Below are 55,945 nucleotides of genomic sequence, written 5' to 3' on the forward strand. Positions count from 1 at the left end.
GGGCGCCCTGGGTGCAAAGAGGCGGCTGGGAGCGGCGCGTCCTCGCACGCGTTGGACGCCGACCTTCGCCCTCTCGCTCCTTCGGTCTTGGCCTCATGATCGAAGGCCGGTTCTGGTCACCCGCGCGGCCAGGGCGCTCCTTCGATATCGGGAAGATCAACTTCGGCAGCGGGAGAGCCGCAGGCGCTGGCAATCATGAACTACCTGGTGGATTGATGGTCGCCGGCGGCCAGTGATCGACCAGGTAGTGCGGGCGTACTGGGCCAGCCTGAACCCGTTCTGCGGTTGACCCGCTTCCGGCATTGCGTGCAACGGGCTGAGGGCTGCGGACCGGCTCGGCCGGTGATCGAAGGACGACTGTGGTCGGCCGGGTGGCCGGATCGCTCGTTCGATCAAGGTCCCTGGGTGCAAGGGGAGGGGCTCGCGCTTCGCGCGACTCGGGCTGAGGGCGGCGAGTCCTCGCGCTCAGAGAGCGATCACCCGTGTCACCTCATGATCGACGGAGCGCCGCGGCCATGTGGACAGTCGTGTGGGGCAGCTACGACCTGTCGATCCGGAAGCACGGGCGCACGGAGGCGCAGGCGCACGGAAGCACGGAGGCGCAGGCGCACGGAAGCACGGAGGCGCAGGCGCATAGGCGCACGGAGGCACGGAGGCACGGAGGCACGGAGGCACGGGCGCACGGAGGCGCGACCGCACGACGAAGCGCCGAGCCGCGCACGGTGCAGCGTCGCGCCACGCACGACGAGACGCCGAGCGACGCACGATGCAATGTCGCGCCGCGCACGACGGAGCGCCCGGCCGGGCACGACGCACGCGACTCGAACTGTTCGACGTTTTCCGGGACGAAGCGCCAGCGGAGCATCCCGCACCGTCGTCTCGGCGAGCCCTGATGTGAGCTGAGCCGAAACCCGGGAACGGGCAGGACTCAGCGGGGGTCGACTTCGCTGGAGGCCTTGACCGCATAGTGCAGAGCCGTCCGCACGTCCCCGACCTCCAGGACCCGCATCCCCGGCGGTGTGACGCCCGTGGCCGCCGGCCCGCAGCCCGGTGGGACGAGGGCGAACCGGAACCCGAGCCGCGCCGCCTCCGCGAGCCGTCGCGGCACCGCCCCCACCCGGCGCACCTCGCCGGTCAGCCCGACCTCCCCGACGACCACCAGGTCGGGTGGCATCGGCAGGTCGTGGGCGGCCGAGGCGGCGGCGAGGGCCAAGGCCAGGTCGACGGCCGGCTCGGTGACGCGTAAACCGCCGACCGTCGCCGCATACACCTCGCGGTCGTGGAGCTGGATCTGGGCGCGTTGCTGGAGCACGGCGATGATCATGGCGAGGCGGGCGGAGTCGAGGCCGCTGACCGTGCGGCGGGGGGAGCCGGGGGTCTGGGCGCCGATCAGGGTCTGGACCTCGGCGACGAGGGCGCGGCGGCCCTCCATGGCGACGGAGACGCAGGTGCCGGAGACGGCGTCGGCGTAGCGGGTGAGGAACAGGCCGCTGGGGTCAGGGAGGCTGGTGATGCCGCCCTCGTGCATCTCGAAGCAGCCCACCTCGTCGGCGGCGCCGAAGCGGTTCTTCAGGCCGCGGACCATGCGCAGCGAGGAGTGCTTGTCGCCCTCGAAGTTGAGCACGACGTCGACCAGGTGCTCCAGGACGCGGGGGCCGGCGACGTTGCCGTCCTTGGTGACGTGGCCGACGAGGACGGTGGCGAGGCCGCGCTCCTTGGCGATGGCGACGAGGGCGGCGGTGACGGCGCGGACCTGGGTGACGCCGCCGGCCACGCCGTCGGTGCCGGGGGCGGAGATGGTCTGCACCGAGTCGAGGATGAGCAGGCCGGGCTTGACGGCGTCGAGGTGGCCCAGGACGGCGCCCAGGTCGCTCTCGGCGGCCAGGTAGAGCCGCTCGTGCAGGGCGCCGATGCGCTCGGCGCGGAGCCGGACCTGGCTGACGGACTCCTCGCCGCTGATCATGAGGGACGGGGTGTCACCGTGCTTGGCCCACTGCTGGGCGACGTCGAGCAGGAGAGTGGACTTGCCGACGCCGGGCTCGCCGGCGAGCAGGACGACGGCGCCGGGGACGATGCCGCCGCCGAGGACGCGGTCGAACTCGGCCACACCGGTCGGGCGGGCCTGGGCCGGCGCGGCGCTGATCTCGGCGATCGGGCGGGCCGGCTCCAGCGGGGCGCGGCTCGGCACGGCGCGCAGGGCGGAGGGGCCGAGGGCGGCCAACGGAGAGGACTCGATGATCGAGCCCCACTCACCGCACTCGGGGCACCGCCCGATCCACTTGGCCGGCCGGTGCCCACACACGTCGCACTGATAGGCGGCGCCCTTGGTCTTCGTCACCCCCGAAAACTAGCCCAGGGGTACGACAAAATTACTCTTCCTCGTGCCCCACGACCGAGCTCGGCTTCGGCAGCGGGCTCGCCGGCACCGTCATCGGCAGCTCGGGCAGGTTGATGGTGGTGGTGGTGCCGTCCGCATACGTGAAGGTGAACGTCACGTCCGCCAGCGCGGCGCCGGCGGGCAGCGTCTCGCCGGTGAGCTTCTCGACCGCGAGGTAGGTCTTGGTGCCCTGGCTCAGCGCCACGAACCCGTTGACCGGGATCTCCACGCTGATCTTCGACGAGCCCACCGCGGCGGGGGTGGGTGACGGCGTCGGCGACTTCGTCGCGGACGGCGAGGAAGAGGCGGACTTGGAACCGGACGGGGAGCCGGCAGGCGACGGAGGCGCGGAAGAAACGACCGGGGCGGCAGCCGCGGACTGCCCACCCACCAGCACGACAGTGCCGGCAGACCCGGCCGTCACGCTGGTCAGCTTCACCGACTGGCGGGCGTTGTTGAACAGCCGCACCTCGATCGGCACGACGCTGCCGGCCTTGTATCCGTCGGAATACGCCACGACGGCCTCGCGCAGCGCGATCAGGCCGTCCTTGCTCTGAGCGCTGATGCCCGGCACCGCGGCGACCTGAGTGTCGGTCTGCGTGATCTGACCGGCGCTGCACGCGGAGAGCAGGCCGACGCCGAGCACTGCGGAAGCCGCCAGCGCGGCGCCCAGCCCCAAGCGGCGGGAAGCCGGAATCGTACGCGTCACCTTGGGTCCTCCATCTGGATCGGGCGGCCGACTACAGCCTAGATGCCGTTGATCGGCCGACTACGCGCACCCTGACTCTGCCCCGGTCATTCCAGGTTCAGGCCGCTGACCAGCAGAAACACCACATCGATGAGCGCCACGGCGATGACCGACAGGAAAGGGACGCGGGACCTGGGGTTGCGGCGCATGGCGAAGACACCTGCGGAAAGCACGATCAGGGCCACCGCGAGGGTGGGCCAGAACAGCAGCGGCGGCGGCCCGGGCGGCCCGAAGGCCAGGAACACGGTGGCGAGCAGGAGCAGGACGGCCGCGGCGCCGAGCGACCCGCGCCGGCCGATGAGGTGTGGCAGGCCGCGGACGCCGGTGCGCACGTCGTCGTCCAGGTCGGGCAGCGTGTTGACGAAGTGCGCGCCGGCGCCGAGCAGGCCGCCCGCGAACAGCAGCCACACTGGTGGGTCGAGGCCCGCGCCGAGCACGACGAAGGCGGGCAGGCAGGCGAACGACACCGCGTACGGCAGCACCGACACCGGCGTGGACTTCAGCGGCCAGTCGTAGAGCAGCGCCGAGACCAGGGCCACCAGGGCGACAAATCCGGCAGTCATGCCGGACAAAAATCCTAGAACCGCACAAAGCAGCGCCGCGCAGGTGCCGAGGACGACAACCAGCCGCCGCGATAATGCACCGGAAGCAACCGGTTTGTCCGACCGCCCGACCAGGGCATCCCGCGGAGCGTCGAGCGCGTCGTTGATCCAGCCGATCGAGAGCTGGCTGGCCAGCACCGTCGCGGCCGCCGCAACCACGCCCGGCCAGGGTCTTCCGAGTCCGAACGACAGCAGCGCCGCGACCGCCGTGACCGCGGCGGCCGGCTCCGGGTGGCTGGCGCGGACGATTGAGCGAGCTACGGACATCCGGCAAGTGTGGCTGTCGGAGGGGTTCCGTGTCAGTCTCGATCCATGCGATCGACGCGCCGGGCGCGTAACGACCCGGGTCAGTATGACGACCTGGCCGGGGAGTGGTGGCGTCCCGGTTCGCCGCTGTCGATGCTGTACTGGCTGGCCCGTGCCCGCGCCCGGCTCATCCCGCCCGCGGAGCGCGACGGCGCCGTGCTGGTCGATCTCGGCTGCGGCGGCGGGCTGCTCGCCCCGCACATCGCCGACAAGGGCTACCGGCACGTCGGCGTCGACCTGATCGTGTCGGGCCTGGAGCAGGCCGCGGCACACGGTGTGGCGCCCGTGCTGGCGGATGTGCGGCGGCTGCCGTTCGCCGACGGCACCGCCGACGTCGTCAGCGCGGGCGAGCTGCTGGAGCACGTGCCCGACTGGCCGGCGGTGGTCGCCGAGGCGTGCCGCATCCTCAGACCCGGGGGCTGGCTGGTCCTTGACACCCTGGCCGACACCGCCGCGGCGCGGCTGATCGCGGTCCGGCTCGCCGAGGCGATCATTCCCGCCGTCCGTGGCATTCACGACCCAGCCATGCTCGTCGACCCGCGCGCGCTGCAGAAGGTGTGCGCGGGCAACGGCGTGCCGATCGAGGTGCGGGGCGTCCGACCGACGCTGCCCGCGCTCGCCCGATGGCTGGTGACCCGCCGTAACGCTGTGCCGATCGTGCCGACGTTCACCACCGCGATCCTCTACCAGGGGCGCGGCAGAAAGGGGACCCAGTGACAGGTGCCGCGATCGCAGGCATGGGTGTGACATTCCCGGGCCCGATGCGCCAGGACGAGGTGTGGTCGGGCTTCTTCGAGCGGCACTACAACGGCTCCCGCAAGGGACTGGCCAAGCGGATCTTCGAGAACTCCGGCGTGGTCAGCCGGCACGGGGCGGTGAACCCGCTCCTGGAGGACGCGTCGAGCTGGTCGACCGCGAAACGCATGGGCCGCTACCTGACCGAGGCGCTCCCGTTGGGCAAGGACGCGGTCAGTAGCGCACTGGACGCGGCCGGCCTGCGACCGGATGAGATCGGGTTGTTCGTGGTGTGCTCGTGTACTGGGTACGCCACGCCCGGCCTCGACATCCTCCTGGCCCGCGACCTGGGCATGGCCCCGACCACGCAGCGGCTCTTCATCGGCCACATGGGCTGCTACGCCGCGCTGCCCGGCCTCGGCGCCGCGACGGATTTCGTGTCGGCCCGCGGGCGCCCGGCGGTGCTGCTCTGCCTCGAGCTGACCAGCCTGCACGTGCAGCCTCCCAGCGAGGATCCGCAGCAGATCGTGGCGCACGCCCTTTTTTCCGACGCGGCTGCGGCGGTGGTGCTGGTGCCGACCGCCTCCGGCCAGACGGTCGCCGAGATCGCGGCCGTGACGGACACCGCGACGGCGGACCACATGACCTGGGACGTGACGGACCTCGGCTTCCGGATGGGGCTGTCGCCGAAGGTGCCCGACGTCCTGTCGATCTACGTCGCCGATCTGGTCGGTGACCTGCTCTCCCGGCACGGCCTGACCCTCGCCGACGTGGACGGCTGGGCGGTGCACCCGGGCGGCCCGCGGATCCTCGACGTGGTCCGGGACCGGCTGTCGCTGCCGGAGTCGGCCCTGGCGGAGTCGCGGGGGACGCTCGCCGAGCACGGCAACTGCTCGTCCCCGACGGTGCTGCTGATCATCGACGCGCTGCGCCGCCGGGCTGCCGGCCCTCCGAGGAACACGGTCGCGCTGGCCTTCGGGCCCGGGCTCACGCTCTACGGAACGCTCCTACGCGGTTGACGACGGGGTCGCGGCGAGGTTGGCCAGCTCGGTGTCGAAGGAGCTCGCGCTCGTCACCGAGCTGACCGCCCGGATCATCGTGCCGTCGGCGGCGACCAGGATGGCGGCCGTGGTGCGGCTGGTGGCCAGGAACGGCACGGCCGCGCGGACCGAGCTGTTGGGGTCGGCGAGCCGGCGCACCTTTACCTTGTCGTTGAGCCCCGAGGGCAGCGGCGGGATCCGGGCGGCGACCACCAGGACCGTCGTGGACGGGGCCCTGCTGGCGGCGACGGCCTCGACGGTGCCGGTGATGAGCTCCTCGCAGGTGCACCCGTCGACGAGCAGGATCACGCCCGGGGTGAGCTCGCGCAGCGGCACCGACTCGCCCTCCGGGTCGAACAGGCTGAGCCCCGCCAGATATACCACCGCGGCCGGGGACGACGGGGCGAGCTGCGGCGTGCCGTTGGGATTGCGCCGGGGCCACGCGACGGCGAACAGACTGACCAGCGTCGCGATGACGGCGATCGACATGATCAGCAACGGCACCGCGAGCCCGGGAGAATCGTCGTCGGTCCGGCCGATCGGCTCCGGCCTCAGGTGCAGCCGGCGGCGCCAGCGACGGCGGATTGTGGCGCGGCGGAATTGTCGACGGATCGATGTGCCCTCGTCGTCGAGTGCGCCCGCATCGTCGGGAATGATGATCGTGCCCCACTCAGGGGGCAGGTCGGGCAGGCCACCACCGTCTTGTGGTCGCTCACCACCGCCGTTGTCGCCGCGCAGCGTGCCCATCGCTGTTCTCCTCGCACCTGCCTTAACTTTCCCTCAACTGATGGCTACGCGCCAGAGGCGCCACCCATCGAGATGTATGAAGAGTTTCCCACGCTCCGCCGCTGGTGGCATCACGGAGAGTGCTGTTCGGAGCGGTCGCTGAGTGATCTGTACGCACTCGCGACAATCAATCAGATATGTCCTACTGCCTGCGCATTTGCGCGTGCCCTGGGTTGTTGATCCGTTACGCAGCAGGTTCCACGATTCATGTCAAGCGGGAGAAAGGGGACTCACATGTGTTCTGACCTGCGCGAATGCTGCTCTCTGGGGTGGGACGACAGCGCGTGACCGTGTTACCCTAGACACAGCGAAAGGGGTTTCGAACCTATGGTTTTCAGTGTCGGCGAGACCGTTGTCTACCCCCACCACGGGGCCGCACTCATCGAGGCAATCGAGACTCGGGTCGTCAGGGGCGAGGAGAAGCAGTATCTCGTCCTCAGGGTCGCTCAGGGTGACCTGACGGTGCGGGTGCCCGCCGAAAACGCCGAGATCGTCGGCGTGCGCGAGGTGGTTGGCGAGGAAGGCCTGACCAAGGTCTTCGACGTCCTCCGTGCTCCGCACACCGAGGAGCCGACCAACTGGTCGCGGCGGTACAAGGCGAATCTGGAGAAGTTGGCCTCCGGCAATCCGCTCAAGGTCGCAGAGGTCGTGCGTGACCTGTGGCGCCGTGACCGGGAGCGTGGTTTGTCGGCCGGCGAGAAGCGCATGCTGGCCAAGGCTCGGGACATCCTGGTCGGCGAGGTGGCGCTTGCTGAGAAGAGCACCAAGGATGAGGCCGAGACGCTGCTGGACAAGGTGCTGACCGAGGCCTGACATTTCAGCCCGGCTATCACTGAAGACGAGGACCGCGACGTGACGGCGCACCCAAGTGTGCGTGGTGACGTCGCGGTCCTCGTGCCTGCTGCGGGCATGGGGGTCCGACTCGGCCCCGGCGCGCCGAAGGCACTGCGGCTCCTGCGAGGGGAGCCGCTGCTCGTGCACGCCGTTCGCCGGGTGGCTCTGGCCCCCAGCGTCGGCTGCATCGTCGTCGCCGCACCAGCGGATGCCGTGGACGACGTCACCGTGCTGCTGAGCTCCATTGTTGCCGGTGAGACCTGTGTGGCGGCTGAGCCCACCCTGGCAGCTTCCGGTGAGTCCGGTGCTGCGGCTGCCGAGTCCGCTGCTGTCGCTGAGTCTGGTGCTGTCGCTGGGCCGGCTGCTGTCGCTGGGCCGGCTGCTGTCGTGGGGCCGGCCGCTGCGGCGGGGGTTCGGCTGATCGTGGTCGCCGGCGGGGCGAGCCGGCAGGCTTCCGTGGCGGCCGCGCTGGCCGCGGTCCCCGCCGAGTTCGGCATCGTGCTGGTCCATGACGCGGCTCGAGCGCTGACCCCACCGGAGCTGGTGGAGGCAGTCGCGGACGCGGTGCGAGGGGGGCACGGCGCGGTCATACCCGTTCTCGCGGTGGTCGACACCATCAAGCAGGTGGACAATTCCGGCGTCGTCGTCGGCACCGTGGACCGCTCCGTCCTGCGTGCCGTCCAGACCCCCCAGGGCTTCCGCCGCGACGTCCTGACCAGCGCACACGCCGCCGCCGTCGATGATCACACCGACGACGCCGGCATGGCCGAGAAGATCGGCGTCCCCGTGCACACCGTGCCGGGTTCCGAGGCGGCCATGAAGATCACCCGCCCGTTCGACCTGGCCGTCGCCGAGCTGCTGTTCTGACCGTGCGACACCCGCCGGTCTGGCTGCTCGACGTCGACGGCGTGATCAACACCCGCCGCCCCCTGTGGGGTCCCGAGCTGCGGCGCGGCATCGCGCGGTCCGGGGGCGTGGATTGGCCGATCCGATGGGCGCCGGCGCTGATCGCCCGCATCCGCCGCCTTGCCGCCGCCGGTGCTGTCGAGGTGCGCTGGTGCACGACCTGGTGCCCGGACGCCGACGTGCTGGAGCGGCTGTTCGACCTGCCCACTTTCGGCCGGGCGCTGACCGCCGCCGAGCTGGCCGGCGCGGACGACACCGATCCCGTGAAGCTGGCCGCGGCCCGGCGGGTCCTGGCCGAGCGCCGCCGCCTGGTGTGGACCGACGACACCGCCGTGCCCGTCTCGGGTCCTGTGGTCTCCGAGCTGACCGCCGGCGGCCGTGGGCTGCTCATCCGCCCACACCCCCGCCGCGGCCTCCGCCCGAGCGACCTCACCCGGATCGAGTCCTTCGCCCGGAGGGTCCGACGGCCCGGAGGGTCCGAAGCTGACCTTGGCGACTTTGGCACGTCATAGCGTGTCAAAAACGACGGCGGCCCCGGGCGCATGGGCGCCGCGGGGCCGGGTCGGGAAGCGTGAGGGTCAGGCCGGAGCGGCCGACACCGGTGCGATGGCCGGCTGCTTGCGGGGGCGGCGGCGCCACACGAGGTAGGTGCCGACCGAGCCGCCGATGCCCAGGGTGGCGATCATCGCGCCCGCCACGGACATGCCGACCGTGTCGCCGCGGGCGGTGGCGGAGCCGAGGGCCGCGTAGGCGATCGTGGCCGGCAGGGCGCCGAGCAGGGTGCCACCGATGAAGGTGGTGCGGCGGACGCGGGTCGTGCCGAAGACGTAGTTGGCGATGCAGAACGGCACGAACGGGATCATCCGCGAGATGACGACGGCGATGATGCCGCGGTTGGCGACGGCCTGCTCGACGGCGAGGAAGCGGCCGCTGAGGTGGCGGGCCATGAACTCGCGGCCCAGGAAGTGACCGATCGTGTAGGCGATCAGGGCGCCGAGGGTCACGCCGGCCAGGATGTACAGGACGCCGCCGGCGAAGCCGAACAGCACCCCGCCGACGCCGGCGAGGAGGGTCCGGGGGACCAGGGCGGTGGTCAACAGGGCGGTGCCGAAAACGGCGATCGCCGGGGCGAACGGATGGTCTGGGCCCACGGCATGGGTGAGCGACGATTTATCCGGATGAACGATCAGCATCACCACGGACAACGTCGCGACCAGCAGGGCAAGCAGCCCGAAGCGCAAGGCGGCTCCGGAGCGCCACCACTGCCGTGGGGCTTTCGGGGTCGTCTGGTCGCTGCGCACCCGACCTAGCCTAGGCCCGGAACGCCAGGATGCCGAGCCCGATGACGGCTCAGCAACCAGAAGTTCACGATTGTGCACCGATCGTCGTACCCTCCCAAAGTGATCCGGAAATGATGCTGATCGGCAACGGGACCGATGTACACGCGTTCGAAAAGGGCCGTGAATGCTGGGTCGCGGGGCTCAAGTGGGACGGGGTCGACGGGCTCGCCGGGCACTCGGACGGGGACGTCGCGGCCCATGCGATCTGCGACGCGTTGCTGTCCGCGGCCGGCCTGGGTGACCTCGGGGCGAATTTCGGCACGGGCCGCCCCGAGTGGGCCGGCGCATCCGGTGTGACGCTGCTGCGCGAGGCCGCCAGGCTGGTCCGCGCGGCCGGATACGAGATCGGCAACGTGTCCGTGCAGGTCATCGGGGTGGCTCCGAAGGTCGGCCGGCGCCGGGCCGAGGCGGAGGACACGTTGAAGCAGGCGATCGGGGCGATCGTCCGGCTGTCGGGCACCACGACCGACGGGCTCGGGTTCACGGGCCGGGGCGAGGGTCTGGCCGCTACCGCCGTAGCGTTGATCTATCCGGTACCGAAGGGATGAGCCTTGAACGAGACGTTGCGTGAACTGCTGGACCGCCGGGCCTTTCTGGTGCTCAGCACGATCAACCCAGACGGCGCGCCGCAGTCCAGCGTGATCTGGGCCAAGCACGACGGTGACGATGTCGTGTTCTCGACGATCCGGGGGCGCCGCAAGACCCGCAACATGGAGCGCGACCCACGGGTGTCGATCTGCGTGTATGACCCGGCCAACCCGTATCACTACGTCGAGGTCCGCGGCACGGTCGGCCTGGTGGAGGAGGGCGGCCCGGAGCTGATCGACGAGCTCAGCCGCCTCTACGACGGCAAACCGTTCGTCGAGAAGGTCCCCGGCGTCACGCGCGTGGTCTGCCGGGTGACCGCCACCAAGATCATCGATCACTAAGAAAAAAGGCACCCAACCGCCGAACCTCCCGCCGGCGTCATTGCGGTGGGAGGCGATGTGCGCGAGAACTTGGAACGGGAGTACGTGGAGTACTTCCAGCCGCGGCTGCCACAGCTGCACCGGCTGGCGGTGATGCTCTGCGGCGACGCCGACCGTGCCGACGACATCGTGCAGGCGGCGGTGACCATGCTGTACACGCGCTGGCGGCGGGTTCGCGAAGCGGACAACCTCGACGCCTACGTGCGCCGCAGCGTGGTCAACGCGTTCCTGAGCGAGCGCCGGCGCTCCTGGTCCCGGGTCGTGCTGACCGAGACGCTTCCCGATCGTCCGGCTGTCACGGGGCAGCCGGTCGATGAGCGGCTGGAGATCCGCGCCGCGCTCAAGAAGCTGCCGCCGAAGCAGCAGGCGGTCCTGGCGCTGCGGTTCCTGTGCGATCTCCCGGTCGACGAGGTCGCGGAGATCGTCGGCTGCTCGCCGGGGACGGTGAAGAGCCAGACCTCGGACGGGCTGGCGAAGCTGCGCAAACAACTGGGCGCGCTCGCGCCGGCCGGGGGTGCGACGTCATGACCGAGAACCTGCTTTCCCCGCTGCGCGACGTCGACATCCGCCCGACGAGGGTCGACCTGGGCAAGGCCGTGCGGGTCGGGCGGCGCCGGCGCAGGGTCCGGCAGGTCGCGATCGCCGGGCTGGCTGCGGCGGTGGTGCTCGCCACGGCGGTCGCGGTCAACGCCGTGACCGGGCAGCCGCGGTCGATGCCGGCGGACCGGACGCCGGTGCCGCTGCCGACCTCGACGATCGCGCCGCCGCTCGGGGACTGCACGTCTGCCCCGGCCGACGCGCCGTACCTGAGCCGGGACCCGTGGGTGGTGCTCGACGACACCTGGCGGGTCGCCGTGCACCTCGACGCGCCGGGCACAGCACCGGTCGAGGCGGTCCGCTACGTGGACGGCCGGGTGGAGCGCATCCCGGGCGTGCCGAGTCGGCTCCAGGTGGCACTGGTGAACCGGGCCGGTGACTTCGCCGGGATCCACTCGAAGGTCGAGCGCGGCTGGGTGTATCGCGACGGCCGGTTCACCGAGCTCAAGCTGCCCGGCGGCGCGACCCACCTCTCGCTGACCGACATCAACGAGGCCGGCGACATCCTCGGCTCGGTGGACACAGGAAATGCCGGAGGCTACGAGGGGGTCGTCTGGCCGGGCGGCCACCCGGACCGGCCGCGGCTGATCAAGGCTCCGGACGGCAAGCTCGCGCGGGGAGCCGGGATCGCGTGGGACGGCTCGGTCGTCGGCATGGTGATCGGACAGGGGACGTCGACGCCGTATCTGTGGCACCCCGACGGCACCGGCGAGCCGCTGCCGGTGCCGGCGGAGCTGGGACAGAACCTCGAGGTCTCCAACCTGACGGGAGACTGGGCGGTCGGTCCCCACGTTCGATGGAACATCCGTACGCGCCACGCGGACGTGATCAACGACATCGACACGTGGAGCGTGGTCGACATGTACGGGCGGGTGTTCGGGACCGCCGGAAAGGACGCGGTGGTCTGGATCAACGGCACCATCGAGCCTTTGCCGGCAGGAGACGTCAAGTTCGTGCGTAACGACGGCCGGCAGCTGCTGGGCCAGAACTCGAGCGGCACATGGATCCGCTGGAGCTGTGGTTAGACGGTGCGGGCCCAGGTCCACGCGTAGCCGGTGTCCTCGACCGACAGTGCGGGCTCGCACAGGTCGAGGGGCCGGAACGTGTCCAGCATGACCGCCAGCTCGTCGAACGCCTCGGCGCCGATCGCCCGCTCGACCGCGCCCGGCTGCGGGCCGTGGGTGAAGCCGCTCGGGTGCAGCGAGATCGAGCCCTGGACGATGCCGGAGCCGCGCCGGGCCTCGTAGTTGCCGCCGGTGTAGAACAGCACCTCGTCGGAGTCGACGTTGTGGTGGTTGTACGGCACCGGGATGGCGAGCGGGTGGTAGTCGACCTTGCGCGGCACGAACGAGCAGATGACGAAGTTCGGGCCTTCGAAGGTCTGGTGCACGGGCGGCGGCTGGTGCAGCCGTCCGGTGATCGGCTCGAAGTCGTGGATCGAGAACGCCCACGGGTAGAGGCAGCCGTCCCAGCCGACCACGTCGAACGGATGCGTGGCGTAGACGTGCTCGGTCCAGCCACGCCGGTGCTGGACCAGCACGGGGACCTCGGTGGCGTCCTCCAGCAGCGGGGCGGACGGGCCGCGCAGGTCGCGCTCGCAGTACGGCGAGTGCTCCAGGAACTGCCCGCGCTGGGACAGGTACCGCTTCGGCGGGCCGATGTGTCCGGACGCCTCGATCGCCAGCAGCCGCACCTCCTCGGAGGTGGGCACGAGCCGGTGGATGACCGACGTGGGGATGATCGCGTAGTCGCCGGCGGAGAGCTCCAGCAGGCCGAACGTCGACTCCACCCGCAGTGAGCCGGACTCGACGTAGAGGCACTCGTCGCCGATCGCGTTGCGGTACAGCGGGGACGGCATCGTGGCGATCGCATAGGACATGCGCACGTCGTCGTTGGCGAGCAGGTGCTGCCGGCCGCGGATCGCGTCCGCGGGGCCGCCGTCCAGCTTGTGGGTCTGGAAGTGCCGCGGCTTGAGCGGCAGGTTGGGCGCCCGGGTCGTCGTGAACGGCGTGATCGTGGTGGCGGACAGGATCGCCGTCGGTCGATGCTTGTGGTACAGGAGGGACGAGTCGCTCGAAAAACCCTCCTGCCCCATCAGCTCTTCCGCGAACAGCGAGCCGTCCGGCTGGCGAAACTGGGTGTGTCGCTTCGGTGGAACGTCGCCCACGCGACGGTAGTACGGCATCCGCTGCCTCCCGGAAGAAAGTCCGTCCGGATAACGGACAGAGTTGTCCGCCCTGTATAGCGTCCATTAGATTCGGAAGCCGTGTCAAACGCCGTTCCACCTCTGCTGGCCGCCCTGGTCGACGACGCCGCCGTCTTCCCGCCGGGGAACATGCCGCTGCCCGACGCCGTCCCGGCCCACCTCGGCCACCGGGACGGCCCCTGGGCAGCGATGATCGGCCCACTGCTGGTCCCCGCCGACGACCTGCCCGAGATCGCCACCGCGGTCGACGTCGGCATCGTCGGCCCGCCCGGCGCGGTCGAACACGCCCTCGAAACCATCCCCGGTCACCTCACCGTCCGCCAGATCGAGTCACCCGTCGCCAAGCGGGGCGAAGACCCGGCGCCCGGCATCGACCAGCTCGCCGGCCTGCTCCGCAAGAAGGGCGACGAGCCATGGAGTTGGTACTTCGAAGTCCCGCTCGCCTGGGGACTCATGCGGGCCCTCGACCAGTTGGCCCAGCTGCGCGCCGAAGGGCTGCCGGCCGCGGCGAAGTTCCGCACCGGCGGCCTGGCCGCCGAGCTGTTCCCGACCCCGGTCGAGCTGGCCGCCGTGATCTGCGCCTGCCGGGACCGGGAGCTGCCGTTCAAGCTCACCGCCGGCCTGCACCACGCGGTGCGGCACACCGATCCCGACACGGGCCTGGTCCACCACGGCTTCCTCAACGTGCTCGCGGCGACCCTCGCCGCCGCCGGGGGCGCCGAACCCGCCGACCTCGCCGGCATCCTCGCCGGCACCGACGCCCACCCCCTGACGACCACGATCCGCGCCGCGCTGGACGAGCCCCGGCCGCTGTGGGTCGGCTTCGGCAGCTGCAGCGTCGACGAACCGGTCACCGACCTCACCAACCTCGGCCTGCTGCCACGGGAGGTGCGGGCATGACCGCGTGGACCGAGCCTTCTGTGGATGACCCGTTCGGGGTGCACAACCTGCCGCTGTGCGCGACCCGCGACGGCTGGGTCGGCGTGCGGATCGGCGACCTGATCCTCAATCTCGGCGCGGCCGAGGAGGGTGGCCTGGTCGACGCCGGCGGCGCGTTCACCCGCGCGAGCACCCTCAACCGGTTCCTCGCCGCGGGCCGCCCCACCTGGACCCGGGTCCGCGCGCAGCTCACCGACCTGTTCACCGGCCCGCGCCTGGCCGGCAAGGCGGAGCTGCTGCACCCGGTCGACGGGACCGCGCTCGCGCTGCCGTTCGAGGTCGCCGACTACGTCGACTTCTACTCATCCGAGCATCACGCGAACAACCTCAGCCGGCTGTTCCGCCCCGACTCGCCGTCGCTGCTGCCGAACTGGAAGGAGCTGCCGGTCGGCTACCACGGCCGGGCCGGCACCGTCGTGGTCTCCGGCACCGACATCCCGCGCCCGCACGGGCAGCGCAAGGCGCCCGACGAGGAGCGTCCCGGCTACGGGCCGTCCCGGCGGCTGGACATCGAGGCCGAGCTGGGGTTCGTGGTCGGCACGCCGTCCAGCGGCCCGATCGACGTCGACGACTTCCGCGAGCACGTGTTCGGCGCGGTCCTGGTCAACGACTGGTCCGCCCGCGACATCCAGGCCTGGGAGTATCAGCCGCTCGGCCCGTTCCTCGGCAAGTCGTTCGCGACGTCGATCTCGCCGTGGGTGGTGCCCCTGGACGCCCTGGAACCGGCCCGCACCGAGGCGCCCGTCCAGCACCCACCGGTCCTGGACTACCTGCGGGAGGCGGAGCGGTACACGTACATCATCCGCTTTGAGGTCTTCTGGAACGGCACACTCGTCGCGCAGCCGCCATACGAGGGTGTGTACTGGACTCCGGCGCAGCAGCTCGCCCATCTCACCGCGAACGGTGCGTGGGCCCGAACGGGTGACCTCTACGCCTCCGGCACCATTTCCGGCCCCACGCCGGAGCAGACCGGGTCATTCATCGAGCGGACGTGGAACGGCGCACAGCCGGTCCGACTTGACGACGGCACGACCCGTAGCTTTCTGCTCGATGGCGACACGGTCACGATTTCGGCTACCGCGCGGGGTCCGGGTGGCCCGGCCGATGCCGCCATGATTGGCTTCGGTGAGGTGAGGGGCACAGTGGTGACACGGGTGTGAGAAGCCCGGCGATCGACGGTCACCGTGAGCAGAATGCGACTTAAGCCGGGTATGGTGCCCGGCGGAGGTGGTTATGGGGACGGGTCGTGCGGGGCGGCGATTCAGCGTGCGTCCACGAAACTGGCCCCGGTCCTTGCGCCGGGTCCTCACTGCGATCCTCGCGATCCTGGTGCTCGCGGCGATGGGCGTCACGGCGTACCGGACCCTGAAGCCGGCGGAGACCGTCAGCCGGGCCAACAAGCCGGTGCCGTCGCCCGAGCCCATCCAGTCGATCCAGTACGCGGAGCTGCCCTCCGCGCCGCTGATCGTCGAGGGCCGGCTGCGCGTCTACACCGAGCAGCGGCGCGTCTTCGCCGACACGCCCGTGACCGCGCAGCGCGAGATGACGCCGCACTGGGCGTATCGGCGCTGGCCCGCCGAGGTCGTCTCGATCGTCGCGGTCGAGAAGCCCGCCAGCGGCGTCGGCCTCTCCGTCGTGGTGACCAAGTGGTCCGACGGTGAGATCGTCGCCCTCGACGCGGAGAAGGGCGACATCGTCTGGCAGGTCCGCATCGACCCCGCCGACGGCGAGACGTTCAAGGGCCGCCGCACCGGCGCGAAGACCATGTACTCCCCGGAGGACCTGTTCGTCACCACCTCCTCCGTGGACCACCAGCCGATCGTCATCGCCACCGGCAAGGACGTCGCGCAGGCCATCGACCCGGCCGACGGCAAGGTCCGCTGGACCCACTCCTTCGCCGCCACCCCCGGCTGCCACGCCGTCGACTGGACCGGCCTCGACGCGTATTTCGTGAAGGACACCTGCGCGAAGCCCGCGACGCTGGAGGTCTACGACGCCGGCACCGGCACCCTGCTCACCACCTGGCGCCCGCCGGGCGCGTCGATCGGCCCCGACAACGTCACCAACTGGTTCCTCGAGCCGACGTCCTGCCAGCTCGGCCGCTCCGGCTGCGTCCTGTTCAAGGCCGCCCCGACCGGCGACGTGGTCAGCTACGCCGACGCGGCGTCCGGCGTCGGCAGCGTCACCCCGACGTACTGGGCCCTCGGCGCCGACCACATCGTCAAGTCGGAGCTCATCCCCGACAAGGACAAGGTCGTGGTCGTCGGCGACGTCCTCGCCGAGCAGGTCGTCGGCGGCTACATCTGGGCGTTCTCCCGCACCACCGGCCAGCGCCAGTGGATGTCCGAGGTCGCCGGCACCCTGATCGGCGCCGACCAGCGCAACGTCTACCTGATCAACAAGGACTACCAGCTCCTGGTCCTGAACCTGATCACCGGCGCGGTCACCTCCAGCACCGAACTGCGCATCCGCCCGGAGGACCGGTTCGTGTTCAGCGAGCTGTACCTGCACGGCGGCTACCTCGTGATCGAGCGCCTGCACACCACCAACGCGTCGGAGATCGACGACAAGTACTACTTCAGCATGAACACCGTCGTGCTCGTGGGTATCGGCTGATGCGCTCTTCGGCGGTCGCGCTGGTGCTGGTCGCTCTCGTCGCGGGCTGTAGCGGGGAGAGTGACCACGGTCATGCCCCGCCGGTCGGCTCCGCTTCCGTCGTGGCCACCGCTTCCGGGCCGATCTCCACCGGGCCGTTCAACGCGACGGACGTGCAGTTCGCCACCGACATGATCCCGCACCACCAGCAGGCGGTCGACATGACCACGCTCGCCGCCACCCATGCGTCGAGCGCCGAGGTCAAGGCCCTGGCGGCGAAGATCCGCAAGGAGCAGGAGCCGGAGATCGCGACGATGTCGGGCTGGCTCATGGCCTGGGGCGAGCCGGTCCCGAGCCCGGGCGCGATGCACCACGACTCGGGCGACATGGGCGGGATGCCCGGCATGCTGACCGACACCGAGTTGCACCAGCTGGGCGCGGCGACCGGTCCCGCGTTCGACAAGCTGTTCCTGACCCTGATGATCAAGCACCACGAGGGCGCGGTCGAGACCGCCACGACGGCGCAGTCCCAGGGCTCGGCGGTGAAGCAGCTCGCCGGCGCGATCGTGACCAGCCAGACCGCCGAGATCGCCGAGATGAAGGCCCTGCTCGACAAGCTCCCGTAGGCCGCCGCTCATGGTCCGGAAGGCCTGGGGTGCCCCAGAGCCTCCCGGATCGCGATGGATCCCTAAACGCAGTCGAGGAAGGCGTCGTTCTCGCCCGGGGAGCTGATCGTGACGCGGACGCCGTCGCCGGCGAAGGCGCGGACGATGACGCCGGACTCCTCGCACTTCGCGGCGAAGTCGGTGGCGGCGTCGCCGAGGGGGAGCCAGAAGAAGTTGGACTGCGTGTCGGGGACGTCGGGGTACACCTTGCGAACGGCGGAAACGACCCGCTCCCGCTCGGCGGTGATGAGGTCGACCCGGCGCTGCATCTCGTCGGACGCCTGCAGGGCGGCGAGGGCCGCGGCCTGCGCCGTCGCGGAGGTGGAGAACGGGGTGACGACCTTGCGCACGGCGGCCGCGACCTCGGGTGAGCCGACGAGGTAGCCGACCCGCAGGCCGGCCAGGCCCCACGCCTTGGACAGGGTGCGCAGGACGACGACGTTCGGGCGGTCGCCGTACGTGGCGATGCCGTCCGGCACGTCGGGGTCGGTGACGAACTCGCGGTACGCCTCGTCGAGGGCGACCAGGACCGTCGGCGGCACGGCGTCCAGGAACGCGTCGAGCTCGGCTTTCCCCACCGCGGTGCCGGTCGGGTTGTTGGGGTTGCAGACGATGACCAGGCGGGTCTTGTCCGTGATCGCGGCGGCCATGGCCGGAAGGTCGTGGCCGTGCGTGCCGGTGTTCGGCACGCGGACGCTGGTCGCGCCGCTGGTCGCGGCGATGATCGGGTACGCCTCGAACGAGCGCCACGCGTAGATGGCCTCGTCGCCGGGGAGGCAGGTGGTGCGGAACAGGTGCTCGGTGAGCGCGACGGAGCCGCAGCCGGTGGCGATGCGGTCCGGGTCGACGCCGAGGCGGTCGCTCAGGGCGGCGCGCAGCGCGGTGGCGCCCGGGTCCGGGTACCGGTGGGCGCCGGTGATCGAGGCGGCGACCGCGTCGACGACGCCGGGCAGCGGGCCGTAGGGGACCTCGTTGCTGGCCAGCTTGATCGCGCCGGGCACGGTGCGGCCGGCGACGTAGGCGGGCAGGGCGTCGAGGTCTGCGCGGGTGAGGCGGGTCATGACTGGTCTCCGGAGGAATCTGAAATCGGCTGTGACGGCGACGGGACGTCCTGCACCACGACGGTGCCGGCCGAACGGTCGTGGAAGGCGCGGTGCAGCGGCCAGTCGATCACCGGCGAGAGGCTGTCGAGGAACTGCAGCAGGAAGCCGACGCCGCAGGTCCACAGCAGCACCGACAGGCCGAGCGGGTTCCACCGGCGGATGGCGCGGCCGAAGCCGATCGGCTCCTCGCTCTCCAGCCGCATGACCTTGATCTTCAGCAGGCGCTTGCCGAGCGTCTGGCCGCTGCTGGCGATGGAGGGCACCTCATATGCGAACCAGAGCGCGGCGATCAGCAGCAGGATCACGATCTGCAGCGGCCCGGCCCGGTCCGGCTGCACGATGTCACTGGTCGACTCGTTGGCCCGGATGCGGTCCCAGGTCTCCTGGAAGACCGGGGACATCTCGCGCAGGTACTGGTAGATGAAGTAGCCGGTGACCAGCGTGTTGAGCAGCAGCAGCGCGGCGATGTCGACCAGCCGGGCGAGCAGCCGGGCGCCGAGGCCGGCGACCCGCCGGCCGTGCGGCATGGCCGTGGCGAGGGCCTGCCCGGCGGCGATGGCCTGCGGCGGTAGCAGCACCTGGACCGCGCCGGACGGGTACCCGCCGGGCGGCAGCGTGCCCTGCGGGTGCACCCCTGGCGGCAGCGGCGCGCCGGGCGGCAGCACGATCGCGCCGGGTGGCAGCTGGCCGGGCGGGAAGCCGCCGGGCGGCACGGGCGTGCCGGGCGGGAGGATGACCGCGCCCAGGTGCGGGGCCGTCGGAGCCTCGACGGGTGCTGGCGGCGCGACGGCTGGGGGGCCTTCCGGCGGGACCTCGTCGGCTGGGATGGGCTCGCCGAGCCAGCCTTCACCGTCCCAGTACCGCTGGACGGCCTGATCGACGGGATCCTTGTACCAACCTGGAGCTGTCACCTGTTGACCTTTACCACAACCGTCTGGGCGAACTTGTCGTGCAGGCACTGCTGGAACGGTTTGTCCCACAGCTGCCACAGCCCGTCGATCCAGTTGAAGAACGGAATGATGATCCCGCCGACGTACTGTGCCAGCCAGCGCTTTCCTGCCACGCCGCGGGTGATCGGCGCACCCGGGTCGTCGAGCCGGAGCAGGTCCAGGCCGAGTGCCCGCTTGCCCAGTGTGACACCGCGGCGGCTCGGGTACAGCTCGACGTGGTACAGGTAGTTCAGCCCGACCATGATCACGATGATCGCGAAATATCCGATGATCAGCGGGAGGACGAACAGCGACGTGTCGGGTGAGCTGATGATCTGCCCGGTCTCGGGGTCGGTCTCCACATCGGCGGCCAGCGCCGTGACCCAGGCGACCATGCCGAGCACCGCCGGGATCATGACCGCCATCGACACCACGATGAAGACGGCGCCGTCGATGAGGTACGCACCGAGCCGCAGGCCGAACCCGGCGAGCGGCTGACCGTTGGGCGCCAGCGGCACCGGCGGAGGCCCGTAGTAGGCCTGCGCCGGCACGCCGTACGCGTTCTGCGGGTAACTGGGCTGCGCATATGGGTTGTGCTGCGGCTGTTGTTGGGGGTACGTCACCCCGACAGTGTTACAGGTTCCCGCGACGTTCCTGTTCCCGCTCGATTGCCTCGAAGAGGGCCTTGAAGTTGCCCTTGCCGAAGCCGAGGGAACCGTGCCGCTCGATCAGCTCGAAGAAGACGGTCGGGCGGTCCTGGACGGGCTTGGTGAAGATCTGCAACAGGTACCCGTCCTCGTCGCGGTCCACCAGGATGCCGCGCGCCTTCAGGTCCTCGATCGGCACCCGGACCCGGCCGATGCGGGCCCGCAGCTCCGGGTCGTCGTAGTACGAGTCGGGCGTGATCAGGAACTCCACCCCGGCGGCCCGCATCAGGTCGACGGTCCGCAGGATGTCACCGGTGGCCAGCGCGATGTGCTGCGCGCCCGGCCCGCCGTAGAACTCCAGATACTCGTCGATCTGCGACTTCTTGCGCGACACGGCCGGCTCGTTGAGCGGGAACTTCACCTTGCGGGTGCCGCTGGCGACGACCTTGCTCATCAGCGCCGAGTATTCGGTGGCGATGTCGTCCCCGACGAACTCGGCCATGTTCGTGAACCCCATGACCCGGCGGTAGAACTCGACCCACTCGTCCATGCGGCCCAGCTCCACGTTGCCCACCACGTGGTCGACGGCCTGGAAGAACCGCTTCGTCGGCGGGGTCACGATCGGCTGCCTCGGCACGAACCCGGGCCGGAACGGGCCGCTGTACCGGGAGCGGTCGATCAGCGTGTGGCGGGTCTCGCCGTACGTCGCGATCGCCGCGATCCTGATGACGCCGTGCTCGTCCTCTTCGTCGTGCGGGGCCTCGACGCTCGTCGCGCCCTGCCGCAGCGCGTGCGCGTAGGCGGTGTCGACGTCCGGCACCTCGAGCGCGATGTCGGCGATACCGTCGCCGTGCCGCTCGTAGTGCTGCGTCGCCGCCGCCTGCCGGTGCACCCCACCGGCGAGGACGAACGTCGCCGAGCCGGACCTCAGCACGTACTCCGCGTGGTCGCGATACCCCTGCTCGGGCCCGCGGTACGCGACGAGCGTCATCCCGAACGCCGTCGAGTAGTAGTGCGCGGCCTGCTTGGCGTTCCCGACGTAGAACCGGACGTGATCGAGCCCCGTCAGCGGGAACGGGTCATGCGACACGTCGTGCTCGACAGCACCGATGAGCTCGTTGACGTCTTCGATAGCGCGGGTCATACGCTCAGCCTCGCCGCTCGCGCCGCAGCTGGGCAAGGAACGCTATTCTGCATGGTCAGGTTGCTCATATTGTCGAGGTTTTCGGGGGTACGGGTGGACAAGTTGCCCAATCCGATCGACGTGTTGGACGCGCGGCTGATCGGCCTGCTGGCGGCGGAACCGCGGATCGGCGTGCTGGAGTGCTCCCGCCGCCTGCACGTCGCCCGCGGCACGGTGCAGGCGCGGCTCGACCGGCTGACGGAGCGCGGGGTGATCAGGGGGTACGGCCCGGAGATCGACCCGGCGGCGCTGGGCTACGGGGTGACGGCGTTCGTGACGCTGGAGATCCGGCAGCGCTTCGGGCACGACCCGGTCGCCGCCCACCTGGCGGAGATCCCGGAGGTCCTGGAGGCGCACACGATCACGGGGTCCGGGGACCTGATGTGCCGGATCGTGGCGCGCTCGAACACCGACCTGCAGCGGGTGATCGACCGGGTGATGGGCTTCGACGGGATCGAGCGCTCCTCGACGATCATCGCCCTCGCCGAGCAGATCCCCCACCGAACCCTGCCCCTGGTCACCGCCGCCGCCCGCTCTTCCCCGTGATCCAGAAGACCTCGTGTACCCAGGGGTGGTCGAGGTCTTCCGGATCATGAGGTGGTGTTAGCGGCGGCCGACGGTGAGGACGGGCTTGGTGACCTCGGCGAAGAAGTCGTTGCCCTTGTCGTCCACGACGATGAAGGCCGGGAAGTCCACCACGTCGATCTTCCAGACGGCTTCCATGCCGAGCTCCGGATACTCGATGACCTCGACGTGCTTGATGCAGTCCTGGGCCAGCCGCGCCGCCGGGCCGCCGATCGAGCCGAGGTAGAACCCGCCGTAGCTGTTGCACGCCTCGGTGACCTGCTTCGACCGGTTCCCCTTCGCCAGCATGACGAGGGAACCGCCCGCGGCCTGGAACTTCGCCACGTACGCGTCCATCCGGCCGGCGGTCGTCGGGCCGAACGAGCCGGACGCGTACCCGGCCGGCGTCTTCGCCGGACCCGCGTAATAGACCGCGTGATCGCGCAGGTACGCCGGCATCGGCTCGCCGGCGTCCAGCCGCTCGGCGATCTTCGCGTGCGCGATGTCGCGGGCGACCACCAACGGTCCCGTCAACGAGAGCCGCGTCTTCACCGGCAGCGCGGACAGCTGCGCCCGGATCTCGGCCATCGGGCGGTTCAGGTCGACGGACACCACGTCGTCGTCGAGGTGCTCGTCCGTCACGTCGGGCAGGAACCGGGCCGGGTCCCGCTCCAGTTGCTCCAGCCAGACCCCTTCAGCGGTGATCTTCCCGACCGCCTGACGGTCCGCGGAGCACGAGACGGCGATCGCCACCGGGCAGGACGCGCCGTGGCGGGGGAGGCGCACGACCCGGACGTCGTGGCAGAAGTACCGGCCGCCGAACTGCGCGCCGATCCCGAACTCGCGGGTCAGCTGCAGCACCTCCGCCTCCAGCTCGACGTCGCGGAAGCCGTGGCCGGTGGGCGAGCCCGACGTCGGCAGGGTGTCGAGGTACTTCGCCGACGCGAGCTTCGCGGTCTTCAGGGCGTGCTCGCCGGACGTGCCGCCGATGACGACCGCCAGGTGGTAGGGCGGGCACGCGGCGGTGCCGATCAGGCGGAGCTTCTCCTCCAGGAACTGCATCATCCGGGTGGGATTGAGCAGGGCCTTCGTCTCCTGGTACAGGTAGCTCTTGTTGGCCGAACCGCCGCCCTTGGCCATGAAGAGGAACTTGTAGGCGTCGTCGCCTTCCGCGTACAGCTCGATCTGCGCGGGCAGGTTGGACCCGGTGTTCTTCTCGTCCCACATGGTCAGCGGGGCCAGCTGGGAGTAACGCAGGTTGAGGCGGGTGTACGCGTCGAACACCCCGCGCGCGATGGCCTGCTCGTCCTGGCCGTCGGTGAGGACGAAGCGGCCGCGCTTGCCCATGACGATCGCGGTGCCAGTGTCCTGGCACATGGGCAGGACGCCGCCGGCGGCGATGTTGGCGTTGCGGAGCAGGTCGAGGGCGACGAACCGGTCGTTCGGCGACGCCAGGGGGTCGTCGATGATGGCGCGGAGCTGGGCGAGGTGCGCGGGGCGCAGGAAGTGCGCGATGTCGTGCATCGCCTCGTCGGTGAGGAGTGTCAGCGCCTCGGGGCTGACGGTGAGGAACCGCCCGTCGCGGCCGATCCCGTCGCTGGTGACCAGCCGGTATTCGGTGGTGTCGGGTCCGAGCGGCAGCAGCGGCGAGAACGCGAACTCTGGCATGCCCCCGACTCTAAGGCCTGTATCGAAGTGGTGGCCGGGCTGCGGCGGACTCAGACGCCGCCTGGACCCACGCCGGTCACACCTGGATACAACCCCGGTATCCAGGCGCGCCCGGCGCGGCCCCAGCCGACGCCTGAGCCTCGCCTCGCACCGACCCCCACTTCGATACAGGCCTTGGTTACTGGATTCCGGCCAGCCTGAGCAGGGCGGCGGTGAGTGCGGCGGCGACCACGACCACGACGAACGGCAGCTTCCGCCAGGCGAGCACGGCGCCGACGGCGACCCCGGCCGGCCGGGCGATCCCGACGAACTCGGTGCCGTTGAGCAGGGCCGCGGTGCCGATGAGCGCCGCCAGCAGCGCGATCGCCGCCAGGGTCAGGTATCGGCCGACCGCGGGGGAGACGGTGATCCGGCTGCGCAGGACGGGCCCGGCGAAGCGCAGTGCGTAGGTGCCGACGCCGAGCACGATGATCGCGATCCAGCTCATTTCGCCTTCTTCCGCGACGGTACGGGCAGCGCGAACGCCAGTCCCAGCAGCGCGAGGAGCACCGGCAGCCCGGCGGGCAGGAACGGCGTCGCGACCAGCGCGACGGCCGCGCCGCCGATCGCCACCCGTACCGACACCTTGTCCTTCAATGACGGCAACGTCAGCGCGAGCAGGGCGGCCGGGAACGCCGCGTCGATGCCGTAGCGGTCGGGGTCGCCGAGCGCGCTGCCGGCGATCGCGCCAAGGGTCGAGGAGATGTTCCAGGTGATGTAGAGGGCCGCGCCGGTGAGCCAGTACGCGCGGCGGCGCCGGGCCGGGTCGTCCTGGGCGAGGGCGAACGCGACGGACTCGTCGGTGAGGATGTGGCTGCCGATGATCCGCCGCCAGCGCGCCTCGCCGAGGGTCTCGTTGCCGATCGCCAGGCCGAACGGCAGGTGCCTGGCGTTGAGCAGCAGCCCGGCCAGGATGATCGCGAGGGCCGTCCCGCCCGCGGAGACCAGGCCGACGGCGAGGAACTGGGCGCCACCGGCGTAGACGAACGCGGACATGACCACGATCTGGCTGAGCGGCAGGCCGGCGGCGGTGGCGATCGCGCCGAACGACAGGCCGACCACCACCGCGGCGGCACACAGGGCCCCGACGTCACGGACCATGGGGTCCTTCGTCAGAGCCGTTCGGGACATCGAACGCATAGTTCGTTATGCTGGACTTGCTACGGGTCGTTCGTCAAGCCGAATATTTCGTTCGATACACCGAACGGGGGCCGTCATGGGTGCGCCGCTGGAGTTCATCGCCGCCGCACTGCGCCGCGAGCGGGACCGCGAGAAGCTGTCCCTGAGCGAGGTCGCGAAGCGCGCCGGCATCGCCAAGTCGACCCTGCACCAGCTGGAGTCCGGCGCCGGCAACCCCAACATCGAGACCCTGTGGGCCTTGGCCGTGGCGCTCAACGTGCCGTTCAGCCGCCTGGTCGAGCCGCCCGCGCCGACCGCCCCGCGGGTGATCCGCGCCGGCGAGGGCCCGTCGGTCCAGGCCGAGCAGGCCGACTTCGGCGGCACGCTGCTCGCCACCTGCCCGCCCGGCGCCAAGCGCGACCTGTACGTGATGCGCGTCGGCATGGGCGGCCCCCGCAAGGCCGACGCGCACCTGCCCGGCACCGTCGAGCACGTGGTCCTGATGAGCGGCCGCCTGCGGGTCGGCCCCGCCGACGCGACCGTCGACCTGGAGGTCCACGACTACTGCTCGTTCCCCGGCGACGTCCCGCACGTCTACGAGGCCCTGACCCCCGGCACGTCCTTCACCCTCGTGATGGAGCACCGCTAGGTGAAGGGGAGGAACCCGATCGTGCGGCCCCGCGAGATCATCAGCCCGTCGGGCCCGATGCCGAGCACATCGGACGTCGTCTTCGCGTCCAGGATCTGGTTCCCGCTGTCCGGCTTGTACGCCTTGAGCGTCCCCGCTCCCGGATCGTTGACCAGCACCGCATAGCGGGTGATCGCCACGTCCGCCTTCGCGGTGATCTCCTTGTTCCACGCGGTCTTGCCCGTGGTCAGGTTGATCACCTGCAGCGACTTCTTGTCCGGGCCGCGGATCAGCCCGTACTGGCTGTCGGCCGCGACGAGCGTGTCCCCGGGACCACCGACGAACAGCTCCCGCCCGTCCCGCGGCGACAGGAACACCTCGCGGTTGTCCCCCCGCGTCGCCGCGATCACGGTGTCCGCACCGGCCGGGTCCCGCCGCTGCTCACAGCCGGCGCCGGAGGAGGTGCGCAGGTCGTACCCGTCCTTCTTCCAGACCACCTTGCCCGTGGCACCGTCGCGTGCCTCGAGGCTGTAGCGGCAGTTCCCGTCCTTCGGCGACGCGGTCGAGACCAGCACCCGCCCACCGACGACCACGATCCGGCTGCTCGTCGTCGGCTCTTCGGTACGCAACCGCTTCCCCGTGAGCGTGTCGACCACCTGCACCCGCTGATCAATGGGAAACCCGAGCATCGCCGGCACCGACCCGGGCATCGCCTCGACCGCGTCGTCAAAGGTCCCGGACAGCAGCCGCGTGCCGAGCAGATCGTTGTTGGCGCCGGCGAGCACCCGGCCGATCCCGGGCAGCTGCAGCTTCCAGATCTGCGCGCCGTCCTTGGGTGCGCGGGCCGTCAACGTGCAGTCCGACAGCCCGCCACAGCTCAGCGCCAGCACCGAGTCCCGATACGTCCACGCCCCGATCGCGTCCGGGTCCTTCCACTTCGCCGTCCCGTTGGCGGGGTCGACCGCCTCCAGGCCCTTGCTCCGCCGCCCGACGACCACGACCAGGTTCGGGCCGTCCCCGGCGGCAGCGGCCCAGTCGGCCTCCTTGGTCCACAGCTCGGTCCCGCTCCGCAGGCCGCGCGCCTCGATCGTCCCGCGCATCTGCACGACGACCGCGTCCCCGGCGATCACGGCCGCCGACGGCTGCCCACCGACCCGGTCCGCCCACAGCGTCTCGGGCTCGGACAACTTCCCGCTGCTGGACGCCACCTTCTCCCACCAGTCGGTGATGTCCCCGGACATCTTGGGCAGCGGGTTCCAGCCGGTGACGAGAATCGCCGTGATGATGAGCGCCAGCACACCGATCGCGCCGAGCGCCGTCTCGAAGTTGCGGACCGCTCCCCTAGCCACCCGCCCACCGTAGCGGCGCGGGATGATACTGCGTGGGATCGCCCGATACGCCCGTGTCGCGGATATTTCACCCGCCCGGTTCCCCGGGTCACCCGGTTCCTCGGATCACCCGGTTACGGGAGATCTGCGAGCCGGCCGTGAGCCGCCAGGCGCGGAGCTGGCGGCTCGGCCGGCGCTGCCGGGTGAGATCAAGGCCGTCGCACTTCAAGGAGCGCCCGAAGTGCGACAGCGGTTCCGAAGAACGTCCCGATGGTGGTGCCTGCGGCATGTGCCTCATGCCAGACGACGCCACCCGCGAGGGCGGCCAAACTGAGGATCACCAGCCATGACAATGGGAGCGCTGGGACGGGCGAACCGCTTTCACGGCGCGAGAGATCATCCGTGCTGGGATTGCGTTGTGTCATGCGCGTGACGCTTTCTACGAGAAGGGCTGGGGATGCAGCGTCGAAGCGGCCGCTTCTGCGTTTGAATAGCGCCGACGATACCTCCGAACGGCGCTGCGCTGCCCTGTCTCCAAGTGCCGTCCACCAGGCAAAACATGACCCGTTGATTCAGTCCGCGCTGAAGTTTACGTTGTCTGCTGGAAATTCGACGGAACCGATCTTCCGGCGACCTGGGTGCTTATCCTTCTGATTTGGTCGGCCGGATTCAGGCCGCACTGAAGTTCGCCGTGTTCAGGACGAGTCGACCTGCGCCGCCCTGCGCGATTTGAACAGACTCGCATGTCTGCCATTTACGATTAGCGGCATACGAGGGTTTCTGGCCATCGCCGCTTCTCGCGCTCGGGTCGAGCCGAGCGCCGCCGCAGTCCACTGCGATGCAGCGCTCAAGCGGTGCGGGTCGGTGGCAGGGCCGGGATATCCGGCTTGGCGGTGCCGTACATTCGCCGTACAGTGAAGTGACACGTAGGTGGCAGACGGGGTGTCGGATGAGCGCAAAGACTGAGCGCATCGAGGTGCGAGCAGACGAGACGAGCAAGTCGCGCATCACTGAAGCGGCCGAACTGCTCGGCGAACCCGTGTCGGCGTTCGTCGTGCGGTCAGCGCGCGCAGAGGCGGAGAAGGTGCTGGCCCGGGCGCACCGGACGATCATGCCGGCGGAACAGTTCGACCTGCTCATCGCGTCGCTCGACGAGCCGGACGACGCCCCGGCACTCACCGAGATCGCGAACAGACCCAGACGCTTCAGGCGGGCGTGAGGTGTTCCTTTCCAGCCGGTTGAAAGACCAGCACCAGCTCGACAAGTTCGATTGTGGTGAGCCGTCGCTCAACGTCTGGCTGATCGAACACGCTCGCCGCGCTCAACTCGCAGGCACGTCGCGCACCTACGTGTGGACGCCGGAAGGCGCCGATGACGTCGTGGCCTACTACTCGATCGCACCGACCCAGGTCGAACGGGCCGGGTTGACCGGCGGTCAGGCGGGTGGCTTCAACATCGTCCCTGCCTACCTGCTGACCCGTTTTGCCCTGGACCGATCGCTGCAGGGCCAGCAGCTCAGCGATGATCTTCTTCTGGACGCCATCGAGGTCATCACCAAGGCGGCCACCGTCGCCGGCGGTCGGCTGATCGTGGTTGACGCGATCAACAGTCAGGTGGCGATGTACTACCAGCGCCGCGGCTTCCAGCCCATCAAGGGTGATCCACTGCGGTTGGTGATGAAGGTTGAGACGGCCAAGCGGGCGCTGAGCACCGGCCTGGTAACCGTGAGCGCTCAAGGAGGGCTGGCCGGCCTCGTCCTGTCGACACCTCACGGCGAGGCGGCTTCCGTCGTCGTGTCGTCAGATGAACTGCGGGCAATCGCTCGCCAGCTCGAGCACCACGCGGACAGCGCATCCGCCCACCCCACGACGATGGCCTCGCTCCGCGAAGCCATCAGAACGGCCCTCGGCCGCGACCCGTTCGCTACCGACTGACTCGAAGAGGCATCACCCTCAGGTGGCGTCTCGTGTCCGGGTTGAGTCGAGCGTCTCCGCAATCCGTTGCACCGCGGCGCTCAGGTAGCGCAGCTCGGTGACCGGGTCCGGGGTGGTGTTGTCGACGATCGCGGCCTCGACCCAGCGCCGGATGAGCGCCGACGGCGTGGTGCCCTGCTGCTCGGCGAGGCGTCTCACGGCGGCGTCGACCTCATGCGGCAGCCGGATGGGGCGCACGACGGTGACGGGTGCGCCGGCGGGCGGCAGCTGAGTCAGGATCTCCGCTGCTGCACCAGGGTCATCGACGAGCTGGAGTTCCACTCGGCCGGTGGCGAAGTCGGCGGCGGCCTGCTGCACCTCAAAGGTCTCCTCGCCCATGCCGCCAGCGTATACAGCTCGTATACGGGCGCGGCGGGCCGTCCGGAGTGGGCGGCCCGCCGGCGTGGAGGACGGTCAGTGGAGTGGGCGGCCGAGCTGCACGGTGACCAGGGTGGTCTTGATGCCGCTGTCGACCAGGCGGCCGTTGGCGTCGAAGGCGGCCGGGCCGTCCGACATGCCGAAGTCGTTGTCGTTGATCAGGGCGATCGTCCACGGGTTGACCACCGCGACCCCCTCGATCTTCTTCTGCGTGCCGGGGACCGTGTTCAGGTCCAGGACCAGCACCTTCGGGGCGACGGTCACCGCGGACGCGTCCTGCTCCAGGGAGGGAGAGGTGGCCGGGTCGTCGTAGCGGCCGCCGAGGAGGTTGGTGGCCTTGCGCAGGTCGGCGAGGTACAGGCGGGCGGCCTGGTCGGTGCGTTCCTGGACGAGGACGGTGTTCGGGCCGATGCCGACGATCGAGGAGATCTTCAGTTCGGCCGGATTGGTCTGGTTGGGGTCGACGACGGAGACGGGGGCGAACTGGTAGGCGTACTCGGCGGTGACCTTGCCGGTGCGGGGGTTGAAGCGCAGCAGGCGGCTGGTGAGTGAGGCCTCGCCGGCGGCCTTGGTCGGCACGAGGAGGGGGCTCTGCAGGCCGATGACCAGGTCGCCGCCGGGCAGGAGGCCGAGGCCCTCGAAGCCGCGGTTGACCTTGCGGGAGGCGTAGATGGCGGGGAAGGCCTCGATGACCGGGTAGTCGGTGCCGGTCAGGTTGAGGCCGTGCGGCGTGTACCGGGCCAGCACCCGGCCGCGGGAGGAGACGTGGACGAGGGAGGGGCCGTATTCGTCGACGAGCCAGAAGGTGCCGTCGGCGGCGCGGACGATGCCCTCGGTGTCCAGGCCGTTCGGGTTGATCTGCAGCGGGGTCGAGGCGTTGTACGTGTAGGGCTGCTCGTCGTGCGGCAGCTGGTTCGGCAGGCCGGTGACGGGCTTTCCACCAACAGTGGTCAGCGGGATGGTCTGCTCGACCTTGAGCACGCCGCGGGTGGCGAGGACCTTCACGATCGTCGGGTTGAAGTCGGGCGTCGGGAACGTCCGGCGCTTCTCGGTGCCGATGGTGATCTGGCCGTTGGGGCCGCGGTCGGTGATCGTCCAGTACTCGCCGGGGCGGCCGGTCGGGAAGATGTCGCTGCCGATGCCGCCGAGGTTGACGCCGCGGTCGTCGGCGACGCCGAGCCGGCCCAGCGGGATCGACGGGAGGGTCGAAGTCGACGTGACCCTGCCGGAGAGGTCGGAGCCGCCGCTCGAAGCGGCGGCCGGAGTGGCGGCAAGCGCGGCGGCGGCGGTAAGCGCCAGGACGGGGACGGCGCGGAGCAGGTTAGCCATACCGCCGGACGTTCGGCGAGGCGGCCGAACGGTGTGTAGCCGCAGCGTGTTCCATACACAAAATTTGGGGGTCGCACACGTCGTTGGGCGCGACCCCTAAATAGTTGAATTCGTCCGCATGGCCGAAATATCCCCGTTCGTCCAGAGCAAAGCAGGAGTAGGGCTTGAGTAGCCCTTGGGGTGGGTTCTGAGTAGAGCCCCTGCAAGACCTGGACGCATTCCGGCACGCGCATGTCGTTCCATGAAAAAGACTCCACGGCGCTGCTCTTTCGCCGCTCTCATTTGACTACCATCGAGCCATACCGCGTGCAGCTTCGAGGGGAGGCAGGCGCCGCACAGAGGGTGGTTATGCGCAATTCGACCAGGTTTTCGATCTTGGGACCGGTGCAGATCCGCACACCGGTTACCGAAATCACGGTTGCCGCGCCCCGCGAACGGATCCTCCTCGCTCTGCTGCTCCTGCGCGAGGGTCAGCTGGTGCCGTTCCAGCAGGTCATCTCGGCGCTGTGGGACACCAACCCGCCGACGACCGCCCGGGCGCAGGTGCACAGCTGCGTCTCCCGGCTCCGCCAGCTGCTGCGCCGGGTCGGGCTGCCCGAGGAACTCGTGATCACCGAGCCGTCCGGGTACCGCATCAAGGTCAGCCCGGACGAGCTCGACTCCGCGCTGTTCGCCACCCGGATCGAGCGTGGCCGGGCCGCGGCCGCCGACGGTGACCTGCCCGCCGCCCGCGACGAGTTGCGGGCCGCGCTCGGGCTGTGGCGGGGCCGGCCCCTCGCCGACGTCGACTCCGACGCGGTCCGCGCCTCCGCGGCGCACCTCGAGGAGCAGTGGACCGCGGCGACGTCGTTGTGCCTGGACCTGGAGCTGCGGCTCGGCGCGGCCGAGGAGATCCTGGCCGAGGTCGCCGACCTGGTCGAGCGGTATCCGCACCACGAGCAGTTCCGGGGTCATCTGATGACCGCGCTCGCCCGCACCGGCCGGCGCGCCGACGCCCTTGCCGTGTTCCGCCGCGGCCGGGCCATGCTCGCCGAGGAGCTCGGCATCGAGCCCGGCGCCGAGCTGGTCGAGCTGCACCGGCGGATCCTCAACGGCGACGTGACGCTGCTGCTCACCACGGCCGAGCCGCGGGACGAGCCGCGCCGGGCGGCCCGCTGCCTGCCCCGCGACGTCGCGGACTTCGCCGGCCGGGCCGACGCGTTCGCCCGGATCGTCGCCGCGCTCAGCGACGAGCGGCACGCCGTGCTCGCCATCGACGGGATGGCCGGCACCGGCAAGACCACCCTCGCCGTCCGGGCCGCGCACGCGGTCTCGGCGCGGTTCCCCGACGGGCAGCTCTACCTGGACCTCCGTGGCCACAGCGACCGCGCGCCGCTCGATCCCGGCGAGGCGCTGGGTGCGTTGTTGCGGCAGTTGGGGGTACCCCCGGAGGGCGTGCCGGCCGTATCGGAGGACCGGGCCGTGCTGTGGCGGACCGAGCTGGCCGACCGGCGGGTGTTCGTGCTGCTCGACAACGCCCTCGACTCGGCGCAGGTGCTGCCGCTGCTGCCCGGCACGGCACACACCGGCGTCATCATCACCAGCCGGCGCCGGCTCGGCGGGCTCGACGGTGTGCAGCCCGTGTCGCTGGGCGTGCTGCCGCTCGCGGAGGGCATCGAGCTGTTCGAACGTACCGTCGGCGGCCGCGCCCTCGCCGATCGGGCCTGCACGACCGAGGTCGTCGAACTCTGCGGCCGGCTGCCGCTCGCGGTGCGGCTGGCCGGGGCGCGGCTGCAGCACCGGCCCAGCTGGACCGTCGCGGACCTGGCCCGCCGGCTGCGCGGCGCCGACCGGCGGTTGCCGGAGCTCGCGGTCGATGGCCGTACCCTGGCCGCCGCGTTCGCACTGTCCTACCAGCAGCTACCAGTGCACCTGCAACGGTTCTTCGGGTTTCTCGGCCTGCACCCGGCCGGCGACTTCGAGCCGGCGGCGGCCGCCGCGATGGCGGAACTGCCGGTCACCGAGGCGGAGGACCTGCTCGAGGAGCTCGTCGACGTGCACCTGGTCGAGGCGCCCGCGGCCGGCCGGTACCGGCTGCACGACCTGCTGCGCGACTACGCGGCGCAGCTCGCGGTCGGCGGCGACGCGGCGGTCGACCGGCTCCTCGATCACTACCTGCACAGCGTCGCGAGCGCGAACACGTTCCTGGAGCTGGCCGACACGCGGGCGGTGCTGCGGCTGGACGTGCCGCCGCCGACCGCGCGCGAGTTCAGCGACGTCGCGGAGGCCAGGCGCTGGCTGGAACGCGAGCTGGCCAACGTGCTCGGCGCCGCCCGGCTCGCCTCCGACCTCGGCCGGCACCGGCAGATCTGCCTGATGACCAGGGCGGTGTCGCCGTTCCTGTTCGGGTTCGGCTACGGCGAGGCGCAGCTGGACCTGTACGAACGCGCGATCGCCGCCGCCCGCACCCTGCCGAGCCCGGAGCTGGAGGCGGAGTCCCGCAACTACCTCGCCGCCGTGTACTTCCGGATGGGCCGCATGGCGGAGGCCCTGGCGACGCTGCGGCTGGTCGCCACGATCGCCGAACGCGAAGGCATCCCGCGCCTCGTCGGCACCGCCCTCACCAACAGCGCGATGTTGCACAGCAGGCTCGGGCAGTACGCCGAGGCGATCGCCGCCGCCGAGGCTGCCGCCGCGCTGCGGATGGACGAGGCCCCCGCCAGTCTCCAGTTCAAGATCAACAGCACTATCGGCCAGGTGCACACCCAGGCCGGCAACTACCAGCAGGCCCTCGGCGCGAACCGCCGCGCCCTCGCCGTCGCCCGGCGCATGGGCGGCCTGCGCGCGTTCGGGATCATGCTCGGCGAGCTCGGCCTGGTCCACCTGCACCTGGGCCACCTCACGGTCGCCACCGCCATGCTGCGCCGCGCGCTGGTGCTCAAGCAGCATTCGGTCAATCAGTACGGCTCAGCCGAGACGCTCAGCAAGCTCGGCACCGCACACCGGCTGCAGGGCCGCCTCGCCGACGCGGTGGCCTGCCAGCGGGCCGCACGCTCGCTGATGGAGCAGGTCGCCGACGTGTCCGGCCAGTGCCTCACCGCCAACGACCTCGCGATCACGCTCCGGGCGCTCGGCCTGGACGAGGAGGCGCGCCAGCTCAACGAGGAGGCCCTGGCCAAGACGGTCCGGATCGGCGACCGGTATGAGCAGGCCCGCGCCCTGGCCGGCCTCGGGCGCTTCGACCAGGCCGTCACGCTCTTCGAGGAGCTCGGCGCGTGTGATCTGAGCGCGCTGACTCGTTGAGGACCGGCTCCGCGGGGCAAGCTTCCAGGTATGGAATTTCGCGTGGAGCACGACACGATGGGCGAGGTCCGCGTCCCGGCCGAAGCGCTGTGGCGGGCGCAGACGCAACGGGCGGTGGCGAACTTCCCGATCTCCGGCGGGCGCCTGGAGTCCGCGCACATCAGGGCCCTGGCGCAGATCAAGAGCGCGGCGGCCACGGTGAACGGGTCGCTGGGCGTGCTGCCCGTCGACGTGGCCGCGGCGATTTCGGCCGCCGCGGACGACGTGGCCTCCGGGGTGCACGACGAGCATTTCCCGATCGACGTGTTCCAGACGGGATCGGGCACATCGTCGAACATGAACGCCAACGAGGTGATCGCTTCCCTCGCCGAGCGGCTGCTGGGCCGGCCGGTGCATCCGAACGACCACGTGAATGCGTCGCAGTCCTCGAATGACGTGTTCCCTACATCGATACATATCGCCGCCGCCGCGGCGCTTTCCTTCTCACTGATTCCGGCACTCTCCGCATTGGCTTCGGCTTTGTCGGATAAATCGGACTCCTTTGCTTCGGTGGTGAAAGCCGGGCGGACGCACCTCATGGATGCGACGCCGGTGACGCTCGGGCAGGAGTTCTCCGGATACGCGGCGCAGGTCCGTTACGGGATCGACCGGGTCTCGTCCGTGCTGCCCCGGGTCTGCGAACTGCCGCTCGGCGGGACCGCGGTCGGCACCGGTATCAACACGCCCCCGGCGTTCTCCGCGTCGGTGATCGCCGCCCTGGCGTCCTCGACGGGTTTGCCGTTGACGGAGGCGCGTAACCACTTCGAGGCGCAGGGCGCCCGCGACGCGCTCGTGGAGGCATCCGGGCAGCTGCGGACGATCGCGGTCGGCCTGTACAAGATCGCCAACGACATCCGGTGGATGGGCTCGGGCCCGCGGGCCGGGCTGCGCGAGCTGCGGCTGCCGGACCTGCAGCCGGGCTCGTCGATCATGCCGGGGAAGGTCAACCCGGTCGTGCCCGAGGCGGTGCGCCAGGTCGTCGCGCAGGTCATCGGCAACGACGCGGCGATCGCCTTCGCCGGGTCGCAGGGGGACTTCGAGCTCAACGTGATGCTGCCGGTGATCGCCCGCAACCTCCTCGAGTCGATCCGGCTGCTGGCCAACGTCTCGCGCCTGTTCGCCGCCCGGTGCGTGGACGGGCTGGAGGCGAACGTGGAGGTGCTGCACTCGTACGCCGCCGGCTCCCCGTCGATCGTCACCCCGTTGAACAAGTACCTCGGCTATGACGAGGCCGCCGCGGTCGCCAAGGAGGCTCTCGCCACGGGTCACACGATCCGCGAGGTCGTCGTCGCCCGGGGGCATCTGGACAAGGGGACGTTGACGGAGGAGCAGCTCGACGAGGCCCTCGACCTGCTGTCCATGACCCACCCCTGACGTCGCTCGTAGGCTGCGTCGCATGGTGAGCCTCACGGTTGCGGTGCAGCGGTCCGACAACCCGGTCGGGCGGTGGATGCGGACCACGTTTCCGCACCTGGCGCCGTTGCAGCAGACCGTCCGGGACGCCGCCGCCGACATCGTGGTCACGCCGCCGGCGGCGGTCGCGCTCGGTACCCAGGGCGCGGCGATCGACTACTGGCTGCGGATGCTGGTCGGCGAGCGGGTGTCGCTCGAGCTGCCGGCCAAGGGGCTGTGGGGGCCGCCGAGCGGGTTCACCGCGGCGGGGCGGGCGCTGCTCGCGGAGCTGTGCCCGCGCCGGCCGACGATCTTCGAGCCGGCGTTGCACGCGGGCCGGCCGGACGAGTGGTGGGCGAGGACCTGCTACGCCCTGGCGCTGCTCGTGGAGCGGTACCGCAGTCCGCTGGTCACCGGGTCGCGGCTGTTCACGTTGCCGCAGGGGAGTGGGGCGGCGGAGCTGTTGGCGCTCGCCAACGATGACGAAGTGGCGGACCTTGTGGCGATGCGTGATCTCGCCCGGACGTGTTTGTTGCCGCGGTTGGAGGCCGGTGAGGTGCACGCCGGGCCGACGTTCGACGGGCCTCTTGCGGCTGACGGTGACCTGGTCGTGGCGGGGCTGCTCATCGACGTCAAGGCCGGCTGTGGTGGGAAGCCACGGCTGGACGGAACCCGGTCGCCGACGCTCGCCGCCACCGACGTGTATCAGCTGCTCGGGTACGCCCTGTTGGACTACTCCGACCGGTACGCCCTGCAGTCGGTCGGCATCTACGCGGCGAGGTTCGGGTACCTCGCGCAGTGGCCGTTGCCGTCGTTCATCCGGCAGGCGACGGGCCGGACCGACCTCGGCCTGCTCGCCCTGCGGCAGCAGTTCAGCGACTTGCTCACCGCCGGCTGATCAGGCGCCGCGGGCCTTTGCCGGCATCGATGATCGGCTGCACGTCCTTCAGCGCTTCCCGGCCGTCGCGCAGGTAGACGACGAACGCGAAGACCAGCGACAACGCGTAGCGGATCGTGAGGAAGGCCGAAGGCAGGCCAGCAGCAAGGAGTGCCCAGTGCAACGACAACACAACTCCACCTCGTAACCCCCCTTCACCTGGCCGCCCCGCTCGAAGGGCGCGATGAAAAGCGATCCGACCGATTGAGTTGTTCCTTCGAGCGACTTCATTCTACCGCCGTCACGCCAGCGGGGGTTCCGCTGCGGGCGGACAGGTATCAGGATGCAGCGATGGGGACCAGTTGGCGGATCGTGCTCGGAGCGCTCAGTGGGGTTGTGGCCGCCGTGATCTGGGCGGTGAGCCTGGCGATCTACCAGCCGTACATGCAGCCCGACGGGTTCTGGACCGACCCGGCGACCGGTGATCAGTACCCGGAGATCGGCAGCAACAACACGTACTGGCCGCGCGACATCCGCCAGCTCGCGATCCTGCTGGCCTTCGTCGGCGTGGTCCTCGTCTGCCGGGCGAACGTCCGCGGCATCCTGGCCGCCGCGGTCGGAACCGTCGTGTGGATCGGGGTCGACCTGGCGCTCGACCGGTTCGACGTGAGCGGCGGCACGACGGCCGTCCAGCTGGCGATCGGTGGTGCCGTCGGGTTCGTGGTGATCGCCATCGTGGCCCGGTTCGTGTCGACGGACGAGCCCGGGTCGGAGTTCACCGGGCATCTCTTAGCCACCGTCGCGGCCGTGTGCGCCGCGACCACGGTGCTGATCACGACGCCGTGGGAGGAGCCGGTCACCGACGCGGAGCAGGTCCAGGTCGAGAACGCCCTCTCGCTGCTCAAGGTCGGCCTGGTGCTCATGTTCGCGGCCGTCGCCCTCGCGCTGCTGCCGCTCGGCCGCATCGTGTGGATGGTGCCGTTCGCCGGCGTCGCCGCACTGGCCGCGTGGCCCGCCACCGCCACGTACGGCCTGCCGGGCATGCTCGGCCTGCTGTTCCTGCCGGCCGGCGCGGCCACCGCGGTCGCCGCCGCCCGTGGTGTGCCGCCGCTGCGGCTGCTCGGGGTGCTGGTCGCGTGCGCCTTGGCGTTGATTCCGGTGTACGTGTTGCTGTACATCATCGGCTCGGCCATCGGCGGTGCCATGACGTCCCTGGCCGACAACCCGCCGATCAACTCCGCTGACACGGACCTGTCGCTGTCGTTCGCGGCGCTGATGCTGGGGCTGGTGTTCGCGGTGATCAGTCACCTGCTGACCCGGCCGGCCGTCGAGGCCGCTGCCCCCTTAGCGGTTGCCCAGCCCGAATGAGCGACCTCTCCATCCGCCTGCGTCCGGTCCTTGAGGCCGACCTGGACATGTTCCGCCGCTTCGGCTCGGAGCCCGGGCTCATCGGCCTGGACTGGGCCGGCTTCCGCGACGCCCACGGCCCGGCGCGGCAGTTCGCCCACGACGGCTTCCTCGGCGCCGACTACGGGCGGCTCATGGTCGAGGTCGAGCCGGACGGCGTCGCCGCCGGATTCGTGAGCTACGTCGCCGGCCGGTACGGCGGCCCCGTCGGCTACTGGGAGATCGGCATCGCCCTCCTCCCTCAGTGGCGCGGCCGAGGTCTTGGCTGGCGGGCCCAGGCCATGCTGTGCGACCACCTGTTCGCGCATTCACCGGTGCAGCGCATCCAGGCGGGCACCCACCCGGAGAACATCGCCGAGCAGAAATCCCTGGAGAAGGCCGGCTTCCTGCTCGAGGGCATCGTCAGAGCCTGCGAGTTCCGCGCCGGCCAGTGGCGCGACGGCTACCTGTACAGCCGCCTCCGCACCGACCCACCCCCGCCGCTGTGATCCCGCCGGCCGGCTACGTCCCGTACGTACGGCCGTACGTCGTCGCAACACGTGCGCGGCAGTTCAGGCGCAAACTACCGCAGTGGACATGGGAGACGTGAGCGCGCGGCTTGTGGGTCGATTTGGTCCCGAGGTCGAGGGGTGGCTCGCTGAGGTCCCGACCCTCGCTGCGCAGCTGGCCTCCCGGTGGGGACTCGTGCTCGGTGAGCTGTTCCAGAGTGGCGCCTCATCGCTCGTCATGCGCTGTCAATGGCCCGACGGAACGCCGGCGGTTCTCAAGCTCAGTCCGGATCGGGCACTGTTGACCAGGCAGGTGGAGATGCTGCGCGTGTTCGCGTCGTCGGGTCGGGTGCCGGCCGTACTGTCCACCGATGCGCAGGCCGGGGCGATGGTGTTGGAGGAGGTCCTACCCGGCACCGAGGCCGAAGGCCTGCCCGCTACGTCGTTGCCGCAGCTGTGGGGAGAGTTGCTTGCCGCACTTCACGCTGTGGCCCCGCCCGCGCAATGGCCGTGGGATCTGCGCGGTCGGTGTGACGAGGCTTTCGTCCGTATCGGCCGGAGGCTGTCCGAGCCGGCCATCGGTGCACGGATCGACCAGGCCGCCTGGCAGCGGTCGATACGGCGCTGTGAGACGTTGCTGGACACTCAGGCCACGCTCGTGTTGTTGCACGGCGATCTGCACCTTGGCAATGCCCTGGACGGCGGCCCGTCACGGGGTCTGGTCGCGATCGATCCGAAGGCGTGCGTAGGCGATCCGTGCTTCGACGCCGTCGACTATGTGGTGGCCGGTGCCGGACACGAGGGTGTCGAGGCCCGTTGCCAGCTGGTGGCGACCGCGTGCGGGCTCGATGGGGACAGGCTGTATGCCTGGAGTCGGGTGATCGCACCGATGGTCGCCATCGCGCACCTCACCTATGGCGGTCCGGAGCCGGTGATCGACGAACTACTCGCCTTGACCTATTGATCCAAGCGACTATCCGCTCAACTCAACGCCTTGGCGACTGTGGTCGCGGCGGCGGTCACGTGGGTCGGGACGGAGGCCGGGTCCAGGGCGGCCAGGGCGACCACTCCGACGCTCGCCTCCAACCCCTCGACGCCCGCGACCGCGGCGGCCACCCCGTACGCGCCGGCCTGCAGTTCGCCGATCGTCGACACCACGCCGTAGTCGCCGCGGCGGCCGGCCAGGATCGCCTTGCCCGCGGCGCCCATGTCCAGTGGGTGGCGGGAGCCGGTCCGGTACGCGACGTGGAACTGCGTCCAGCTCGGCTCGACCACCGCCAGGGCGTACGCCTCGCCGCCGTCGGCGATCGTCAGGTGGGCCGTGGCGCCCACGGTCTCCGCGAGCTTTCGCAGCGCCGGCAGGGCGGCGTCGGCCACCAGGGGTTGCGCCCGGCGGGCCAGTTGGAGCACGCCCGCGCCCAGGCGGAGGCGGCCGGATCGGTCGCGCCGGACCATGCCGTGCTCGGACAGGGTTGCGACCAGTCGGTACACCACCGCCCGGCCGACGCCCAGCAGCGCAGCTGCCTCGGTCATGGTCAGGCCGCCAGGGGTCTCTGCGACCACGTGCAGCAGGCGCAGGCCCCGATCGAGGGTTTGGGCGGTCTCGGTAGCCACGGCACCAGGTTATGCGGATGTGAGCTTGGAGCGGTGCGACCGTTACTCTTGCATCCGTGACCCTACGCCTGTATGACACCGCGACCCGATCGGTCCGGGACTTCGTCCCGATGACGCCCGGGCAGGTCGGTATCTACCTGTGTGGGCTCACCGTGCAGGGCGGGCCGCACATCGGCCACCTGCGCTCCGGGGTGAATTATGACGTGCTGCGGCGCTGGTTCCTGCGCTCCGGGTACACCGTCAACTTCATCCGGAACATCACCGACATCGACGACAAGGTCCTCGTCAAGGCCACGGAGCAGGGCAAGCCGTTCTGGGCCGTCGCGTATGCGAACGAGCGGCTGCTGTCGGCGACGTACCTGAAGCTCGGCGTGCTGCCGCCGACCTACGAGCCTCGGGCGACGGGGCACATCACGGAGATGCACGAGCTGATCCAGCTGCTCATCGACCGTGGGCACGCGTATCCGGCGCCGGACGGCAGTGGTGACGTGTATTTCGACGTGCGCTCGCACGAGGAGTACGGGTCGCTGTCCGGGCAGCGGCCCGATGACATGGAGCCGGCCACGGACGGGCCCGAGCGGGCGAAGAAGGACCCGCGGGACTTCGCGTTGTGGAAGGGCACCAAGCCCGAGGAGCCGGCCGACGCCAACTGGCCGTCGCCGTGGGGGACGGGCCGGCCGGGCTGGCACATCGAGTGCTCCGCCATGTGCTGGCGTTACCTGGGCACCGAGTTCGACATCCACGGCGGTGGCCTCGACCTGAAGTTCCCGCACCACGAAAACGAGATCGCCCAGTCGCACGCGGCCGGGCACCCGTTCGCGCGGTACTGGGTGCATCACGCGCTGTTGAACCTCGGTGGCTCGAAGATGGCGAAGTCGCTCGGCAACGTCATCAACCTGGAGTCGCTGGTCGAGGCCGGCCTGCGGCCCGTCGAGGTGCGCTACTACCTGCTCGCGCCGCACTACCGGTCGGTGATCGACTACTCGCAGGAGGCACTGGAGGAGGCCGCGGCCGCGTACCGCCGCCTCGAGAACTTCGTGACCCGCGCGGTGGAGCTCGTCGGGCCCGGTGTGATCGGCGAGGTGCCGGACGGGTTCGCGGAGGCCATGGACGACGACTTGAACACCTCGCGTGCGCTTGCCGTCCTTCATGATGTGGTACGCGACGCGAACGGTCTCCTTGCCGCCGGCGATCTGACGGCGGTATCCACGGCGTTGAGCACCGTCCGGGCGATGCTGGACGTCCTCGGCCTCGACCCGCTGGACGCGCAGTGGGCCTCCACGCAGTCCGGAGACCTCACCCGGGTGGTCGACTCGCTCGTGGCGCTCGCCCTGGAGCAGCGCACCGCGGCCCGCGGCCGCAAGGACTGGGCCGCCGCCGACGCGGTGCGGGACCAGTTGAAACACGCCGGTATCGCGGTGGAGGACACACCGGCCGGTCCACGATGGACGTTGGAGAGCTGAGAACACATGCCAGGCAACTCTGAACGCCGCGGCAAGCGGGTCGTGTCGAAGAAGGGCGCCTCGAAGGGCACCGGCGGCAAGAACCGCCAGTCCCTCGCGGGCCGCGGTCGCACCCTGCCCGCCGACGAGCGCCCCTGGCACAAGGGGTACAGCGGCGACGAGGAGCTTCCCCAGAAGACCGCGCGGAAGCAGGCCAACGAGCTGCGCGCCGCCGCAGTCCAGGGGCGGGCTCCGAAGATCGGCCAACCGGGCACGAAGCGCACCGCCGGCAAGGGCCCCTTCAGCGTCAAGAAGACCGGTGCGGCCCAGGGTTCGCGCTCGACGCCCCGGGTCTCGCCCGGCCGCAAGTCGACCCAGCCGAAGGACGGCCCCGAGCTGCTCGTGGGCCGGAACCCGGTGGTGGAGGCCTTGCGCACGCACGTGCCGGCGACCGCCCTGTATGTCGCGATCGGCCTCGACATGGACGAGCGCGTCAAGGAGTCCGTGCGCACCGCCGCCGAGCGCGGCATCGCCATCCTGGAGATCACCCGCGCCGAGCTCGACCGCATGACGGGCGGTGTGCTGCACCAGGGCCTGGGCCTGCAGGTGCCGCCGTACGCGTACGAGCCGTTCGCGGACCTGCTCGCCGCGGCGAAGGAACACACGGCGCCGCTGCTCATCGCACTGGACGGCATCACCGATCCCCGCAACCTCGGCGCGATCATCCGCTCGGCGGCCGCGTTCGGTGCGCAGGGCGTGTTCCTGACGGAGCGCCGCTCGGCGGCCATCACGGCCACCGCGTGGCGGACCAGCGCCGGCGCGGCGGCCCGGGTGAAGGTGTCGCAGGTGACGAACCTGACCCGGTCGCTGAAGGCCTGCCAGGACGAGGGCTTCATCGTCGTCGGCCTGGACGCGGACGGGGCGACCTCGCTGTACGACCTGGAGGCCGCGGTCGGTCCTCTGGTCGTGGTGGTCGGCTCGGAGGGGCGCGGGCTGTCCCGGCTCGTCGGGCAGACGTGTGACCTGAAGGTGGGGATCCCGATGATCTCCGAGGTCGAGTCGCTGAACGCTTCGGTCGCCGCCGCGGTGACCCTGGCCGAGGTCAACCGCCGCCGCACCCACTGACGCCTGCTTGCTGTTTGCTTTACGGCGCGCCGCCCGGTCCACGGACCAGGCGGCGCGTTTTTTCCGCATCGATGTAACCTACCTGGGAAATTTCTAGGTAGGTTACAGTTGTCCTGTGGAGAGCGGCGACGGCGTCGAGCTGCTGCTGGATGTCGGGTTGGATCGGCGGGTCACGGGCAGCGCCGAGGTTGAGATCGGCACGGGCGACGGTGCGTGGTCGCGCCGGCAGGTCCTGCTGCTGCGCCATTCGCCGAGCCCGCAGGCCATCGATCGGGCCGTGGCGGCGCTGCGCCCGCATGTGGACGGGTTGCTCTTTGTGGTCGCGCGGGCGGGGCGTGCGCTGCATCGGGCCGCCGAGCGGGATCACCGCGTCGCCTACGCGGCCGTTGACGATGCGGTCGTGCACTTCCAGGGTGTGGTGCACCGGGCCGGCTCGCAGCGGCCGGCCGGGGTTGCGCATCCGGGGCGCACGAGTTGGGCTCGGCTGGCGATGCTGCGGCTGTTCGCGCTGAGTCCTGTCGAGCCGTTGTCGCAGTCGGAGCTGGCGCGCCGGCTCGGGATGTCGCACGTGGCGATCGGCAAGCAACTGCCGCTGCCCGAGGAGCTGGTGGCGCGGACGCCGGACGGTTGGCAGGTCGTCGACCGGGCGGGGTGCTGGGACCGGTTCATGTCGCAGTATCCGGGGCCGCGGGGGCTGACCACGTACTGGGCGGCGACCGGAGACCTGGCGGCGCAGCTCGAACGCATCGAGCAGGTTGCTCGGCCGGCCGTGTCCGGTGATCTCGCCGCCGACCTGTACGCCCCATGGCGACGGCCGAGCCGTGTCGTTGCGTACGTCGTCGATCAGCCGGCCTTGGAGGAGCACGGTTTCGCGACCGTGCGATCCGCGGAGGCGACGGTCGAGTTGTGCACCCCCAAGGATCCGACGATCCTCACCATGTCCCGCGAGTGGCCGGCGACGAGGAGCGGAACTCCACGCCGGTACGCCGACCCGCTGATCGCGGCGTGGGACCTGCGCCGGTCACCAGGTGGGGACGTCTTCGAAGCCGTCGATCAGCTTCGAGCGCGAGCCTTGCGGGAGTCACTATGGGCATGACGCGTCGTGTCGAGCTCGCGGCCACCTCGTACGCCGACGAGCTGTCGGTCCGGTCGCTCGCGGAGATCACCGCGATCACCGCCGACCAGAACGTGCGCATCATCGGCGGGCAGATGGCGTCGCTGCTGCTGACCGCCTTCCCCGTCGCCGGGATCGCCGTGCGCCGCACCCGCGACGCCGACGCCGCCATCACCACCGAACTCGCCGGCTCCGGCGTCATCCACCAGCGGCTCCTCGACCACGGGTACACCGCGACCAGCGGCAACAGCTACACGCGACCGGTGCCCGACCTCGCCGTCGCGGGCGGACCCGTTCCGGAACTCGCCGTCGACCTGCTCATCCCCTCACTCGACGGGCGCTTCCGGCCGCAGGAACACGGCGGCCGGGCGTTCGACGCGGCTCCCGGGCTCGCCCCCGCCCTGGCCGCCGACCCGATCGTGATCGACGCGAGAGCGCGGATGCTCGACGGTGCCACGCTGGAGTTCACGGTGCCGGTGCCCACGGTCGAACTCGCGCTCGTCATCAAGGCCCTCGCGTACGGCTCACGGCAGCAGGCCCGGGACGTCGAGGACATCTACCGGCTTCTGGAGATCGTCGCCACCCATCCCGCCGACGAGATCGGCGGCTGGCGGCTGTCGGAGCCGCCGTTGCGCGCCTCACGCCGCGACGCCGCAGCACACCTGCACGAACTGGCCCGCCGCAGCCGGCGCCTGACCGACCTCGACGTGCCGGCCGCCCGGCTCGCAACCCTCATCGCGTCCCTGATCACCCGACCCGGCTGACCTACTGGAGAGCGCGCCGTCGGGTCTGCGGGCCGGTACCGTCCGGGTGTGTTCGACACACATGCCGCACTGTCCGAGGTGCTGGCCGGCTTCGACGACTTCAGCATCCCGTTCGACCGCGGCGCGGTGCACCGGCTTGCCGGGAGCGGGGATCGCACGCTGGTGCCGCGGGTGCAGGCCGGGTTGGAGCGGGCGCTCGACGGCGAGGACTACTTCGGGGTCGAGGTGCTCGGGGAGATCCTCGCGGGAATCCTCGGACCGCGCGCATTCCCGCTGCTGTTGCGGGCTATCGCGCGGCCGATGCGGGCCGACTGGAACGGGTTGTCGGCGACGCTTGCCGGTTTGATGGATGAGGACCCGGTCGGGTGCCGCGCGACGGCGGTGTCGTTCGCCGCCGGGCGGCACACCGACCTGCGCCGGGCTGGGTTGTGGGCGCTGGGGTATGTCGGCACGCCCGCCGACATCCAGCTCCTGGGGGCCGCCCTGCGCGATCCTGACGTGAAGGTGCGTAGCGACGCGCTCGGGGCGTTGGGCAGCCTGCGCGACGACCCGCGGGCGCAGGCTGCGATGAGCGGTGTGCTGCAGGACCCGGATCCGTGGATACGAGACCTTGCCGCGCACTTCCTGCGCGAGGCCTACCGCGCCGTGAAGTAATGGCCCGCTGCCAGGTCCTCCAGGAGGGTGGGGTGGGTCGGGGTCCAGCCCAGCTGCTTCTGGGTGAGGGCGCTCGAGGCCGGGATGTCGGCGGCGAAGAACGGGCCGAGCCAGCCGAAGTGGTCAGGAGTAGCGGAAGTGACCGGCAGCCCGAGACCCTGCCCGATGGCCGTGGCGATGTCGAGGGCCGGCACGCCCTCCTCGGCCACCGCGTGCACGATGGAGCCGGGCGAGGCTTCGAGCGCTAGCCGTACCAACGCCGCAGCGTCGGAACGGTGCACTGCCGGCCACCGGTTGGTGCCGTCGCCGGCATAGGCCGACACGCCGTGCTCCTTCGCGATGCGCACGAGCTCGGCGACGAAGCCGTGGTCGCCGGGGCCGTGGACGGTGGGGGCGAAGCGCAGGCTCACGGTGCGGACGTCGCGATCGGTGTACTCGAAGGCGAGGTTCTCGGCGCCGCCGCGGGGGGCCTCGGGGCCGCGCATCGGGTTCGGGTCGTGTTCGGTGGCGACGCGGCCGGGGGTGAGGAGCGCGACGCCGGACGCGAACAGGAACGGTCGGCCGGAGCCGGCCAGGGTGTCGCCGATGGCCGTGACCGCGGCGCGTTCGGTACGCCCGGCCCCGGCATAGTCGGTGAAATCGTGCTTGAACGCCAGGTGGATGACCGCGTCGGCGGCCGCGGCGCCGGTGCGGAGGCTGTCCAGGTCGTCCAGGCTGCCGCGGTGGACCTCGGCGCCGGCGGCGGTGACGGCGGCGGCCGAGGCGTCCGAGCGGGCCAGGCCGAGGACGTCGTGGCCGGCGGCGATGAGCTCGGGGAGGACGGCCGAGCCGATCCAGCCCGACGCTCCGGTGACGAAAACGCGCATGATGCACTCCGTTTGCTATGTCAGTGGCTGACATCAGGAACCATAGCGCGTGATGTCAGAAGCTGCCATCACTAGACTCGGGGACATGGGACGCTGGGAGCCGGACGCGAAGGGGCGCCTGATGGTGGCGGCGCTGGAGCTGTACACCGAACGCGGCTACGAGCAGACCACCGTCGCGGACATCGCCCAGCGGGCCGGGGTCACCGAGCGCACGTTCTTCCGGCACTTCGCGGACAAGCGGGAGGTCCTGTTCGACGGCGCCGGCACGCTGCAGGAGACGGTGGTCACGGCCATCGCAACGTCAGCCGCGCAAACGGCGATCGAGATGGTCGGCACGGCCATGGAACGCGCGGCGGAGATGATGCAGGAGCGGCGCGACTTCGCCCGGCAGCGGGCCGCGGCGATCGCCGCCAACCCCAGCCTGCAGGAGCGTGAGCTGCTCAAACTCGCCGTCCTCGGCGCGGCGGCGGCGTCGGCGCTGCGCGACCGGGGCGTGCCGGAGCCGGCGGCCACGCTTGCCGCGGAGGTGGGGGTGACGGTGTTCAAGGTGGCGTTCGAGCGGTGGATCGACGACCAGCCCGACTTCCCCGCCTGCATCCGCGCGACCCTCGAAGGCCTCAGAGCGCTGCAGTGATCGACGTCGCTCTGCGGCGAAAACTGCTCGGCGCCTCCCGTTCGTCGGCCTGAACGGATCATTTGGCGGCGCACCTAGGATGGGCCGGTGACTGAGCCTCAGCAGGGCTTCGCGATCGGTGTCGACCTCGGCACGTCGAACACGGTGGCCGTGGTGCGCTGGCCCGACGGGCGGACCCGACCGCTGCTCGTCGACGGTGCGCCGATCATGCCGTCCGGGGTCTTCGTCGACGAGCACGGGCGGCTGCACGTCGGTCGCGACGCGGCCCGGCTCGCCGGGCTCGACCCCTCGCGCTTCGAGCCCAACCCGAAACGCCGCATCGACGAGCCGACCGTGCTGCTCGGCGACCGAGAGATCGCGACCGTCGACCTGCTCGCCGCGATCCTCGCCGCAGTGGCCCGGGCCGCCGTCGAGGCGGTCGGGTTCCTGCCCACCGCGGTGCTCACGTATCCGGCGGCGTGGGGGACCCACCGGCGGGACGTGCTCGCCACCGCGGCCCGGCGCGCGGGCTGGCCGCCGGTGATGCTGGTTCCCGAACCGGTTGCCGCCGCCCGCTATTTCGCTGATGTACTGCGCCGCCCGGTCCCCGTGGGCTCCGCCCTCGCGGTGTTCGACTTCGGGGGTGGGACGCTCGACATCGCCGTGGTCCGCAACGACAACGGGCGGTTCACGGTCATCGGCTCCGGGGGTGTGGAGGACCTCGGCGGGCTGGACATCGACGCGGCCCTCGTCGAGCACCTGGGCCAGCTGATCTCCAGCATCAACCCGGCGATCTGGGACGCGCTGCGCAACCCGGCGACGACCACGCAACGGCGGGACCGCCGGCTGTTCTGGGACGACGTCCGCGGGGCGAAGGAGATGCTGTCGCGGACCACGGTCGCGCCGATCACCGTGCCGGGCTCGGACCAGGCGATCCACCTGACCCGCGAGGAGCTGGACCGGGTCATCGGGCCGCTGGTCCACCGCGCGGTGTGGGAGACCGGCTCCGTCATTGCGAGCGCCGGGTTGCGGGGCGATCAGCTCGCCGGGCTGTTCCTGGTCGGCGGGTCGTCCCGGCTGCCGCTCGCGTCGCGACAGCTGCACGCCGAGTTGGGGATCCCGCCGACGGTACTGGAGCAGCCCGAACTCCCGGTCGCCGAAGGCGCGCTGGCCGAACTGGCACCGCCCGCGCCGACGGCGGGGTTCGGTGGCGCCGAGATGACCTCGGCCACCGGGTACGGCGCCGCCCCGACCGGCTTCCACGGCGCGCCGACCGGGTCTCCGGCGGGCTCGTTCGGCAACGGGCCCGCTGCCGCACCGGTGTCACCCGGGTTCGGTGCCGCGCCGACGTCCGGTGGGTTCGGGGCTCCTACCTCGGGTGGGGCGCCTTCCGGGTATCCGATGTCGGCGTCGCAGGTGATCCCGCCCGGGCAGTACAACGGCGCACCGCCGACCGCGCCGTTCCAGGCCGCTCCGGGTTCGGTCCCGCCAGGTCCAGGTCCAGGTCCAGGTCCAGGCCCAGGTTCAGGTTCAGGTTCAGGGGCGCCGGGCTTTGGGGGGCCGCCGGCTCGCGGTCGGTCTCGGCGCGGGCTGTTGATCGCCGGGATTGCCGCGGTCGTCGTGCTCGCGTTGGTGGCCGGTGGGTACTTCTGGTTCTTCCGCGACCGGAGCACCACCGTCGACTTCGCCACGCTCAAGGCCGAGAAGGCGTTCGAGATGGGCGACCCGACGAAGCTCGACGCCATCCACTCCGCCACCGTCAACGACCGCGCCGTCATCGGTTGGAAGGTCGACAAGCAGTACTTCGTCCAGGCCATCGACCTGGGTGGCATGAAGGTCTCGTGGCCCAAGATCACGATTGATCGCGACTACAGCAAGTGGAGCGTCGCGGCGTACCAGACCGGCATCGTCGTCACCGGCACCGGTTCGGAACTCGGCAGCGTGTTCATCCTGGACTGGAAGAACGGCAAGACGGTCTGGCAGGGGACGTTCGACACGTACGACGTGCTGTACGCGCTCGGTCCGGTGCTGGCGATCCACCGGTACGAAGGCAAGAAGACCGAGGCGATCACCTGGACCGGCAAGAACGCGTGGACCCGACCGGACAACGCCAAGGGCTCGGTCATCTACGGCCAGTCCAACAGCGCCGACCTGCGTGGCCCCGGCAGCTACAACGGCGTCGCCACCAACCGCGACATGCAGGCCCGCGACGACCTCATCAGCATCGACGGCGACGACAAGATCCGGCTCATCAACGCCACCAAGGGCGAAGAGATCCGCAGCTGGAACAACGTCGGCGAATACGGCGCCAAGTACCTCGCGCACGACGACAAACTGTTCGTGGCGGGCGGCAGCACCAAGTACACCGTCAATGCGTACAACCTCGGCAGCACCGGCGAACCCAGCCAGATCTACAGCTTCGCCAACGACAAGGTGCGGCTCATCGACTGGTCGCCGTGTGCCGACGGGCGGTTGTGTCTCATCGACGGCAGCAGCTCCGACGGCAAGGACAACACGGTCCGGGCGATCTCCATCGCCGACAAGAAAGCGGTCTGGAACACGCCGGCTCCGGGCAGCACCGTGCTGGTGCCCGCAGGGCGGCAGGTCCTGGCGACGGACTGGGACACTCCGGCGAGCGTGCTGCTGTCGTACGACGGGAAACAGCTGCTGAAGAACGACGACAAGGGCTCTTACGGGGTCCGGGTCACGGCCGGGAGCCTGATGTTCTTCACGGGTACGCAGAGCGCGACGTCGGCGTACAACCTCACGCTGGTCGGGGTTTCCTCGTCGTCGGGGGAGCGGATCGCGTTGGGGCCGTTGACGAAGACGATCGGGTTGACGTGTTCGTGGAACTCGTCGGTGATCCTGTGTGCGAGTGAGGGCAAGTTCCAGGTGTGGCGGTTCGCCGCTTCCTGATGGTGTTCACGCGAAAGGGCCCGGCGGTTGTCCGCCGGGCCCTTTGCTTACTTGCTTATTTGCTTATCAGATCCGCAGGCCCGTCGCGGCGTTGAACGCGTGGTGCGTGTTCACGTGCGGGCGGACGTACACGATCTCGGTGAGGCGCGGCGTGCGGCGCGGGTCGGCACGAACCACGAACCGCTCGTCCTGGCCCTCGAGGGCGACGGTGCCGTGCACGTACGCGTCCGAGCCGAGCTCCTCGACCAGGTCGACGGTGATCGGGATGCCACCGTCGTTCGGGCCGACCAGGTCCGTGTCCTCGGGCCGGAACCCGACGGTCACCCGGTTGCCGCCGCCGTCGGCCTGCGCCGCGGTCAGCTGCTCCCGGGTCAGCGGCAGCGTGACGTCGCCGAAGCGGCCACCCTTGTCGCTCAGCGGAACGGTCTTGATGTTCATGGCGGGCGAGCCCATGAAGCCGGCGACGAAGACGTTGGCCGGACGGTCGTACAGCGCGCGGGGGCTGTCCACCTGCTGCAGCACACCGTCGAGCAGCACGGCGACCCGGTGACCCATGGTCATGGCCTCGACCTGGTCGTGCGTGACGTACACGGTGGTGATGCCAAGCTTGGCCTGGAGCGTCGCGATCTGCGAACGGGTCTGCACACGCAGCTTCGCGTCGAGGTTCGACAGCGGCTCATCCATGAGGAAGACCTGCGGCTCGCGCACGATGGCGCGACCCATGGCGACACGCTGCCGCTGACCACCGGAGAGCGCCTTCGGCTTCCGGCCGAGGTAGTCCTCCAGCTGCAGCATCGCCGCGGCTTCCTTCACGCGCCGGTCGATCTCGTGCTTCGGCGTCTTGCGAAGCTTGAGCGCGAACGCCATGTTCTCGTACACCGTCATGTGCGGGTACAGCGCGTAGTTCTGGAACACCATCGCGATGTCCCGAGCCTTCGGCGGCAGGTGCGTGACGTTGCGGTCGTTGATCAGAATGTCGCCGGCGTCGACATCTTCCAGGCCGGCGAGCATGCGCAGCGAGGTCGACTTGCCACAACCGGACGGCCCGACGAGGACGAGGAACTCGCCGTCACCGATCTCGAGGTTCAGCTGGTCCACCGCGGGGCGCGGGGTGCCCGGGTAGATCCGGGAGGCTTTGGAGTACGTCACCGTAGCCATGACAGGGTGCCACCTTCCACCGGCAGGAACGTGCCGGACGATCCGAGTAGAAGCTCTGGGCAGCGGCGGTGCCGCCCGGAGTTGGGGTAACAGTAGGCGGGCCCAGCCCGTCTGCCAAGGTCAGTACGCGTTTTTGGTCAGATTCGCCCCGACTTGGCCCCGAGGTATGTCGGAGGCGGAGCGTGTGCCCGGCCCGGTAGGATCGTCCTGTTGGCCGACGTGGCGCAATTGGTAGCGCACCCGACTTGTAATCGGAAGGTTGCGGGTTCAAGTCCCGCCGTCGGCTCTCTCGTTCGTCCCGGCTCATGCCATCTGAGCTGCACGAACAGTCACAGGCGTATCGAGTCGGCGCGGCCGAATCCATCCGACCGCGCCGACTTGCTCACCGATTGCTCACGCGGCGGATTCCGTTCGACTTTCGGGCGGTGGACCGGAGTAGCGCAACTGGCACGCACCAGTTCAGGCGCAACCGTGGTTGTCGCCGTGCGCGCGAGCTGCGTCCGAGGCTATCGACTTCGGTCTAAACTCTCATGATGCGCAGTAGTGCGAGTCGTCGGACGAATCGCGCTGTCGCACTGATCATCGCGGTCGCGTTGACCGGCGGCTGGGGGCTGGCTGGCTGGCGTGTGGTTGATGATGCCCGTGGGGAAACGGTCGATGCTGAGGTCGTTGCCATCGCCAGGAATGATCCCGGCCGGCGGGTGTATGACGTTCACTTTGTGACGGTGGCGGGTCAGGCCTGCGAGTCCCGCGTCGATTCCGGCTCCAACCCGCCGCCGCGCGAGATCCACGTTGGCGGAGGTGCGATGGTGCACCACTCCGCCTCCAACCCATGCAGCAGCTTCTTGTTGCGGGAGACGACGTATCCGTCGCGGTGGCCGTTCATGATCGTGGCGCCGATGGTGATCGCCATCTGTCTCGTCGCGGTATGGCGGCTGCGGCCGCGCAAAGACGACCGGTAACTTGCCCTGCCGCGTTACAGGCGCCAGGTCCGTCCCGGCACGCCCGCTGTGGCGGCAGCGTTGCGCTCGACGTTCCGTCCACTGTGGACCGGACATGCTCACCGGTTGCTCACGTAGGCAACGCTGCTAGAGGTCACGAGGTGCGATAGGACATGACCCTAGGCGGCGTTGACCAGCACAGAAGCGCATCGAACCGGGCCGGAAGGCAGCTGTTCTCAATGCGTCTCGCGCACTTGTAATCGGAAGGTTGCGGGTTCAAGTCCCGCCGTCGGCTCTCTGTAGACCCGCTCTGAACTGGTACTTCTGTTTCAGCTCGATCCGTGGCACCGGTCATGCACTCGAATCGGAGACTGCCGCGACCACCGTAACCCGCCCGGGAAGGACATGGGCCGCAGCACACCGGACGCTGGGTGCGCGACGAACCGGTTGGGGAAGCAGTTCGTTCTCGACGGCATCGTGTACACGTGCAAGGAACCGAAGCCGTACGCGTGGCGGCGCGACTGAGCCCGCGTCCTTCTCTGGACGGCGAGAAGCCCCGCACCAGGTTCGAGGCTCCGGCACCACCTCCGTGAACGCGACCCATGGACGCGATGGCAACCGGAGATGTGCGGCGCGTGCGACAGATGCAGTCAACTGGCGGAAGCGGCGCTCACTGCAGGAGCGCTTGAGCGGACGCCGTTCAGGCCTACGGTCTGCACCGACCCCGCCACGTGGCGCAAAGCGGCTGGTGGGCGTGGGCAACTTCGGTGATACTGGCCGTGCTTCGGGCACAGGTTCGAGCTTCACGAGATCGGAACCGATGGCAACGGCACGGCAGGCGGATCAGGACCCGCCGGTTGCCGTGCGAGCCGGGGTGCTCAGGGCAGTCGTGGCGTACCTGCGTGATCCGGTGTCGGCCGGCCTCTACCTGCAGGGAAGGCCGGGCGTCGGGATGTCGACGGTGCTGGCGAGCGTCGCGGCCCGAGCCCGTCGCCGCAAAGACCGGCTGATCACCATCAGTGCGTCACATGCCGAGCGTGATGTGCCGTTCGCGGGTCTGCACCAGATGCTGCACGCGTGCCGGCGCCTGGTTGCCGCTCGTCCGGCGATCGAGGTCTTGTCCACCGCGGTCGGCGGCGCCGTGGATTCGGGCGTTCTGGCGGCGACGGCGTCGTTGCTCGGGGTGATCGCGGCGGACGGGCCGGCGTTGATCGTCGTGGACGGTGCGCACCGGCTGGATCCGCAGACCAGCGAGGCGATGGCGGGGGCACTCGGGCGCGCGCCGGTGGCCGGTCTGGCAGTGGTGCTGGGCGGCCATCCTGCTGGAGCCACCGCGTGGCCGGGCCTGCCGACCTGGACGCTGCCCGGGCTCCCGGCGCCTGCGGCGCGTCGCCTGCTGCAGATGCGCGCCCCTGGGTTGAACCCGTGGCTGGCCGACCGCATTCTCGACGAGGCGGCCGGCCGGCCGCTCGCACTGGCCGAGCTGCCGGAGGCCTGGGCGGACCGGACCGAACCGGGAGCGGATCTGCTGGTGCCGCACGCACCGCTGACCACGCGGCTGGCACGGTCGCTGCTCGAGGAAACCAGATCGCTGCCCGCCGGTGCCGCTGGAATCCTGCTGCTGGTCGCCGGTGGTCAACCGTGGCAGCCGGCGCGGCTGGCCACCGCGGCGCGGCACCTGATCGGGTCGTCGTCGATCGGCACGCTGGTGGCTGCGGGCTGGTTGACGGACGGTTCCGACGGTGTACGGCTGACCGATCCGCTGCTGGCCGCCGCGCTGCTCCAGACCGCTGCCGCCGACCAACTGCGGCCGAGCGTCGAAGGCCTGAACGACTTCGGCGACCCTGGCGACCTGCCGGTGGCGTCGGGCGTCCGGGCGTTGCGACGCGCCCTGATGTCGGTGCGTGCGGGGCAGCGCGGTGAGCGGGCCGGCCGCGGACTGGTCGACGGAGCTGAGGTCGCGGCGGACCTCGGCCGGTTCGAGGTTGTCGCTGCCCTGCTCGGTGCGTTACCGGAGCGGATCAACCCGATCGACGCGGCCCGCCAGGACATCCTGCTGCGCCGCATCGGCGAGTCCGCCTGGGGACATGTGCCGTCCGTGGAGGCCGTGTGCGCGGTCGCCGACACCTGCCGGGCCGCCGGCAACCCGTCCCTGGCGTTGGACCTGCTGGCCGGGTTCGCCGCGACGGTCACGTGGTCCGACGTCGACGAGGTGCCGCGCCGGCGGTTCCTGGCGTCGCTGGACGAGCTCGAAGACCACCAGCGGGACCCGCGCTGGCTGCTCGTCTGCGCGACCGCCGACCCGGCACGCGCCGGTGGTGGCGGAGCGCAGGTGAGCGGCCTCGCCGATGACAGCGCCCGATGGCATGTCGGTCTGGCGATGCGACGGCTGGGCCGCCTCGAGTCTGCCGCCGAGCTGCTGAGCATCGTGGTGCCGTCGCTGAGCGGGCAGCACCGGTTCGGAGCTCTCCTGCCAGCAGCGGCTGCCCTCGCCGACGTCCAGTTCCTCCTCGGTCGATGGGACTCGGCCGAGGAGCAGCTGCGGCGTGCGGGCGTGGCAGCCGAACGCACGGATCAGACGGCATGGCTGGCTCATGTGCGGGCCACCACCGCGATGTTGCATGCCGCACGTGGCGAGGCCGGTGCCGCCCGGAGTCGCGCCGAGGCGGCGGAACGTGCGCTCGGTGACCGACCGGTGTGGCCGGTGCGGCTGCGGGTGGCGGCCGCCCGTGCCACGGCGCTCATGGGCGAAGGGCGTTTCGCCGAGGCGTGTGTCGAATTGGAACCGATGCTCACCAGGCCCGGCGTTCGCGCGTACACGGTCGACCTCGCGGTCGTGGCGACGCTGTACGCCGAAGCGGCAGGCCGCGGTGACCCGCGACCCGAACGGCCGGCCGTGCTGGCGGCCGTGCAGGAGGCGCTGCACGCCAACCCTTCGAGTGAGGGCGACGCTCATCTGGACTACCTGCGGATCCTGCTGCAGCCGCCGCCGGACGTCGAGCGGACCTGGATCGCGCTGCTCGATCGGGCCGGGCGCCTGCCGTGGCTGCAGGCACGGGCCCGGCTGGGCTACGGATCGTGGTTGCGGCGCGAGCAGCGGGTGGCCGAGGCTCGGGAGCAGTTGCACCGCGCCGCGGCGGTCTTCGCGACGTTGCGTGCCGGGTACTGGTCCGAGCGCACCGCCCAGGAGCTGCGCGCCGCCGGCATCGCCCAACCGGACGGGCGGCCGCTGAGCGGGCTGCTGTCGCCGCAGGAGCTCGCGGTGGTCCAGCTCGCCGCGACCGGCCTGTCCAACCGGGAGATCGGTGCGCGCCTGGCCCTGTCGCCGCGAACCGTCGGTTCGCACCTCGCCCGGGCGTTCCCGAAACTGGCCGTCACCTCACGTCACCAGTTGCCCGCCCGGCTGCAGGAGCTGACATGACCGCAGGCGCCCTCTTCGGCCGCGACCGTGAACTGGACACCGTGGACGGCCTGCTTGCCGACGTGCACCATGGCGGTGGTTCGCTGCTGTTGCGCGGCGATGCCGGCGTCGGCAAGTCCGCGCTGCTGCAGGCGGCCGCGGAGATCGCCCGCCGCCGCGGGCACCTGGTGCTGACCGCCGGCGGCACCGAGGGCGACGTCGTGCCGTTCGTCAGCCTGCGGCGGATGCTGCCCGCACCGCTGATCGAGTCGACCGACCTGCCCGCCGCCCAGCGCGCGGCGCTGATGGCGGCCATCAGCGGTGACGACCTCGGCGGCATGCCCGAACCGTTCCTCGTCGGCATGGCGGCGCTGGCCGTCATCACCGACGCGCCCGAAGACCGGCCGATCACCCTCATCATCGACGACGCGCACTGGCTGGACACCCAGTCCCGTGCCGTGGTCGCCTTCCTCGGACGGCGGCTCGCCGCGGACCCCGTCCTGCTGATCATGGCGACCAGGCCCGTGCACGACCCCGACGACGCGGTCGACGCCACCACGACCATCACCGTGCCGCCACTGCCGGCCGATGCCGCCAACGCCCTGCTCGACACCGTCGCCTCCCATCTGGATCCCTTCACCCGCAGCAGAATCCTGCACGCGGCGCGCGGAAATCCGCTCGCGCTGACGCAGCTACCACGAACCTGGGACCGCGCGATGCCGGCGGCCTCGCAGGCCACCGCAGGCCTGCCCGTCGGCGACCACATCCGGTCGAGCTTCGCCGGCAGCTATCGCCGCCTACCCACCACGAGCCGGGACATCCTGCTGGTCGCCGCGCTGGACGAGCACGCATCGCTGCCGCACATCCTGGCGGCGACGCAGGTGTTCACCGGCCGGCATGTCGCGGCCGGTGCGCTCGGTCCAGGCGCCGCCGCAGGCCTGATCACCGTGACCACCACAGAGGTCGCGTTCCGTCATCCTCTCGTGCGGGCCGCCGTCATCGAGTCCGAGGACGCCGAACGCGTCCAGGCCGCACACCGCGCCCTGGCAACCGCCCTCGAACCCGCAAACCCACGCCGAGCCCTGGGCCACCGGGCGTTGGCGGCGGACGGCACCGACGACACCCTCGCCACCGATCTGGCCGAAGCCGCGGAGGCAGGCCGCCAGCGGGCCGAGACAAGCACCGCGATCTGGCTGATGGAGCAGGCCGCCCGCCTCACTGCGCAGCCCGGCGTCCGCGGACACCGGCTGCTGATCGCCGCCACCTGGGCATACGAGCACGGCGACCGCCGGGTGGTCGACCGGCTGCTCGCCGCGGCGTC

General features: G+C 70.6%; 53 protein-coding genes and 1 tRNA gene (1 of these 54 cut by a window edge). 34 read left to right on the forward strand and 20 right to left on the reverse strand.

Translation table 11 applies throughout. The features are described from left to right. Positions 1 to 928 precede the first annotated feature (928 nt). The 3 genes from radA to Dsi01nite_RS54140 all read right to left on the reverse strand — a co-directional run bounded on the left by radA (position 929) and on the right by Dsi01nite_RS54140 (position 3,994). The gene (radA, locus tag Dsi01nite_RS54130) at positions 929 to 2,338 is read right to left on the reverse strand and encodes a DNA repair protein RadA (protein WP_203854354.1); all 1,410 of its coding nucleotides are present in this window, start codon (positions 2,336 to 2,338) and stop codon (positions 929 to 931) included. 31 nt (positions 2,339 to 2,369) lie between these two features. Then, positions 2,370 to 3,086 (reverse strand): hypothetical protein, encoded by a 717-nt coding sequence (locus tag Dsi01nite_RS54135; protein WP_203854355.1) that lies wholly within the window; start codon positions 3,084 to 3,086, stop codon positions 2,370 to 2,372. 86 nt (positions 3,087 to 3,172) lie between these two features. Continuing rightward, the gene (locus Dsi01nite_RS54140) at positions 3,173 to 3,994 is read right to left on the reverse strand and encodes a UbiA family prenyltransferase (RefSeq protein WP_239137184.1); all 822 of its coding nucleotides are present in this window, start codon (positions 3,992 to 3,994) and stop codon (positions 3,173 to 3,175) included. 45 nt (positions 3,995 to 4,039) lie between these two features. Between Dsi01nite_RS54140 and Dsi01nite_RS54145 the strand changes: the two genes are divergently transcribed. Next, the gene (locus Dsi01nite_RS54145) at positions 4,040 to 4,750 is read left to right on the forward strand and encodes a methyltransferase domain-containing protein (RefSeq protein WP_203854356.1); all 711 of its coding nucleotides are present in this window, start codon (positions 4,040 to 4,042) and stop codon (positions 4,748 to 4,750) included. A gap of 20 nt (positions 4,751 to 4,770) precedes the next feature. Beyond that, a complete protein-coding gene (locus Dsi01nite_RS54150; protein ID WP_203854357.1) occupies positions 4,771 to 5,787 on the forward strand; it encodes a type III polyketide synthase in 1,017 nt (338 codons plus the stop codon). On the opposite strand, the gene Dsi01nite_RS54155 is transcribed toward Dsi01nite_RS54150, so the two are convergent. After that, positions 5,776 to 6,555 (reverse strand): hypothetical protein, encoded by a 780-nt coding sequence (locus tag Dsi01nite_RS54155; RefSeq protein WP_203854358.1) that lies wholly within the window; start codon positions 6,553 to 6,555, stop codon positions 5,776 to 5,778. The genes Dsi01nite_RS54150 and Dsi01nite_RS54155 overlap by 12 nt on opposite strands. A gap of 366 nt (positions 6,556 to 6,921) precedes the next feature. Between Dsi01nite_RS54155 and Dsi01nite_RS54160 the strand changes: the two genes are divergently transcribed. The 3 genes from Dsi01nite_RS54160 to Dsi01nite_RS54170 are packed head-to-tail and all read left to right on the forward strand — an operon-like array spanning position 6,922 to position 8,846. Beyond that, positions 6,922 to 7,407 (forward strand): CarD family transcriptional regulator, encoded by a 486-nt coding sequence (locus Dsi01nite_RS54160; protein WP_033363204.1) that lies wholly within the window; start codon positions 6,922 to 6,924, stop codon positions 7,405 to 7,407. A gap of 39 nt (positions 7,408 to 7,446) precedes the next feature. Further along, positions 7,447 to 8,295 carry an IspD/TarI family cytidylyltransferase gene (locus Dsi01nite_RS59250; RefSeq protein ID WP_425554591.1) on the forward strand — a complete coding sequence of 283 codons (849 nt, stop codon included), beginning with the start codon at positions 7,447 to 7,449 and terminating at the stop codon, positions 8,293 to 8,295. 2 nt (positions 8,296 to 8,297) lie between these two features. Further along, positions 8,298 to 8,846, forward strand: coding sequence for an HAD domain-containing protein (locus Dsi01nite_RS54170; protein ID WP_203854359.1), 549 nt, complete (start codon positions 8,298 to 8,300; stop codon positions 8,844 to 8,846). 66 nt (positions 8,847 to 8,912) lie between these two features. Here the strand turns inward: Dsi01nite_RS54170 and Dsi01nite_RS54175 are convergent, their stop codons facing one another. Then, positions 8,913 to 9,635: a TVP38/TMEM64 family protein gene (locus tag Dsi01nite_RS54175; RefSeq protein WP_203854360.1), complete on the reverse strand. Its 723-nt coding sequence runs from the start codon at positions 9,633 to 9,635 to the stop codon at positions 8,913 to 8,915. A 110-nt stretch (positions 9,636 to 9,745) separates the two neighbouring features. Here Dsi01nite_RS54175 and ispF point away from each other — a divergent pair, with 110 nt between their 5' ends. Genes ispF through Dsi01nite_RS54195 form a run of 4 tightly spaced genes read left to right on the forward strand, consistent with a single transcriptional unit; the run spans position 9,746 to position 12,264 of the window. After that, entirely contained in the window at positions 9,746 to 10,222 is a 477-nt protein-coding gene (ispF, locus tag Dsi01nite_RS54180; protein ID WP_203854407.1) for a 2-C-methyl-D-erythritol 2,4-cyclodiphosphate synthase, read from the forward strand. A 3-nt stretch (positions 10,223 to 10,225) separates the two neighbouring features. Continuing rightward, positions 10,226 to 10,603 carry a PPOX class F420-dependent oxidoreductase gene (locus Dsi01nite_RS54185; protein WP_203854361.1) on the forward strand — a complete coding sequence of 126 codons (378 nt, stop codon included), beginning with the start codon at positions 10,226 to 10,228 and terminating at the stop codon, positions 10,601 to 10,603. Positions 10,604 to 10,660: 57 nt separating this feature from the next. Beyond that, positions 10,661 to 11,170 (forward strand): SigE family RNA polymerase sigma factor, encoded by a 510-nt coding sequence (locus Dsi01nite_RS54190; protein WP_203854362.1) that lies wholly within the window; start codon positions 10,661 to 10,663, stop codon positions 11,168 to 11,170. Beyond that, positions 11,167 to 12,264 (forward strand): hypothetical protein, encoded by a 1,098-nt coding sequence (locus Dsi01nite_RS54195; RefSeq protein ID WP_203854363.1) that lies wholly within the window; start codon positions 11,167 to 11,169, stop codon positions 12,262 to 12,264. Before Dsi01nite_RS54190 ends, Dsi01nite_RS54195 begins: the two co-directional genes overlap by 4 nt. Here the strand turns inward: Dsi01nite_RS54195 and Dsi01nite_RS54200 are convergent. Further along, positions 12,261 to 13,424: a homogentisate 1,2-dioxygenase gene (locus tag Dsi01nite_RS54200; RefSeq protein WP_203854364.1), complete on the reverse strand. Its 1,164-nt coding sequence runs from the start codon at positions 13,422 to 13,424 to the stop codon at positions 12,261 to 12,263. The genes Dsi01nite_RS54195 and Dsi01nite_RS54200 overlap by 4 nt on opposite strands. Positions 13,425 to 13,505: 81 nt before the next feature. On the opposite strand from Dsi01nite_RS54200, the gene Dsi01nite_RS54205 reads away from it, so the two are divergent. The 4 genes from Dsi01nite_RS54205 (at position 13,506) to Dsi01nite_RS54220 (ending at position 17,605) form a co-directional block, all read left to right on the forward strand. Next, complete coding sequence (locus tag Dsi01nite_RS54205; protein WP_203854365.1) at positions 13,506 to 14,345, forward strand: hypothetical protein; 840 nt, start codon at positions 13,506 to 13,508, stop codon at positions 14,343 to 14,345. Beyond that, a complete protein-coding gene (fahA, locus tag Dsi01nite_RS54210) occupies positions 14,342 to 15,544 on the forward strand; it encodes a fumarylacetoacetase (RefSeq protein ID WP_203854366.1) in 1,203 nt (400 codons plus the stop codon). Before Dsi01nite_RS54205 ends, fahA begins: the two co-directional genes overlap by 4 nt. Before the next feature lie 106 nt (positions 15,545 to 15,650). Then, positions 15,651 to 17,000, forward strand: coding sequence for an outer membrane protein assembly factor BamB family protein (locus Dsi01nite_RS54215; RefSeq protein WP_203854367.1), 1,350 nt, complete (start codon positions 15,651 to 15,653; stop codon positions 16,998 to 17,000). A gap of 101 nt (positions 17,001 to 17,101) precedes the next feature. Next, positions 17,102 to 17,605: a DUF305 domain-containing protein gene (locus tag Dsi01nite_RS54220; RefSeq protein ID WP_203854368.1), complete on the forward strand. Its 504-nt coding sequence runs from the start codon at positions 17,102 to 17,104 to the stop codon at positions 17,603 to 17,605. A gap of 62 nt (positions 17,606 to 17,667) precedes the next feature. Here the strand turns inward: Dsi01nite_RS54220 and hisC are convergent, their stop codons facing one another. Genes hisC through hppD form a run of 4 tightly spaced genes read right to left on the reverse strand, consistent with a single transcriptional unit; the run spans position 17,668 to position 21,467 of the window. Then, positions 17,668 to 18,705 (reverse strand): histidinol-phosphate transaminase, encoded by a 1,038-nt coding sequence (gene hisC / locus Dsi01nite_RS54225; protein ID WP_203854369.1) that lies wholly within the window; start codon positions 18,703 to 18,705, stop codon positions 17,668 to 17,670. Then, positions 18,702 to 19,658 carry an RDD family protein gene (locus Dsi01nite_RS54230; protein ID WP_203854370.1) on the reverse strand — a complete coding sequence of 319 codons (957 nt, stop codon included), beginning with the start codon at positions 19,656 to 19,658 and terminating at the stop codon, positions 18,702 to 18,704. Before Dsi01nite_RS54230 ends, hisC begins: the two co-directional genes overlap by 4 nt. Then, on the reverse strand, positions 19,655 to 20,299 hold the full coding sequence (locus Dsi01nite_RS54235) for an RDD family protein (protein WP_203854371.1): 645 nt from the start codon (positions 20,297 to 20,299) through the stop codon (positions 19,655 to 19,657). The genes Dsi01nite_RS54230 and Dsi01nite_RS54235 overlap by 4 nt, the downstream gene beginning before the upstream one ends. 10 nt (positions 20,300 to 20,309) lie before the next feature. Next, a complete protein-coding gene (gene hppD, locus Dsi01nite_RS54240; protein WP_203854372.1) occupies positions 20,310 to 21,467 on the reverse strand; it encodes a 4-hydroxyphenylpyruvate dioxygenase in 1,158 nt (385 codons plus the stop codon). 93 nt (positions 21,468 to 21,560) lie between these two features. Between hppD and Dsi01nite_RS54245 the strand changes: the two genes are divergently transcribed. Then, the gene (locus tag Dsi01nite_RS54245; RefSeq protein WP_239137186.1) at positions 21,561 to 22,052 is read left to right on the forward strand and encodes an Lrp/AsnC family transcriptional regulator; all 492 of its coding nucleotides are present in this window, start codon (positions 21,561 to 21,563) and stop codon (positions 22,050 to 22,052) included. A gap of 57 nt (positions 22,053 to 22,109) precedes the next feature. Here Dsi01nite_RS54245 and Dsi01nite_RS54250 read toward each other — a convergent pair whose 3' ends face one another. The 3 genes from Dsi01nite_RS54250 to Dsi01nite_RS54260 all read right to left on the reverse strand — a co-directional run bounded on the left by Dsi01nite_RS54250 (position 22,110) and on the right by Dsi01nite_RS54260 (position 24,908). Beyond that, positions 22,110 to 23,738: a fumarate hydratase gene (locus Dsi01nite_RS54250; RefSeq protein ID WP_203854374.1), complete on the reverse strand. Its 1,629-nt coding sequence runs from the start codon at positions 23,736 to 23,738 to the stop codon at positions 22,110 to 22,112. Between the two features lie 178 nt (positions 23,739 to 23,916). Continuing rightward, positions 23,917 to 24,225, reverse strand: coding sequence for an AzlD domain-containing protein (locus Dsi01nite_RS54255; protein WP_203854375.1), 309 nt, complete (start codon positions 24,223 to 24,225; stop codon positions 23,917 to 23,919). Further along, positions 24,222 to 24,908, reverse strand: a complete 687-nt coding sequence (locus tag Dsi01nite_RS54260) for an AzlC family ABC transporter permease (protein WP_239137188.1) — start codon at positions 24,906 to 24,908, stop codon at positions 24,222 to 24,224. The genes Dsi01nite_RS54255 and Dsi01nite_RS54260 overlap by 4 nt, the downstream gene beginning before the upstream one ends. Positions 24,909 to 24,993: 85 nt before the next feature. Between Dsi01nite_RS54260 and Dsi01nite_RS54265 the strand changes: the two genes are divergently transcribed. Next, positions 24,994 to 25,545, forward strand: a complete 552-nt coding sequence (locus Dsi01nite_RS54265) for a helix-turn-helix domain-containing protein (RefSeq protein ID WP_203854377.1) — start codon at positions 24,994 to 24,996, stop codon at positions 25,543 to 25,545. Here Dsi01nite_RS54265 and Dsi01nite_RS54270 read toward each other — a convergent pair. After that, positions 25,542 to 26,873, reverse strand: coding sequence for an outer membrane protein assembly factor BamB family protein (locus tag Dsi01nite_RS54270; RefSeq protein ID WP_203854378.1), 1,332 nt, complete (start codon positions 26,871 to 26,873; stop codon positions 25,542 to 25,544). The genes Dsi01nite_RS54265 and Dsi01nite_RS54270 overlap by 4 nt on opposite strands. A gap of 928 nt (positions 26,874 to 27,801) precedes the next feature. Here Dsi01nite_RS54270 and Dsi01nite_RS54275 point away from each other — a divergent pair. After that, positions 27,802 to 28,071 carry a type II toxin-antitoxin system TacA family antitoxin gene (locus tag Dsi01nite_RS54275; protein WP_203854379.1) on the forward strand — a complete coding sequence of 90 codons (270 nt, stop codon included), beginning with the start codon at positions 27,802 to 27,804 and terminating at the stop codon, positions 28,069 to 28,071. Position 28,072: 1 nt separating this feature from the next. Beyond that, a complete protein-coding gene (locus Dsi01nite_RS54280; protein WP_203854380.1) occupies positions 28,073 to 28,786 on the forward strand; it encodes a hypothetical protein in 714 nt (237 codons plus the stop codon). Positions 28,787 to 28,804: 18 nt separating this feature from the next. On the opposite strand, the gene Dsi01nite_RS54285 is transcribed toward Dsi01nite_RS54280, so the two are convergent. Further along, the gene (locus Dsi01nite_RS54285) at positions 28,805 to 29,164 is read right to left on the reverse strand and encodes a hypothetical protein (RefSeq protein ID WP_203854381.1); all 360 of its coding nucleotides are present in this window, start codon (positions 29,162 to 29,164) and stop codon (positions 28,805 to 28,807) included. 75 nt (positions 29,165 to 29,239) lie between these two features. Further along, complete coding sequence (locus Dsi01nite_RS54290) at positions 29,240 to 30,532, reverse strand: esterase-like activity of phytase family protein (protein WP_203854382.1); 1,293 nt, start codon at positions 30,530 to 30,532, stop codon at positions 29,240 to 29,242. A gap of 384 nt (positions 30,533 to 30,916) precedes the next feature. Between Dsi01nite_RS54290 and Dsi01nite_RS54295 the strand changes: the two genes are divergently transcribed. Genes Dsi01nite_RS54295 through Dsi01nite_RS54305 form a run of 3 tightly spaced genes read left to right on the forward strand, consistent with a single transcriptional unit; the run spans position 30,917 to position 36,143 of the window. After that, positions 30,917 to 33,814 (forward strand): AfsR/SARP family transcriptional regulator, encoded by a 2,898-nt coding sequence (locus Dsi01nite_RS54295; protein WP_203854383.1) that lies wholly within the window; start codon positions 30,917 to 30,919, stop codon positions 33,812 to 33,814. Positions 33,815 to 33,844: 30 nt separating this feature from the next. Then, positions 33,845 to 35,227, forward strand: a complete 1,383-nt coding sequence (locus tag Dsi01nite_RS54300; protein WP_203854384.1) for a class II fumarate hydratase — start codon at positions 33,845 to 33,847, stop codon at positions 35,225 to 35,227. Positions 35,228 to 35,249: 22 nt separating this feature from the next. Next, positions 35,250 to 36,143: a hypothetical protein gene (locus Dsi01nite_RS54305; protein WP_203854385.1), complete on the forward strand. Its 894-nt coding sequence runs from the start codon at positions 35,250 to 35,252 to the stop codon at positions 36,141 to 36,143. Here the strand turns inward: Dsi01nite_RS54305 and Dsi01nite_RS54310 are convergent. After that, positions 36,130 to 36,315 (reverse strand): hypothetical protein, encoded by a 186-nt coding sequence (locus Dsi01nite_RS54310; protein ID WP_203854386.1) that lies wholly within the window; start codon positions 36,313 to 36,315, stop codon positions 36,130 to 36,132. The two genes, Dsi01nite_RS54305 and Dsi01nite_RS54310, sit on opposite strands and share 14 nt — an antisense overlap. Positions 36,316 to 36,473: 158 nt before the next feature. Between Dsi01nite_RS54310 and Dsi01nite_RS54315 the strand changes: the two genes are divergently transcribed. From Dsi01nite_RS54315 to Dsi01nite_RS54325, 3 genes are all read left to right on the forward strand, one after another. After that, the gene (locus Dsi01nite_RS54315) at positions 36,474 to 37,490 is read left to right on the forward strand and encodes a hypothetical protein (RefSeq protein WP_203854387.1); all 1,017 of its coding nucleotides are present in this window, start codon (positions 36,474 to 36,476) and stop codon (positions 37,488 to 37,490) included. Continuing rightward, positions 37,487 to 38,017, forward strand: a complete 531-nt coding sequence (locus Dsi01nite_RS54320; RefSeq protein WP_203854388.1) for a GNAT family N-acetyltransferase — start codon at positions 37,487 to 37,489, stop codon at positions 38,015 to 38,017. The genes Dsi01nite_RS54315 and Dsi01nite_RS54320 overlap by 4 nt, the downstream gene beginning before the upstream one ends. Before the next feature lie 196 nt (positions 38,018 to 38,213). Then, positions 38,214 to 38,981, forward strand: coding sequence for a phosphotransferase (locus tag Dsi01nite_RS54325; protein ID WP_203854389.1), 768 nt, complete (start codon positions 38,214 to 38,216; stop codon positions 38,979 to 38,981). 17 nt (positions 38,982 to 38,998) lie between these two features. Here Dsi01nite_RS54325 and Dsi01nite_RS54330 read toward each other — a convergent pair whose 3' ends face one another. Next, positions 38,999 to 39,631, reverse strand: coding sequence for an IclR family transcriptional regulator (locus Dsi01nite_RS54330; RefSeq protein WP_203854390.1), 633 nt, complete (start codon positions 39,629 to 39,631; stop codon positions 38,999 to 39,001). A gap of 56 nt (positions 39,632 to 39,687) precedes the next feature. On the opposite strand from Dsi01nite_RS54330, the gene cysS reads away from it, so the two are divergent. The 5 genes from cysS to Dsi01nite_RS54355 all read left to right on the forward strand — a co-directional run bounded on the left by cysS (position 39,688) and on the right by Dsi01nite_RS54355 (position 44,730). Continuing rightward, complete coding sequence (gene cysS / locus Dsi01nite_RS54335) at positions 39,688 to 41,094, forward strand: cysteine--tRNA ligase (protein ID WP_203854391.1); 1,407 nt, start codon at positions 39,688 to 39,690, stop codon at positions 41,092 to 41,094. A gap of 6 nt (positions 41,095 to 41,100) precedes the next feature. Next, positions 41,101 to 42,198: a 23S rRNA (guanosine(2251)-2'-O)-methyltransferase RlmB gene (rlmB, locus tag Dsi01nite_RS54340; RefSeq protein ID WP_203854392.1), complete on the forward strand. Its 1,098-nt coding sequence runs from the start codon at positions 41,101 to 41,103 to the stop codon at positions 42,196 to 42,198. Positions 42,199 to 42,313: 115 nt separating this feature from the next. Beyond that, complete coding sequence (locus Dsi01nite_RS54345) at positions 42,314 to 43,294, forward strand: hypothetical protein (protein ID WP_203854393.1); 981 nt, start codon at positions 42,314 to 42,316, stop codon at positions 43,292 to 43,294. After that, the gene (locus Dsi01nite_RS54350) at positions 43,291 to 44,076 is read left to right on the forward strand and encodes a hypothetical protein (RefSeq protein ID WP_203854394.1); all 786 of its coding nucleotides are present in this window, start codon (positions 43,291 to 43,293) and stop codon (positions 44,074 to 44,076) included. Before Dsi01nite_RS54345 ends, Dsi01nite_RS54350 begins: the two co-directional genes overlap by 4 nt. 48 nt (positions 44,077 to 44,124) lie before the next feature. Then, the gene (locus tag Dsi01nite_RS54355; RefSeq protein ID WP_203854395.1) at positions 44,125 to 44,730 is read left to right on the forward strand and encodes a HEAT repeat domain-containing protein; all 606 of its coding nucleotides are present in this window, start codon (positions 44,125 to 44,127) and stop codon (positions 44,728 to 44,730) included. On the opposite strand, the gene Dsi01nite_RS54360 is transcribed toward Dsi01nite_RS54355, so the two are convergent. Beyond that, on the reverse strand, positions 44,712 to 45,596 hold the full coding sequence (locus Dsi01nite_RS54360) for an SDR family oxidoreductase (RefSeq protein ID WP_203854396.1): 885 nt from the start codon (positions 45,594 to 45,596) through the stop codon (positions 44,712 to 44,714). The two genes, Dsi01nite_RS54355 and Dsi01nite_RS54360, sit on opposite strands and share 19 nt — an antisense overlap. Positions 45,597 to 45,681: 85 nt before the next feature. Here Dsi01nite_RS54360 and Dsi01nite_RS54365 point away from each other — a divergent pair, with 85 nt between their 5' ends. Beyond that, entirely contained in the window at positions 45,682 to 46,230 is a 549-nt protein-coding gene (locus Dsi01nite_RS54365; RefSeq protein WP_203854397.1) for a TetR/AcrR family transcriptional regulator, read from the forward strand. Positions 46,231 to 46,317: 87 nt separating this feature from the next. After that, a complete protein-coding gene (locus Dsi01nite_RS54370) occupies positions 46,318 to 49,125 on the forward strand; it encodes an Hsp70 family protein (RefSeq protein ID WP_203854398.1) in 2,808 nt (935 codons plus the stop codon). 66 nt (positions 49,126 to 49,191) lie between these two features. Here Dsi01nite_RS54370 and Dsi01nite_RS54375 read toward each other — a convergent pair whose 3' ends face one another. Next, a complete protein-coding gene (locus Dsi01nite_RS54375; protein WP_203854399.1) occupies positions 49,192 to 50,283 on the reverse strand; it encodes an ABC transporter ATP-binding protein in 1,092 nt (363 codons plus the stop codon). Between the two features lie 213 nt (positions 50,284 to 50,496). On the opposite strand from Dsi01nite_RS54375, the gene Dsi01nite_RS54380 reads away from it, so the two are divergent. The 4 genes from Dsi01nite_RS54380 to Dsi01nite_RS54395 all read left to right on the forward strand — a co-directional run. Continuing rightward, positions 50,497 to 50,569, forward strand: a tRNA-Thr gene (locus tag Dsi01nite_RS54380). 244 nt (positions 50,570 to 50,813) lie between these two features. Continuing rightward, complete coding sequence (locus Dsi01nite_RS54385) at positions 50,814 to 51,245, forward strand: DUF3592 domain-containing protein (protein WP_203854400.1); 432 nt, start codon at positions 50,814 to 50,816, stop codon at positions 51,243 to 51,245. 853 nt (positions 51,246 to 52,098) lie between these two features. Further along, entirely contained in the window at positions 52,099 to 54,645 is a 2,547-nt protein-coding gene (locus Dsi01nite_RS54390; RefSeq protein ID WP_203854401.1) for a helix-turn-helix transcriptional regulator, read from the forward strand. Further along, positions 54,642 to 55,945: the start of an ATP-binding protein gene (locus Dsi01nite_RS54395; protein WP_203854402.1), read on the forward strand. 1,441 nt of this gene lie beyond the right edge of the window; only the first 1,304 of its 2,745 coding nucleotides appear in the window; it begins with the start codon at positions 54,642 to 54,644; the stop codon falls past the right edge of the window. The genes Dsi01nite_RS54390 and Dsi01nite_RS54395 overlap by 4 nt, the downstream gene beginning before the upstream one ends.

The sequence above is a fragment of the Dactylosporangium siamense genome (assembly GCF_016862795.1).
In the GTDB taxonomy this organism is placed as follows: Bacteria; Actinomycetota; Actinomycetes; order Mycobacteriales; family Micromonosporaceae; genus Dactylosporangium; species Dactylosporangium siamense.

What these genes read in the sequence shown, in the direction of transcription:
- Dsi01nite_RS54150 (WP_203854357.1), top strand. Translation starts at nt 4,771, where the DNA reads ATGGGTGTGACATTCCCGGGCCCGATGCGCCAGGACGAGGTGTGGTCG.
- hppD (WP_203854372.1), bottom strand. Translation starts at nt 21,467, where the DNA reads ATGACCCGCGCTATCGAAGACGTCAACGAGCTCATCGGTGCTGTCGAG.
- Dsi01nite_RS54275 (WP_203854379.1), top strand. Translation starts at nt 27,802, where the DNA reads ATGAGCGCAAAGACTGAGCGCATCGAGGTGCGAGCAGACGAGACGAGC.
- Dsi01nite_RS54290 (WP_203854382.1), bottom strand. Translation starts at nt 30,532, where the DNA reads ATGGCTAACCTGCTCCGCGCCGTCCCCGTCCTGGCGCTTACCGCCGCC.
- Dsi01nite_RS54385 (WP_203854400.1), top strand. Translation starts at nt 50,814, where the DNA reads ATGATGCGCAGTAGTGCGAGTCGTCGGACGAATCGCGCTGTCGCACTG.
- Dsi01nite_RS54285 (WP_203854381.1), bottom strand. Translation starts at nt 29,164, where the DNA reads ATGGGCGAGGAGACCTTTGAGGTGCAGCAGGCCGCCGCCGACTTCGCC.
- Dsi01nite_RS54140 (WP_239137184.1), bottom strand. Translation starts at nt 3,994, where the DNA reads ATGTCCGTAGCTCGCTCAATCGTCCGCGCCAGCCACCCGGAGCCGGCC.
- Dsi01nite_RS54305 (WP_203854385.1), top strand. Translation starts at nt 35,250, where the DNA reads ATGGTGAGCCTCACGGTTGCGGTGCAGCGGTCCGACAACCCGGTCGGG.
- Dsi01nite_RS54195 (WP_203854363.1), top strand. Translation starts at nt 11,167, where the DNA reads ATGACCGAGAACCTGCTTTCCCCGCTGCGCGACGTCGACATCCGCCCG.
- Dsi01nite_RS54315 (WP_203854387.1), top strand. Translation starts at nt 36,474, where the DNA reads ATGGGGACCAGTTGGCGGATCGTGCTCGGAGCGCTCAGTGGGGTTGTG.
- Dsi01nite_RS54260 (WP_239137188.1), bottom strand. Translation starts at nt 24,908, where the DNA reads ATGTCCCGAACGGCTCTGACGAAGGACCCCATGGTCCGTGACGTCGGG.
- Dsi01nite_RS54360 (WP_203854396.1), bottom strand. Translation starts at nt 45,596, where the DNA reads ATGCGCGTTTTCGTCACCGGAGCGTCGGGCTGGATCGGCTCGGCCGTC.
- Dsi01nite_RS54255 (WP_203854375.1), bottom strand. Translation starts at nt 24,225, where the DNA reads ATGAGCTGGATCGCGATCATCGTGCTCGGCGTCGGCACCTACGCACTG.
- Dsi01nite_RS54160 (WP_033363204.1), top strand. Translation starts at nt 6,922, where the DNA reads ATGGTTTTCAGTGTCGGCGAGACCGTTGTCTACCCCCACCACGGGGCC.
- Dsi01nite_RS54265 (WP_203854377.1), top strand. Translation starts at nt 24,994, where the DNA reads ATGGGTGCGCCGCTGGAGTTCATCGCCGCCGCACTGCGCCGCGAGCGG.
- Dsi01nite_RS54300 (WP_203854384.1), top strand. Translation starts at nt 33,845, where the DNA reads ATGGAATTTCGCGTGGAGCACGACACGATGGGCGAGGTCCGCGTCCCG.
- Dsi01nite_RS54320 (WP_203854388.1), top strand. Translation starts at nt 37,487, where the DNA reads ATGAGCGACCTCTCCATCCGCCTGCGTCCGGTCCTTGAGGCCGACCTG.
- Dsi01nite_RS54200 (WP_203854364.1), bottom strand. Translation starts at nt 13,424, where the DNA reads ATGCCGTACTACCGTCGCGTGGGCGACGTTCCACCGAAGCGACACACC.
- Dsi01nite_RS54375 (WP_203854399.1), bottom strand. Translation starts at nt 50,283, where the DNA reads ATGGCTACGGTGACGTACTCCAAAGCCTCCCGGATCTACCCGGGCACC.
- Dsi01nite_RS54365 (WP_203854397.1), top strand. Translation starts at nt 45,682, where the DNA reads ATGGGACGCTGGGAGCCGGACGCGAAGGGGCGCCTGATGGTGGCGGCG.
- Dsi01nite_RS54250 (WP_203854374.1), bottom strand. Translation starts at nt 23,738, where the DNA reads ATGCCAGAGTTCGCGTTCTCGCCGCTGCTGCCGCTCGGACCCGACACC.
- rlmB (WP_203854392.1), top strand. Translation starts at nt 41,101, where the DNA reads ATGCCAGGCAACTCTGAACGCCGCGGCAAGCGGGTCGTGTCGAAGAAG.
- hisC (WP_203854369.1), bottom strand. Translation starts at nt 18,705, where the DNA reads ATGACCCGCCTCACCCGCGCAGACCTCGACGCCCTGCCCGCCTACGTC.
- Dsi01nite_RS54350 (WP_203854394.1), top strand. Translation starts at nt 43,291, where the DNA reads ATGACGCGTCGTGTCGAGCTCGCGGCCACCTCGTACGCCGACGAGCTG.
- Dsi01nite_RS54155 (WP_203854358.1), bottom strand. Translation starts at nt 6,555, where the DNA reads ATGGGCACGCTGCGCGGCGACAACGGCGGTGGTGAGCGACCACAAGAC.
- Dsi01nite_RS54145 (WP_203854356.1), top strand. Translation starts at nt 4,040, where the DNA reads ATGCGATCGACGCGCCGGGCGCGTAACGACCCGGGTCAGTATGACGAC.
- ispF (WP_203854407.1), top strand. Translation starts at nt 9,746, where the DNA reads ATGATGCTGATCGGCAACGGGACCGATGTACACGCGTTCGAAAAGGGC.
- fahA (WP_203854366.1), top strand. Translation starts at nt 14,342, where the DNA reads ATGACCGCGTGGACCGAGCCTTCTGTGGATGACCCGTTCGGGGTGCAC.